Below are 56,542 nucleotides of genomic sequence, written 5' to 3'. Positions count from 1 at the left end.
TTATTTCGCCCTACGAGGCGGGTTGCGACGTGGAGCGCGTACGTCCGGGGCGTTCCCGCCTTGCGGAACGCTTCTTCAAGGAATCCGAGAACGCGTGGATACGTTCTTTCCCGGAAGGCGATGCGCAGGATATTGCTTTTTGCAGGCTCTGGACGCTGAAGGAATGCTACATGAAGGTGACCGGGCGCGGGATGGCGCTCTCGCCGGACAAGTTTACGCTTTCTGTGACGCCCGATGGCATTATGCTCGATCACGAAGGCCCGCGACCGGAATACAGGTTCTTTGAATTGCCTGCCTGCCAGCTGACGGAAGGAGACCGCTACTGCCATGCGTATTGCTTGAAGGGCATGCCCGAGGGACATCGGGTGGCTTGTCGTGAAGTTGACCTTGCGGGAAATACTCCGTTCAATGAGGTCGCGCGATGAAACCGTATAATGCAATTCTTGTCGGGAACGGCACCATGGGCAAGCGGCACCGCGCACGTTTTGAAGCGTGCGGTGTGAAGTTTATCGCTGCTGCGGACAATCAAGAAGAATTTGACGAGATTACTGATAAATTAACGTGCGGGACTGCAGATGGGCTGCCCGCAGACTTTGCGGTAATCGCGTCGCCGGCATCGACGCACTATGCCTACGCGAAGTTCTTCTTGGAGCGTAAAATCCCCGTGCTGGTCGAAAAACCGCTTGCCATCTCCGGCGAGGAGGCGCAGGAACTTGTAGACCTGGCTGCGAAAAACGATACGCTCCTTTTTGTCGCGCAGTCGGAATGCTTCAATCCGATTTTCCTGAACTTCCGCAAGCATTTCCTTGCGGAACTGAACGCGCGTCTTGGTGCGGGCGATAAACAATACGATGCCGGCGATAAACAATTAGGTGCCGGCGATATGTTTGTTGCAGGCGATAAACTGCCCGCGGGCAACGTGCGCCTGGAATTCCGGCGCGAGCACAAGTATTCTGAACGCTGCCGCGATGTAGACGTTTCCCTCGATTTGCTGGTTCACGATCTCGGGCTGTTCTTCACCCTGTTCCGGTACGAAGATGTCGATATCTCGTTCAAGACATCTGCCGAATCCCGCGATAGGGCAAGGATGTATTTGAAAGTTGCGCGCGGGCCCTACAAGGGCGTGACTGCAGATTTTTACGTGAACCGCGACAGCGACGTAGATGTACGCACGATTTCCGTGAGCTATGGCCGGCAGGGCGGTTCCCCCGGCTCCGATTACACCGTGAGCCTTGCGCGATATCTCGACAACGGCGAAATCGCCCACATCCCGGATTCGCTCGAGAACGAACACAGGTTCTTCCTCAAGCTTTTGGACGGAGCCTGCGGTGACTGGGGCAAGCGCATTGCCCGGATTGCGGCGGACTGCGTGAAAATCGCCTCCCGGCAATAAGTAATTTTTCCATTTGCTTCGCATAGCTTCGTTTTTATAATAAGGACGAATCTTGCGCTTGCAAAAAAAATGAATAAAAAATCCCGCGATTTCTCGCGGGACTTTCTACAGTCGTCATGTTCGCGCAGGCGAACATCTTAGGCTCAGCGCCCTTGCTGTTCAGGATGACTCCGGGACCTGCAATCTTTCGTCTTTCGTCTATAGGACCGCAGGTCCGTTCTTTCGTCTAACTTACAGCTTGATGCTGCAGGGCTTGGCGTGCCAGATTTCCTCGGCGTACTGCTTGATGGTACGGTCGGAACTGAACTTGCCCATGCGGGCCACGTTGAGGATAGCCTTCTCGGCCCAAGCCTTCTTGTTCTGGTATTCCTTCGCCACCTTGGCCTGCATGTCCACGTAGCTGCGGAAGTCGGCGCAGAGCATGTACGGGTCGTGGGTGAGGAGTTTGTCTGCAATGTGCTTGAAGAGGTCCGGACGGTCGGGGCTGAAGAAGCCGGAACCGATGAGGTCAATCACGCGGCGCAGGTCGTCGTCCTTCTCGTAGAAGTCGCGCGGACGGTAGCCCTTGGCGAGCAGGTCGGTGACTTCTTCGACGGTGAGGCCGAAGATGAAGATGTTTTCGTCGCCGACTTCTTCCTTCATTTCCACGTTGGCGCCGTCGAGCGTACCGATGGTGAGCGCGCCGTTGAGGGCGAACTTCATGTTGCCGGTACCCGAGGCTTCGGTGCCCGCGGTAGAAATCTGTTCGGAGAGGTCAGCCGCCGGGATAATCTTCTCGGCGAAGGAGACGCGGTAGTTCTCGAGGAACACCATCTTGAGCTTGCCCTTGCAGACCGGGTCGGCGTCGATGATGGCGGCCACGGCGTTCGCGAGGCGGATGATCTGCTTGGCCATCCAGTAACCCGGAGCGGCCTTACCACCGATCATGATGGTACGCGGCAGGATTTCCTTGCCGTCCTTCACCTGGATGTACAGGTGAATGGCGTGGAGGATGTTCAGCAGCTGGCGCTTGTATTCGTGGATGCGCTTCACCTGCACGTCGAAGAACGTGTCGGTATCGACGTCGACGCCCTGCGTAGCCTTGAGGTACTTGGCGAGGCGTTCCTTGTTCTGCTTCTTGACGGCCATGAATTCCTTCTGGAATGTAGAGTCCTTCGCGAACTTCTCGAGTTTCTTCAGGTCATCGAGGTCCTTGACCCAGCTTTCGCCAATCTTCTTGGTGATGAGTTCGGACATGGCGGGGTTGGCCTTGCGGACCCAGCGACGCGGCGTCACGCCGTTCGTCTTGTTGTTGAACTTTTCGGGCCACAGTTCGTAGAAGTCCTTGAAGAGGGTCGTCTTCAAAAGGTCGGAGTGGAGAGCGGCCACGCCGTTCACGGCGAACGAACCCACGATGGAGAGGTAGGCCATGCGGACCATCTTGCAGCCGCCTTCCTCGATGAGGCTCATGCGGGCGAGGCGTGCATTGTCGCCGGGCCACTTCATGCTCACCATGCGCAGGAAGCGTGCGTTGATTTCGTAAATAATCTGGAGGTGACGCGGGAGGAGCTTCTCGAAGAGGCTGACCGGCCACTTCTCGAGGGCTTCCGGCATCAGGGTGTGGTTCGTGTAGGCGAACGTCTTGGTGACGATGTCCCAGGCTTCGTCCCATTCCATGTTCTCGATGTCGAGGAGAATGCGCATCATTTCGGCGATGGAGATTGCCGGGTGCGTATCGTTCAGCTGGATGGCGACCTTCTCGGGGAACTTCTTCCAATCGCCGTCATGGAGCTTCTTGAAGCGCTTGATGATATCCTGCAGGGAGGCGGAGCACAGGAAGTACTGCTGCTTGAGGCGCAGTTCCTTACCGTTCATGGAGGAGTCGTTCGGGTACAGCACCTTGGAGATGGTCTCGGAAAGTTCCATGTCCTGCACGGCGGCGATGTAGTCGCCGTTGTTGAAGTAGCTGAGGCCGAAGTCGTCGGTGGACTTCGCGCTCCAGAGGCGCAGGTTGTTCACGGTGTTGTTCTTGTAGCCCGGAATCGGGGTGTCGTACGGGAGGGCGAGCACGTAGTCCTTCGTTTCCCAGCGGTTGCGGAGCTTGCCCTTATCGTCCATCCAGCTCACCACGTAGCCGTAGAACGGGACCTTGATGGCGTTGGCCGGGCGGGCGATTTCCCAGGGGTTCGGGAGGCGCAGCCAGTTGTCCGGCTGTTCTTCCTGCTCGCCGTTCACAATCTTCTGGCTGAACATGCCGTATTCGTAGCGGATGCCCATGCCGGTGGCCGGGAGTTCGAGAGTTGCCATGGAGTCGAGGAAGCAGGCGGCGAGGCGGCCGAGGCCACCGTTACCCAAGCCCGCGTCGACTTCCTGTTCGCGGAGTTCTTCGAGGGTCATGCCGATTTCGTCGAGCGCTTCGGTGACGGCGCTTTCGACGTCGAGGTTCAGCACGGAGTTGCCGAGCGTGCGGCCAATCAAGAATTCGAGGGAGAGGTAGTAGACGCGCTTCACGTCCTGCTTGTAGTAGGTCTCCTGGGTCTTGATCCAGCGGTCCACGAGACGGTCGCGGACGGCGTATGCGACAGCGAGGAACTTCTCGTGGTCGGTCACGGTCACCTTGTTACGGGCGAGCGTGTGGTGGATGTGGTCGGTGAACGCCTTGCGGAACGATTCCGCGTCGGTGCCGAGCACTTCGACTTCTTCTGCTTTCTTGGTTGCTTTTGCCATGACTAAGCCTATGGGTTTATGGTTTAAACTGGTTCGGGAAACCCGATTTTACGGCGGTAAATTTAGAAAAAACTGTCCTGTATGTAAAAGGATTTTAATAAAAGCGGGGGCAAAACATGCTTGCGAGCGGCTATTCTTGTTTACCCACAATTTCATCCAAACATTTTCTTGCAAACTCGGTGGGTACTCGCATTGCAGATATCAACAGCCCCATTTTCTTGCAGACGCGGCGCACGTAGCGGATGTTTGATGGTTCAACGTTCCATATTATATATCCGTCGACGGATGAATCCAAGTTCCCCATTCGTTCATCCTCTTTGATTTTATTTATCAAGGAATCTTGAACATAGGCGGAGTTCAGAATATTGACAGGATAGATATCCCTTATACAACCTTGAAGAATTTTTTTATGATAGGCTTGCCACGAGTCGCCATTAGACACAACATTGCTGATACATTTACTTTGGCAATTCTTGGCTTTACAAACATAGCCATAATCAGCTGCGAAAAAATCTTTCAAATACAAAATGAAATTTGAGATATCTGGATTTTCAAAAAGAACATATACCTCATTGTAACCTTTGGGGTGTCCATCACTTATATGCAATAGATTGAGCCAATCTAATATGCCTTCTGAAGTTTCAAAATACAATGAAGCCGATATCATGGAACTGAATTTGACTTCCGAAATGGATTTTGCGGGAACATTTATATCATTATATCTTTCAGTCAAGAAATGATACTTGCGAGGCTTGAATGCGTTTGCTGGATAAGCACAAATTGCATCGAGTAATTCTCGTGAGATCTTAAAAGACCTATCATAGTTTATCAATACTAGATACTGATAAGATTTCCCAAAAAGCCAATCAAGCATATCGTTCTCTTTTTGACCGCGGATTCCTCAACACTGTTTCGCTATGGGCATTTGGTTTGGACTACTGAGTGCAACCTAGCGGGGATGTCCTAGGGGTCTTCGGATTCTGGGGCCGATTCTTTCTGCGTACGGATGTTTTCCATCAGGAAGTGGATGGCCTTGAGTCGGCCGTTGCATTTTTCTATACAGTTATCGTAAAACCCCTTGGTTTTCTCGTCCCACTCGGGCACGATTTCGGAGGCGTACAAAAAATGTTCGACGCAGATGGAAAGCTGGTCCGCTTCGCGCCGCAGGTCGTCTAGGTTCGATCTCGTGAAGAATGCCATAATGATAAAGATAAAAAAGAAAAGTCGTCCTAAGAGGTGGCTTGCACATGGTTTGGGGGGCTTTTTTGACACTCTTACATACTAAAACGGCAAAAGAGATGAAAAAGTATGTAAGAATGTGGACGTGTGGGGGAATTCGCGTGATGCTTTACATACTAGATGTCGGAAAATGCTTTGTTAGTATGTAAAATAAACTGTTAAAAGTGCTTTTTTGATTGTTAGTTTATTTGTGATTTTGCGAAAATTACATACTAAAGCCCCTCAACAGGCAAAATAGTATGTAAGGGACGTATTTTTGAACTCAAATTGATTAAATAACATATATTTAAAACATGTCTAAAAGGTTCTTTTTCATCTTGATTGCGCTGATGGCGGTTGCCCTTATCGGGTGTAACGAGGCGGAGAATGTGTTGAAAGACCCGCGCGATGGTCGCGTCTACAAGACAACTACAATTGGCGCGCAGACCTGGATGGCCGAGAACCTGGATTACGAAATAGCAGACAGCTATTGTTACAACAACGATACTAGCAACTGCAAAAAATATGGTCGCCTCTACACGAGGGATGCTGCGCTGAAAGTGTGCCCTGCGGGTTGGCACTTGCCCAGTAAGGAAGAATTCGATATTTTAATAAAGACTGTCGGTGGTGAAAAAATTGCGGGCGAGAAATTGAAGTCGAAAAGCGGTTGGAACGATGGTGGCAATGGTTCGGATGCTTTCGGTTTTTCGGCACTGCCTGCCGGTACTTGGTTCGATGGGGGAACCACGGGGGATGATGAAGGTTTCTCTGAAGAGACTGTTGGTACTGGCTTTTGGGGTTCTACGGAAAATGCGAACAAGGAACTTTACGAGATGAATTTGGTCGATGCTGATAATGCCCCTTATTTTAATTATAGGGGACGGGGCTTTGGAAATTCCGTCCGCTGCATAAAGGACTAGCGTGGTTATGGCTGCATGGCTGCGATTGAATGTGCTAATGACCATTGACCAATGACTAATGACTAAATTTACAGTATGAAAGTTGCGCTTTTCGGTTCGACCGGCCTTGTCGGGAAAAATGTCTTGAAACTCCTGGTGTGCCTTGACCAGGTGGAGCATGTGTACTGCCCGGTGCGTCGCGTGCCCGAGCCCGCCGAAACCGGTATTTTAGAGGGTGCCGCGAAAGTTGACTTCGATGTGGTTGACTTTGAACAGGTGGAAACGTTACGCGAGAAGTTTGCGGGCCTCGACGCGGCGATATGCTGCCTCGGCACGACTATCAAGCAGGCGGGTAGCAAGCCCGCGCAGGAGAAAATCGATGTGAGGCTCCCGCTATCGCTTGCGGCCGTCGCAAAGAAGGCGGGCGTGAGGCATTTTCTGTGCGTGAGTGCGCAGGGCGCGAATTCGCATTCGCCGTTCTTCTACAACCGCCTGAAGGGCATGCTCGAGGAAGGCCTCACGATGATGAACTTCGAGGCGCTAACGCTCGTGCGTCCGTCGCTACTGCTCGGCAAGCACAAGGACAAGCGATTCGGCGAAGAACTCATGCAGAAGATTTTTGGCAAGCATCTCGCGATACTGCCGGCGAGAATCCGTCCGGTGTTCGCGGAATCCGTCGCGGCTCATCTTGTGGCCTCGATGCTCAAGCCTCCATTCGACCATGTTTGCGCAAGCGACGGCGTGAAGGGCAAGCGGATTATTTACAACCGTGTGCTTTCGAGCACGAATGCAGAAGGGTTGTTCTAGCGGACCGCTTACTTGAATTTCCAGAACTTGTACAGGTATTTGGCGGTCTGGACGGGCGTCTTGAGGAAGGCGCTCTTCTTGTACCCGCTCAGGGCGAACCCCTGCAGTACCTTGTAGAGGCCAATCTGGTCTTCGCGATTGATGGCGAGCAGGAACCTGCGGAACTTGTACTCGAAATCGTGCGTCTTGCCGAAGTACTCGTAGCAGCGCTTTTCGTACTGCTTGAGGAAGTTGCGGCTGAGTGCCGCAGCCTCGCCGGAGGTTGCCCTGAGGCCCATGTCCACGTAGTCGGCGCAGAATCGGCCGGCCCTCATCGCGGCCGCGATGCCACCACCCGTGAGCGGGTTGGTGTGGTGGGCGGCGTCGCCCACGAGGGCCAGGCGGTCGAGCGTGTAGTCCTTGAGCGTGCTGGAAACAGGCACGAGCCCGCCTACGGTATGGTTGATCTTTGCCCCCGGGAAGAGTTTTTCGAGCCATTCCATCGTGATTTCGAGAATGTTGCCTGCATGCTTGCCCGCGGCGAGAAACCCTGCGCCGAAGTTCGTGACGTTCGACTTCTGCTTCGGGAAACTCCAGATGTAGCCGTCGTTGATAAAGTCGTGTCCCTGCCAGAAGGTGAGGTAGTCGGGCTTGGTCAAGATTCCCTGCACCTGGATGTCGACACCCGTGCACGTTTCGCGCGGGTCCTGGACGCTCTTGAGGCCCACCATGCGCCCGATGCGGCTTTCCACGCCGTCGGCCGCGATGACCATCTTCGCAAAAATTTCCTGCGTGCCCGTTTCGGTCACGCTACCGTCGCCGTTGCCTTTCCCGAGCACGACTCGCACCATGCGGGCATCGCCCTCGACATCGCCCACGAATTCGGCACGTGCGCAGGTCTCTACCTGGGCGCCGTCGTCGGCTGCAAGTTTTGCGAGCCACGGGTCAAAAACTTCGCGGTTGAGCATGATGCCCGTGTTCGGTTTCGGGACTTCAATGTTCACGCCGTTCGGGCCGTAAATGTAAAGCCCGTTGATGATGCTCTCGATGCAGCTCTCGTCGATGGGGCCGTATGTCTGGAGGTCGGCCAGCGTGGTGCTCGCCTCCCCGCACCGTACCGGGAAGCCGATGCGTTCGCGCTTCTCGAGGAGCAAAACCTTGTGCCCCGCCCGTGCTAAGTTCCTTGCGGCAACGGAGCCGCCGGGCCCGGCACCTATCACCACGACATCGTAACGGGAATCAAGCATCGTTCACCTCCGTAATCGTGAGCGCACCGACGGGGCATGCCTTTGCGCAGATGCCGCAGCGCACGCATTTTTCGGAATCAATCTGCAGGTCGAGCCCGAACATGTCGAGCGCCATCTTGGGGCACACGCCAACGCAGCCCGCGCAGGCGAGGCAGATCTTACGGTCGTGAACGAGTTTTTTCATTGTAAAACAATATAATAAAAAAGATCCCCGCCTTCGCGGGGATGACAAGTAAAAGGTGGTGGGGATGACAAATTACGTGAGTCGTGTCTACTATTTTTGCAATTCGTAGAACGCCATGAGCCATGCCTGGAGGCGTGTCCAATCCTTTTCGCCGTCCTTGCGGATGTAACTTCCCGGGAGGAATGTGACAAAGTCCTCGAGCGTATAGTCGCCGGTGCGGATTCCGCGGATTCCGCCGTAGAATTCTGCGGCGGGTTTCAGGTCGGTGTCGTGGACCGTCTGCCCGTCGATGGCGATGGTCAGGTGCTTCTCGTAGATGACAAGAGAGAAGTGGTGTTTCTTTCCGTCGAAGAATTTTGTCTTTCCGTATACTTCGCTATTGGCCGAGTCGGCGCTAACCTTGAGCATGGTGCACACGGATTGCGGGTCGCTTTCGCATTGGGCAATCTTGAAACCGAGAGTGTCGTTGCCCGCAGAGAAGAGGACGGGCTTCGAGTCGGTGTCGATATCCTTGGTGTCGAGCCAGAAGCTGACTGCGAAACTGTTTTCTTGCCAGTTGTATTCGTGCGTAATGGTGCAGTTGTCGCCAAGGGCGGTCTCCGTCGCCGCCGTATTTTGCTGCCGCTTGTACATGATGCAATATCCGAAGGATTCACTGTGCGTGTTGAACAGCGTGTCTTCGAACGTAGTCCCGGGTTCTATGGTGGCATGGAGGTGCTGGATGTTGGGGTAGATTTCGTCAGTGATGTAGCCGCCCTGTAGCCAGCGGGCTGTTAGCGTATCCTTGCCAATCCTTCTGACGGACATCCAGTAGCGGGCTTCCTGCGTTTCGCCTTCGGCCTTCAGCGAGAAGATGCGGTTGCCGAGCTCGTCGACGAGCGGATCGGGGGTGTTGCCGTAGTCGTCGTTTTCCGGGTAATCGTAGACCTTTGTCGAAAGCTTGTAGGGGATGAACAGGGAATCCAGTGTGGGTTCAAGCCCGAGGGAATCGAGCAGGTGGAGTGCGCGTTCGGGGAGCGCGAGCCTGATGGAATCGACTGCATAGCCACCGCCTCCCACGCCCCAGAAGAATGTGCTGCCGGGCTTGAGTTCCAGGGTGCCCCCCGATTCTTGCGCCTTTCCTTCGTGCCAAATCCATTTGGCGCCGATTATTCCCGGGGGGACTCCTTCGATGGTGAGGTAACCGTTTTCGATGTCCTCTTGCGTGATGGCCGCGCAGACGAAACTTCCTTCGAAGCAGATGGAATCGGCGTCAACATTGTGATGATCACGCAATTCTGCCGTGGCGATGTTGAGTGTCGCCGGTTCGCCGATTTCGATCTCGTGATGGACGATGCTCGAATCACGCGAGGAGAAATAATGGTAGTCGTAAATGAAGCCGACCAGCGTATCTTTCTTGATGGCGGCCTTTGCGAAAAGCCTTGCAGTGCATCCGTGACGCCGGGTGCAATCGGCGATGCTGTCGAACGCGAACGTTCCGTCGTCATCCGAAAGGGTAGAGTCGAGGACTATGGTGTGGTGGGTGAGGGAGTCGTCGCCTGTGAAGTACACGCGTGCCTGCGGGATGGGCTTGCCGTCCGTTCCGTTCACGATGCCGGTCACCTTTACGTATTCCGCCTGGGCCGTCTGTCCCGATTCCGTCTCGGTAATCACACCTGTGGTGTCCGTGCCGTTGCTGCATGCGCTGAGGAGCGCGAAAACCGCCCCCGCGAACAGGATGACATTCGAATAAATATTTCGTCCAAACATAAAACCCCTACTCCAAATTCGAAAACAGGTGGATGTTCATCTGGTAGACGCCGTCGGCATGCTCCTTGTCCTCGCCGATGATGCGCCTTGCCTTCGCCTTGAATTCCTGCAGTTCGGCCTCGAGCTTCTTGTACGCCTCGCTCGAGATGCTGAACGTGAGAGTGCTCATGACGGTCGGCTTCTTGGGCGGCGTGATGAGCGCCTGTTTCGAGAGCTCGAAACACTGCAACTGGTACTGCTTGATGAGTTCCGCGTTGTTGTACGGCCCGCTGCTGATGCTTTCCTTGGTGGGTTTCCAGAAGCCTTCTTCGTTCTTGCGGGCAAGCCCGAGGCGTTCCAGCAGGGCGAGCGAATCCTTCAGCTTGCCGAGAGGGACCTTCGGGAAAATCCTCTTCTGCACGGGCGCCATGTCGTCGCCCACGTCCATCGCGTCCAGTATGGCGAAGAGCGCGCTGTGGTACCAGCGGCTATAATATTCGTAGGCGTCTTCATTTAATATGTGCTGCGGGTTCGGGTGCAGTTTCAGCAGTTCCTGCATCGCTGCGTTGCGGGCGGCGTCGTTTTTCGCCTGGTCGAGTTCCACCATCGTCTCGAAGTACTTCGCCTCTTTCTTGTCGAGTTCGAGGATTTCGATGAACTTTGCCACCATGCGGGGGCTGACCTTCTTGCCCCTGAGGACATCGGCAAAGTAGCTGCGGCTCTTCTCGAGCCCGAGAAGGTTGCAGATTTCGGTACGCGTAAAGCCGGGTTCCGCCTTGGCGCGGGCGGTCTGGTATTCTTCCAGGAACTTGCGGAAGTGCGTAAACTGGTATATGTCTAGGTACTGGTTCATAGCTTTTGGGCCCGGTGTGGGCGCTTCCTATAATATAGATAAAAAACTTCAAAAATGAGAACTTTTTTGAGAACAAAAAGGGGAAAGAGGCGTAGAAAGGCTTCCGGAATGCGCATCTCCTTGATACTCTTTGAGATAAAAGAAAAATAAAAGATTCCCGTAAAGAACAAAGATGCTCCATTCGGGCGGAAAATTCCGCCCATAAAGGCGATTTTTCTATCTTTTGGCGCGAATTTTATGAGGTAATCCTTATGGGTAATGAGGCAGAAAAGCCGAGTATCATTACGTCCTCGCTTGACTTCCTGGTCAACTGGGGCCGAACCAATTCCCTGTGGCCGTTCCCCTACGGTACGGCTTGTTGTGCAATCGAGTTCATGAGTACGGAAGTGGGCCGCTACGACCTTTCGCGTATCGGGTCTGAGTATGTGCGTTTTACGCCGCGTCAGTCCGATGTGCTTTTGGTCTCGGGTACGATCACCTACAAGCAGGCTCCGATTCTGAAGCGTATCTACGAGCAGATGGCCGAACCGCGCTGGGTTATCGCTATGGGCGCATGCGCCTGCTCGGGCGGTTTTTACGACTGCTACTGCACGGTTCCGGGCATTGACCACATTATCCCTGTGGACGTGTATATCGGTGGCTGCCCCAGCCGTCCGGAAGCGTTCTTCGATGCCATGTTCGACCTGCAGAAGAAGATCAAGGACGAATCTTACATGAAGCAGCGCGCCGAACAGGTGAAGGACCAGCTCGAGATGATCAAGGCGAAGACTGCCGAAGCCAAGGCCAATGCGAAGGCCTTTGCCCAGGAGAAGGTTACCGACATCAAGGACTTCGTCGTTGAAAAAGAACAGAACATTGTTAAGAAAGCCCAGTTCTGGAAGGAGTAGAAGATAATGACTGCTGAAGAAATCTTCTCTTGCCTGGAAGAAAAGTTCGGCGCGAAACGCGAAACTCTCGACAAGTGGAGCGTGACTGCCGTGCTGAGCGCCACCTACCTGCGCAATGCGGTTGAATTCCTGAGGGATGGTGACGCCGCGAAGTTCGAGATGCTCGTGGATATCGCGGGCATCGACTACCTGACCTACCCGAACCACGAGGGCCCGCGCTTTGCGGTGGCCTATGCGCTCAAGAGCATTTCGAACCCGGGACTCCGCATCCGTCTGAAGGTGCTGGTCGGGGAGGATAACCTCAAGGTCCCGACCATTAGTGACCTGTATGCGAACGCCAACTGGTACGAACGTGAAGTCTACGACCAGTTCGGAATCGTGTTCGATGGCCACCCGGACCTCCGCCGCCTGTTGAACCACGTTGAATTTGTCGGTCACCCGCTCCGCAAGGACTACCCGGCCCAGAAGCGCCAGTGGCTCTCCACCAACGACTACCTGCTCCCGGAACTTGAAAAGCGCCTGCAGGACCTTGGCTACAGGGTCATCCAGCGCAGCAAGGAAGTGGAGACAAACGATAACGAATTCTTGGAAGGGAGTATCAAGGAATGATTGTACTGGATAAGAATGGCGATAAGCTGAACCTGATGCCCCTGAACGTGGGCCCGAGCCACCCGGCCACTCACGGCTGCTTGCGCTTTTTGGCCGCGATGGACGGCGAGACGATTGTCGCGAGCGTAGAAGAAATCGGATACCTGCACCGCGGGTTCGAGAAGATGGTGGAACGCGGCACCTGGCAGCAGGTGGTCCCGTATACCGACCGCCTCAACTACTGCTCGGCCATCATGAACAACATCGCGTACTGCCGTGCGGTAGAGAACATGTTCGGCGTAGAAATCACGGAACGTTGCAAGGTGCTCCGCGTAATTGTAAATGAGCTCAGCCGTATCAACGACCACTTCGTGTGCGTCGCGGCGGCCTTCCAGGATTTGGGTGGAACGACTCCGTTCATGTACGCCTTTAACCCCCGCGAAGAAATCATGTGCATCTGGGAAAAGCTCACGGGTGCGCGCCTCACGAACAGCTACGCCCGCATTGGCGGCCTCTACCGCGACAGCTACGATGGATTTGAAAACGATGTGCTTGCGGCCCTTGGTTCTGTCGAGAAGGCCCTGAAGGACCTGCACGCATGCCTTGACCGTAACCGCATCTTCCTCGACCGTACGGTGGGAATCGGCAAGATTTCTGCAGAACGCGCCATCAGCTACGGCTGGACGGGCCCGTGCCTGCGCGCCTCGGGTGTCGCATCTGACCTGCGCAAGGATGAACCCTACTACGATTACGAAACCTACGACTGGGAAGTCGTGGTTGGCACGCAGGGCGACTGCAACGACCGCCTCCAGGTGCGTCTCGCTGAAATCGAGGAATCCGTGAAGATCGTGCGCCAGGCCCTGAAGCGCCTTACGCCAGGGCCGGTCGACATCGTCGACCCACGCATTCGCGTGCCGGCGCACAAGCTCGCCTACCAGGATATGGAAGGCCTCATCGGGCGCTTCAAGAGCGTGTACGAAGGCATCCGCGTCCCCGAGGGAGAATACTACTGCGGAAGCGAGTGCGCGAACGGCGAACTCGGCTTCACGATTGTTTCTGACGGCAGCGGCCATCCGTACCGCATCAAGGTGCGCCCACCCTGCCTCACGCAGTTTGCCGCATTCCACGAACTTGTGGAAGGTGGCCAGCTTGCCGACTCCATGGCCGTACTTTCGGGCCTCAACATTATCGCTGGAGAACTTGACCGATGAGAGAACATATTCAAGGTGCAGTCCAGTTCGTTTCGAACAACCGTTTAAAGTTCGACCGTCCCGCGCAGCCCATCGAGGCCCTGCCGGATCCCGGCCAGACGTTCGGTTATGTAAACAAGGAAGTTCCGCAACCCTCCCCGAAGGAAGTGCTCGCAAAGCTTGAGACTCCTGAAATCAAGGAACGTTGCGCTGACCTGCTTAGCCGCTATCCGGTGGGCCAGGGAGCCCTCCTCGAAGTGCTGTGGCTCGTGCAGGGCGTGTTCGGCTGGGTGCCGCGCGAAGGCATCCGTTGGGCGGCCAAGGTTTGCGGTTGCGCGCCGGCCCATGCGCTCGGTGTCGCGACCTTCTACACCATGTATAACCACGCGCCGAAGGGCAAGTTCCTGCTGCAGTTCTGCCGCAACATCAGCTGCACCATCAAGGGTGCGCCGGCTCTGATCGCGCACGTGGAAAAGTCCCTGAACATCAAGACGGGCGAGACAACTCCGGACGGCCTCTTCACGCTTTTGCAGGTGGAATGCCTCGGTAGCTGCGGCAACGGCCCGATGATGCTCGTGAACGACGACTTCGCGACCGACGTGGAAAACGACCAGCTGGTGATGAAGCCGGGGACGACGCTTACCGAAGAAAGCATTGCCCGCATCCTCAAGTGGTGCTATGCCCACGAAGACAACGTCCCGAAGCACGATGTTCTCGGTGGAATCGTGAAGGGCCACGGCGGCCACCCCGGCGCTCCGGGTGCTACGGCCAAGCCGCAGGTCGCCGACTACGCTCCGCCCTCTCCGGTTTTGAACGTGAAGGCCGAAGCCGACGAAAACGGCGCCACTCTCACCTGGAAGGGCGCTCCCGAATTCACGAAGATTGTGGTCGAAAAGAAGAACGGCTCCAAGTGGGACGTCGTTGGCGAACCCGGCGTGAAGGACAAGGCTTTTGTGGATGCTGCCGGCAAGGTCGGCGACGTGTACCGCATGATTGCAACTTCCGGTGAACGCACGGCGAAACCTTCTAACGAGGCCGTCACCACCCAGAAGCCGGCTCCGGTCGAGGAGGCTAAGTAATTATGGCTGAATGTGTAAAAGTTTGTACGCAGAATTTTGGCAAGGGTGCCCAGGACATCGAAGTCTACAAGAAACTGGGCGGCTATGCGAACATTTCGGAACGCCTGTTCAACATGAGCCAGTTCGAGCTCATCGACTACGTGCAGCGCTCTAACCTGCGTGGCCGTGGCGGTGCAGGCTTCCCGACCGGTATGAAGTGGAGCTTCGTTCCCCGCAATTCCGGCAAGCCCGTGTATATCGTGGTGAACGCCGACGAAGGCGAAGGCGGAACGTTCAAGGACCACTTCTTGATGCTCGAAGATCCGCACCGCTTGATCGAAGGCCTGATTATTGCAGCTTGGGCTCTCGGTAGCCGTGCTGCCTACATCTACTGCCGCGGCGAGTTCCTACCTTGCATCGAGAGCATCAACAAGGCGCTGAACCAGGCATACGCTGCCGGCTACCTCGGCGAAAACATTATGGGCACCAAGTTCTGCTTCGATATCTTCGTGCATCGCGGCGCCGGCGCCTACATCTGCGGTGAAGAAACTGCTCTTATCAACTCGCTCGAAGGCCAGAAGGGCCAGCCCCGCCTGAAGCCGCCTTTCCCGGCGGTGAGCGGTGCATGGAAGAGCCCGACTTGCGTGAACAACGTGGAGACCATCATGGCGCTCCCGTGGATTCTGCAGCATGACCCGAGCGAATATGCCAAGATGGGTACGCCCCGTGCCGGCGGTACGAAGGTGTTCTGCATCAGTGGCGACGTGAAGAATCCGGGCGTGTACGAGGCTCCTCTCGGAACCCCGATGATGACGATGATCAACGAATATGCCGGTGGTGTCGTGGGCGGAAAGCTCAAGGCCGTGTTGCCGGGCGGTTCCTCTTGCGCTCCGCTGACTGCCGAAGAAGCGGCGGTCGCGACGATGGATTACGAATGCCTCGCCTCGATGAAGACGATGTTCGGTTCGGGCGCCATGATCGTGATCAACGATACCCACAACATGGTGGACCTCTTGAACTGCCTCGGCAACTTCTATAGTCACGAATCTTGCGGCCAGTGCACTCCGTGCCGCGAAGGTACGGGTCTTCTGCACCGCATGCTGAATCTGATTGTCGAAGGCAAGGGCCACGACGGCGACGTGGAACTGATGCAGAGCCTCTGCGGCGGTTTTGGCGGCGTGACGATTTGCCCGCTGTCCATTTCGCTTGGCGGCCCCGTTTCGAGCTACACGGCGAAGTTCCGTGCGGACTTCGATGAATATATCGCAAAGAACCCCGACCACGCCAAGCCGCGTGTTCAGGAAACCTATCGTCCTGGAATTTTCTGGTAATAATATGAGTAACTACTACAACATGCCGAAACTCCCGACCGAGAACAGCCCGAAGGTGGAAATCTTCGTGGACGACAAGCCGGTGATGGTTCCTGGCGATACGAACCTCCTCGAGGCCCTCAAGGCCGTCGGGATTGAAACACCCCACGTATGTTACCATCCTTACCTCCCGGTATCAGGTAACTGCCGCCAGTGCCTGGTGGAACAGGAAGGTCCCCGCGGCCGCATGCTCGTGATTGCCTGCTACACGCCGGTTGCCCCGGGCATGAAAATCTACACGCCTGCCTCCAGCGCCCGCGTGAAGAACGCCCGCAAGGCCACTCAGGAATTCATGCTGGTGAACCACCCGCTCGATTGCCCCATCTGCGACAAGGCCGGTGAATGCACCTTGCAGGAAAACTACATGGAAGCGGGCCAGAACGAATCCCGCATGCGTCCCGAATACGGCAAGAACTACCACGGCAATCCGGCGCACCAGTTCATTGACGCCAAGGGCCAGCTCCGTGGCGGCAAGCATGTGGACTTGGGCCCCCGTGTGTTGCTCGACGAAGAACGCTGCGTGCAGTGCGACCGTTGCGTGCGCTTTATGCGTAGCATCGCAGGTTCGGAACAGCTGCAGCTCGCCGGCCGTGCCGACCACACCTACATCACCACGTTCCCGGGCGAAAAGCTCGACCACGAATACGACCTGTGCGTGACGGACGTGTGCCCGGTGGGCGCCATGACTGCGAAGTACTTCCGCTTTCAGAAGCGTGTCTGGCTGCTTTCCCACACGCCGACCATCTCGATGGACGATTCCCTCGGCGCGAACATCTGGCTTGACCATGCCGATGGCCGCATCTACCGCGTGATGCCGCGCTGCAACCCCGAAGTGAACCGCAGCTGGCTTTCGAACACGAGCCGCCTTGCGTTCCAGCAGTTCGACAAGAACCGCTTGCCGGCGATGGGCTTCCGCGTGATTCAGGAAGTCATTTCTGAAACCAAGTCTGTCGGGGGCAAGGTCGCCCTCGTCGCGGGTGGCGCCTGCACCATCGAGGATTTGGCTGCGCTCCGCATGCTCAAGGATTCCTTGGGCGACTCCGCCGAACTTTTCGGCGGGACTTTCAAGAAGGTCGGTGCCCCCGACGGCATCGCCATGAGCGGTGACCCGATGGCGAACCGCATGGGCTTCAAGCTGATGGGCGTGCCCGATGACAACCTTGCCGATCTCGTGAAACGCGCCGGTGAATTCAAGGTGCTCGTGACCGTGAACGCGGACCTCTTCGGTGAAGATGCCGCCGCGGCTTCTGCCTTGGAAAAGATTCCGAGCCGCATCGCGCTCTCGGCATTCAACGATGCGACCGCCGCGAAGGCGACTCTCGCATTCGGCATCCGCCACTGGAGCGAAATTCAGGGATCGATGGTGAACAGCCTGAACATCCTCCAGAAGCTGAATGCATGTCCGGTCTGCCCCGACGAAAAACTCCGCCCGGCCTACGAGGTGCTCTCGGAGCTTGCCGGAGCAAAGTTCGGCTGCGCATCCGAGGCCTTCAGACAGGCGGGCGCATACGCCCCGGCCCTCTCCGGCCTTACCTACGATTCTATCAAGAGCACAGGCAATCTCCTCGAAGGAGGTAACGCATAATGGATATTATCGAATCCAAAACCTGGGTGGAATGGCTCATCACGATTGCGAAGTTCGCCTTCTGCTTCGTGCCGGTCCTCTACATCCTGTTGCTGATTCCTATGGAACGCCGTGGCGCCGGCTTCATGCAGGACCGCCAGGGACCTAACCGTTCCTACATCAAGATTCCCTACTTCGGAAAGATCCGTCTGTTCGGCTACGTGCAGAACATGTGCGACGGTACCAAGCTGTTCTTCAAGGAAATGTTCGCCCCCGCGGGCGTGAACAAGGTGCTCTACTACGTGGCTCCGGCAATCCCGTTCGCCATCGTGTTCCTCTCACCCTGTGTGATTCCCTGGTTCGGCCCGATGGTGTTCGAATGGGGCGGCAAGATGGTCCGCATCCCGGGATCCATCATCGATTCCGACGTGGGCGTGCTCCTGCTGTTCGGTTTCAGCTCGCTTTCCGCGTTCGGCGCCGTATTGGCCGGTTGGGCGTCCAAGTCCAAGTACAGCTTCCTCGGTGCGCTGCGTACGAGTTCCATGACCATCAGTTACGAAGTGTGCCTCGGCCTCTCGATGATGGGCATCCTGCTCCTCGCGGGTTCCTTCAACCTGACCGATATCGTGACCTGGCAGGAACACCACGTGTGGGGCATTGTCGCCCAGCCGGTGGCGTTCTTCTGCTTCCTCATCGCGAGCATCGCTGAAACCGGCCGTGCCCCGTTCGACGTGGCCGAAGGCGAGCCCGAACTGGTCGCCGGCTACCATACGGAATATGGTGCCATGCAGTTCGGCCTCTTCTACATGGGCGAATACTCGCACATCTGCATCAACAGCTTCCTTATCGCGACGCTCTTCCTGGGCGGCTACGCGGTTCCGTTCGTGACGACCGAGACGATGCAGGCCCACATGGGCGGCTCGCTTGCGGTGCTCTGCGGCATCCTCGCGTTCCTCGCTCTCGCGTTCCTCCACATGGTTCACCGCTACTCGAAGAAGCTTGCCGCTACGGCCCAGACTCATCGCTTCGAGGTGCTCCGCGAATACAAGCTCTACAATATCATTGCGTGGGCTGCCGTTGCGGTGTTCGTCATCCTCGGCGTCTGCGCCTGGTTCTTCTACAATCCGTCGAACATGGTCGTGAACGGTGTTGCCGTGGGCAGCCTCGCGACGGCTCTCGGTACGGCGCTCATCCACCTGCTCGTGCTCGTGGTGAAGAGCGTCATGTTTTGCTGGGTGTGGATCTGGGTGCGCTGGACTCTTCCGCGCTTCCGCTACGATCACGTGATGAACCTCGGCTGGAAGATTATCTTGAACATCGCCCTCATCAACCTCGTGGTGACTGCGGTCATCGCTAAACTCGTAGGGGGTAACTAATGCGTGTTATTAGACAGAAACCCATGACGTTGGGCGAACGCCTCTATATTTTCGAGGCCCTTCGCGGTCTGTGGACGACTCTCAAGCATGCCGCCCGCGGCCTGTTCCGCTATGAGACTCTTCCGACGATTTCGTATCCGGAAGGAAAGCCCGAAGTCCGCAACACTTACCGTGCCAAGCATCGCCTGATGCTTCGCCCCGATGGCACCCCGCGCTGTGTCGCTTGCGGCATGTGCGCAGCGGCCTGCCCCGCGCACTGCATCTTTATCGAGGCTACGGCCAGTGACGACCCGCGTATCGAGAAGCGCGTGATGCGTTTCGATATCGACCACCTGACCTGCGTGTTCTGTGGTCTCTGCGTCGAAGCTTGCCCGGTGGATGCGCTCCGCATGGATACGAAGGAAATGGTCTTTGAACACCGCAACCGCGATGACTTTGTCGCCCACCTCTACGATCTCACCAACTGGGATCCGAAGGATTATCCGGACGACGAACAGAGTCAGGTGGCTCCCGGTGGAACCAAGAATGCCGAGGCCCTCAGGGTCTGGGGAATGGAGGTTAAGTAATGCTTGCCCTTATTTATTTCATCATTCTCGCGGTGATTGCTCTCGGTGCTGCTACCTGCGTACTGCTGAGCCGTCATCCTCTTTACGGGGCGCTTTCGCTCGTCGTTTCCATGGTGTCGCTCGCCGGCATCTACGGCCTTCTCGGTAGCCCCTTCCTCGGGGTCGTGCAGGTTATGGTTTACGCCGGCGCCATCATGATGCTCGTGACGTTTGTCATCATGGTGCTGAACGGTGCCCGCGATTCCCGGACGCCGATGTTCGACAAGGTGTCGCTCTTCATCATCCCCGCGGTTCTCGTGCTTGCGGCGCTCGTGGGTGTGGCTCTTGTCCGTGCCCCGCTCGGCTTCGATGCTGCGACAATCCGCGGCTCCGTGGCGGTGACGTCGGAAACTCTCTTTAACGTGGCCCAGGGCGGCCCGGGTTACTTTATCCTGTTCGAGGTGCTTGGCCTGCTCCTGCTCTCTGCTATGGTGGCGGCCGTGCTCATGGCCAAGAAGCGCCTCGGTTCTGTGGATTCTGAAAACGTGGAGGAAAAACACTGATGGAACTCCAACCCATTTTCATTCAGATTCTTGCCTTGGCAATCTTTGCCGTCGGCATCATTGTTGCCATCTCGCGTCGCAACCTGTTCTTCGTGCTGATGGGCATTGAACTTGCCTTGAACGCCGTGAATCTCTCGTTCGTGGGGTTCGCGAAGACGCTTCCTGCCGAAGCGAGCCTTACGGGCCAGATTGTGCCTCTGTTCTCCATCGCCATTGCGGCTGCCGAAGCGTGCGTGGGTTTTGCGATGGTCATCCTGATCTTCCGCAACCGCGAAAGCGTCGATGCGGATTCCTATTCCAACATGAGGGGCTAAGCGATGACAAATTTACCTTTGTGGCTCATTCCCCTGTTCCCCCTGCTGGGAACGATTCTCCTCGGTACGATTGCTGTCGTTTCTTCCGGTAGCAAGAAGGGCGCAGCCGAAAACATCGTGGGTGGACTTGCCGTCATTTTCCCGGCCATGTCCTTTGCCTGCGTGACGGTCCTGGCCTGTGGAATGCCGGAATCCGGAATCCGTGAAACCCTCTGCAACTGGATCGATTTCCCGCTTCTGCATGTGGATATCGGATTCCTGTTCGATGGGCTTTCCCGCATCATGCTCCTGTTCGTCACAGGAATCGGAACGCTTATCGCGCTCTACTCTATCGGCTACATGCATGGCGACCGCGGCTTCGCCCGTTTCTTCGCCTACATCAACCTGTTCCTGTTCAGCATGATCGTGCTTGTGCTTTCGGACAACCTCCTCCTCACGTTCTTCGGTTGGGAAGGTGTGGGTCTCTGCTCTTACCTGCTCATCGGCTTCTGGAACAAGGACCTCAAGAACTGCAAGGCGGCGAACAAGGCGTTCATCGTGAACCGCGTGGGCGACATTGGATTCCTTCTCGGAATGCTTTGCCTCCTCTCTATTGGCGGTGCCGCGGTCCTCAACTACGACATTTTCAACCAGTTCATGCAGATGATTCTGAACGGCGGCCATCTTGACTTGGTGTTCACGCTTCTCACCTTGACGGGTGTGTTGTTCTTCGTGGGATGCACCGGCAAGTCCGCGCAGATTCCGCTCCTGACCTGGCTTCCTGACGCCATGGCGGGTCCGACTCCCGTGTCCGCGCTCATCCACGCGGCGACGATGGTCACGAGCGGTGTGTACCTGGTGGCGCGCATGGGCAAGATGTTCTGCATGCTGCCCGAGGTTTTGCTCCTCATTGCGTTTGTCGGTATGTTCACTGCGCTCTGGGCTGCCATTACGGGCCTCTTCCAAAACGACATCAAGAAGGTGCTTGCCTACTCGACAATCAGCCAGCTCGGCTACATGTTCATGGCGGCGGGCGTCTGCGCGTTCGATGCCTCCATCTTCCACGTGTTTACGCACGCCTTCTTCAAGGCGGCGCTCTTCCTTGGCGCGGGTGCGGTTATCCACTCGCTGGCCGGGGAACAGGATATGCGCAAGATGGGCGGCCTCCTGAAAAAGACCCCGGTCACGGCTTGCGTCATGATTTTTGCGTTCTTCGCGATTGTCGGGTTCCCGGGTTTCGCTGGCTTCTGGTCCAAGGACCTGATTCTCGAAAAACTCGTTTCTAACGGCCCTGTCATTGCGATGCCTTTTGCTCTCGGCGGCTCGGTGAACGTGCCTGTTGGAATGATTCTCTATGTGGTTGGCCTTGCGACGGCCGTTATCACGGCGGTCTACATGGGACGTCTCATTATCATGACCTTCTTTGGTGAATACCGCGGAAGCAAGGAGAGCGAGGCCCATATCCATGAGGCTCCGGCCGTGATGCTCATCCCGATGGTTGTGCTCACGTTCGGTTCCATCTTCGCGGGCTACCTCTGGGCGGACATGATCGGCATTACGTTCTTCAAGGATTCCCTCGCTGCGGCCCTGGGTGGTGCCGAGGCGGTTGGCGAAAGCATCCTGTCGGTGCATCACGTGAACCCGGTGCTGTTCGCGGTACTCGGCACGCTGGCTGCCCTACTGGGTATGTTTATCGCCTGGCGCGTCTATGCGAATAAGAAAATTCCGACCCCCAAGGATTCGGGTGCTCCGGAAGGTTCTGCGGCGGCATGGACGTTCGTGTGGGACTACATCCATGTTGGATTTGTTTTCCCGGTGCGTGTGATTGCCTGGATTTGCGATGTCGTTGTCGACAAGTTCCTGCAGGCGTTCCAGTGGACGCTTGGTGCAATCGGGGAAATCCTCGGTGATGGCGCGAGTACTTTCCAGGTCCGCAGGGTGCGTCTCCAGCTTGCGCTCAGCATTACGGGGGTCGCGCTGATTGTGCTCGTCGCCCTGTTTGCCGAAGGCATCGTCGGTATTCCGGACTTTGTCTTTAAACTCATCGATAGTGTAAAATCTCTTCTCGGGAGGGTAATCTAATGCTTTTACATCTCCTCGTCTTTGCGCCGTTCGTTGCGGCCATCCTGATGGTTCTCAACTCCAAGGAGGACTTCAAGGCCTCGACGCACATGGCGATTCTTTTCGGGATTGTTTTTGCCGGCATGTCGGTTGCGCTGGTCGCTAATGGCAACATGGCGACGACCCCTGTCGAGTGGTTCCATATTCCGGGTTGCAAGGGCCCTGCCTACTACTATCTCTATAGCCATGGCCTGGGCGCCTGGATGGTGTTCCTGTCTTGCGGGCTTTCGCTGGTCGCCCTTATCTCGGCGCGCGGACACCTGGACAAGAACTACCGCAACTTCGCTATCGGCATTTTCGCGCTCATGGGTGCGATGAACGGAACGTTCCTCGCTGCCGACGCGGTGCTGTTCTTCTTCTTCTTCGAGGCCATGGTGATTCCCGCGGCGCTTCTCATTGCGGGTTTCGGTGGCGAAAAGCGGAAGCAGGCTGCGATGACGTTCGCGATTTACACGCTGGTGGGTTCTGCCCCGATGATGGTCGCTCTCTGGTACCTATTGACCATTGCCGACAATTCGCTGGTGCTTTCTATCGTGCTCGCGGTCCAGACGATGCCCCAGAGCGCACAGCTGCTTGTATTCTTGAGCTTCCTGCTCGCATTCCTCGTGAAGACTCCGATTTTCCCGTTCCACGGCTGGCAAGCGATAACGTATTCCGAAGCTCCGGCTCCGCTTTCGGCTATCCTTACTGGCGCGATGAGCAAGGCGGGCGTTTTCGGTTTTATCGCCTGGATGCTCCCGATCTTTACGCTTGATGTGCCACAGATTATGACGGTCCTGTGGCTTGGCCTTATAACCGCGATTTACGGGGCGCTCATGGCGCTCCGCGCGACTGACGGCAAGAAACTGCTCGCCTACAGTTCCATGAGCCATTTGGGCATCGCGGTTGCTGGCGTATTCAGCTTCTCCGAGTCGATGCTTTCGGCTGTCCTCGTGCTCCTGGTGGCGCATGGCATTTCTGCCGGTGTTCAGTACTTCTTGCTCGGGGTTGCCGAACGCATGACGGGGACTCGCAATATCGAGGAAATGGGCGGACTTTCGCATACGAATCCTGTGTTCGGATTCCTCTTTGGCGCTGCGGGCGTCCTGGCCCTCGCGGTTCCCGGTACGGCCGGGTTCATCGGGGAATTTGGCGTCCTCCTTTCTGTTTGGGACATGAACCCGTTCTGTGCTGGCGTCGTGGGCTTCTGCATGATCCTCTCGGCGGCCTACATGCTGCGCTTTATCCAGAAGGTCATTTTTGGAACGCCTGCCCGCGAATACAAGGAAGGCCCGCGTGCGAGCGCGCTTGAAGGTTTTGCCTATGGCGTGATGCTCCTGCTCCTCTTGGTGTTTGGTTTCCATCCCGCTTTCGTGACAAACGCTCTGCGTGATCTCAACGACTCCACGGAACAGACGGCGGCCATTGACGAAGAAGCCGCTGTCGATGAGGCTTTGCCCGATGCGCTTCCTGTCGAGGATGAAGAAGCTGTGGAGGCGGAACCCCTCGAATCGCACATCGCGACTTCTGCCGACGTGGCGCAGCTCGATTCTTCGCTGACAGCAGCCGGATTCTCTGAAGAGGAGAAGAAGGAACTGATCCGTCAGGTAATCGAAACCGAGGCCAATATGGCGAAGGCGACCGCAGCCGCTCTCGAAAAAGAACAATCTGCTCAACCGACCGTAAAGGACGAGGAGGCTTCCAATGACTAGTCTTGTGATGTTTATGCCGGTAATCGTAGTGGCGCTTGGCGCGCTGGTCTCGCTTGCCGCAGAACCGTTCCTGAACGACGAAAGCAAGCACAAGGTCCTTCCGTGGGTTGCTGCGGTGTTTGTCGCGCTTGGCATGGCGGCGTTTGCCTTGGTGAAGGTGGATTGCGTCTACGATCTGTTCGCGGTGGACCCGGTCCGTCGCTTGCTCGGTGTCTCTGTCCTCCTTTGCGCCTTGCTCGGCATTGGCGGACTCCAGTGGATGCTCGGCCGCGAGAAGATGAAGGGTGGCGAAGCCTACGGGCTCATGCTTCTCGCTTCTTGCGGTGCCCTGCTCATGACGCAGGCGATTGACTTCCTTTCCCTCTTCATTGCCATGGAACTCACGAGTTTCCCGGTCTATGCCCTTGTCGGCATTCGCCGTAAAGACCAGAATGCAGGTGAAGGCGTGTTCAAGTATTTTGTTTCGGGCTCCATATTCAGCGCCTTCTTCCTTTACGGGGTGGCCTTGATTTATGGCGCTACGGGTAGTACGCACATGTTCTCTGCAGTGCTTGAAGGCCGTGGTTCGATTTATGCGGTAGGTATCCTGCTTGTCGTGTTCGGTCTCCTGTTCAAGGCAGGCGCTGCCCCGGTACATTTCTGGGTGGCCGATGTCTATACGGGTGCATCCGTTGCCGTGACTGGCTTCATGGCTGCTGTCGTGAAGGTGGGTGCGTTAGCGGCTCTCGGCTCTGTATGGGTGGGAATCCTCGCGACCCGTGCCGGAGCTCCTGCTGCATGGAACCTTGCAGAACCGGTGAAGTTTGCATCCCAGTCTCCCGCACTTTATTACGTTGTCCTGGTTGTCGCTATCCTCTCGATGGTGATTGGCGCCTTCAGTGGCCTTGCCCAGAAATCCATCCGTCGAATTCTTGCGTTCTCTGCCGTGATGAACGCGGGCTTCATTGTGATTGGCCTCCTGCTTCCGAACTACCTCAAGGAAGGCTCCGTGCAGCTTGGCTCCATGTTCTTCTTCCTGGTGACTTACGCCATCGCAAGTGCGGGCGCCCTGACGGGAATTGCCTACCTTGCCGGTAAAGAAGACAAGAACGAAAACCTGGAAGACATTCAGGGTGTCGGCCGTCGCCGTCCGTTCGTTGCGCTCGGTGTTGCGGTCTGTCTTGCTAGCCTTGCCGGACTTCCGCCTGTCGCGGGCTTCCTCGCGAAGTTTGCTCTGTTCGCAGGAGCCTTCTCTGCGGGAATGACGGCTACGGCCATCTTTGGCTTTGGCCTTTCGCTCGTGGCGGCGGTTTACTACCTTCGAATCGCCTATGTACTGTTTGCTCCCCGCAAGGAACCTTGCCAGTGCAAGTGCTGTTGCCAGACGGATCCCCATTATGGTTATATGCTCAAGTTTACCGTATCGCTTGCTGCTCTTGCCCTGCTTGCGATGAGCGTGCTTCCGGCATCTGCCCTCATCGGCTAGTCTTTAGAGGATAAATCTAAAAGGGAATGCCCTGCCGGATTCGGCGGGGCTCCTTTTTTTATCTATCTTGTTGCACAAGAAAGGGGTTTGCGAAGATGATTTGTCCGGAATGTGGAGAACGATTTAATTTTTACGAGCCGCAGTGCCCGTGGTGCGGGGCTGCGAAGCCTGTTTCCGAAAAGAAATTGCCTGAGGCTGTCGAAGAATCCGAGAAGGTTGAGGAAAAGGAAGTATTCTTTACGTACAAGGCACGCAAACGCCATGGCGGGAAAGTACTGATGGTGGGCAAATATTGTATAGCACTCTTTCTCTTTATGGTCTTTGTTTGCATGCTCGGTCAACTCTTTAGGGAACCGATTACGAAGTATCTTCTTTTAGGCACTTTTATACCTCTTGCTGTATCTGTTGGTTTTTTCTTTGATGCCGGTTACTCCATTAAGGTCGTGCGCGAAATAAAATGTCGCAAGGACGATTTTGTGTTGTACAGGCTCAATGACGAGGCTGTCCTTCCGTTTGGCAAGACGGATATACTAAAAAAGAGGTACAGAACGGGGCTTTTCCGTCATATGTATGTTTTTGTTATTGACAAGGAAATCTTCTTCGTCGACGAACACGATTTCCCCGAAGTTGCCGAAACGATGAACAATCTTTATTTCGGGAAAGACTGAAATTTTTAAATTTGCAAAAAAAGGATTTATCATGGATAAGATTTATCGTTCGGGTATCGGTTTTGACGTTCACAAGTTGGTGGAAGGCCGCAAGTGCATTATTGGCGGGGTGGATATCCCGTACGAGAAGGGCCTCTTGGGCCATAGCGATGCAGACGTCTTGCTGCATGCCATTAGCGACGCCCTGCTGGGTGCCGCAGGCCTCGGCGATATCGGCACGTACTTCCCGGATACCGACCCGGCCTTCAAGGGCGCTGACAGTCTGGAACTGTTGCGCAAGGTGGGCGAGGAGGTCAAGAAGGCGGGTTACGAGATTGTCAATATCGACAGCATCGTGATGTGCGAACGCCCGAAGGTGAACCCGCACAAGGACGCCATGAAGGCAAACATCGCCCGCGTACTCGGGATAGACGTGAAGCAGGTCGGCATCAAGGGTACCACGACCGAAAAGCTCGGGTTTACGGGCAGGGGCGAAGGCATCGCCAGCCAGGCGGTCGCAATGGTAAGAAGTCTGTAAGGAAAAAGGCTCGGGGCACGAGGCTCTCGTTGTCCCTAATTCAACGAGTTTGGTTTACCATTTTTTTGGTGGTTAAATTTTACTTAATTTTTTCTATATTTTACGCCAGCTTTACAATCAACAATTCACCGCCATGAGCCCGAACTAGCTGAAAGGCAGCGACGATGATCCGGTAGTGGCGCTTCATAGGAAGGTCCTATAATTATGACTTGGATGGCGTTAAAAATGTTAGGGTGCCTAGCCCTGCTCATGTTCGGTATGAAGTCCATGAGCGAGGCTTTGCAAAAAATGGCCGGTCCGCAGCTCAGACATGTGCTCGGAACCATGACCACGAACCGTTTCACGGGGATGCTCACCGGCATGTTCGTTACAGCCTCAGTACAAAGTTCGACCGCCACCACGTTGATGACGGTCTCTTTTGTTAATGCGGGGCTCCTTACGCTCATGCAGGCCATCTCGATTATCCTCGGCGCCCACATCGGTACGACGGTAACGGCATGGATCATGAGCCTCGGGTTCTCGTTCAACATCGCGAACTTCGTCTACCCGGCGTTCTTCATCGGTATCATTCTCGTGTACCTGAACAAGAAGCGCGTGCTAGGCGAGTTCCTGTTCGGTGTCGGTTTCCTTTTCCTTGGCCTTACCACCCTTAAAGAAACCGGTTTTACCGTGGTGCAGGACCCGGGGGCAAGCGCGTCTATCAGCCAGTTCTTCGCGCATTTCAGCGAACCGAATTTTTTCAACTCGCTGTTCTTCCTCGTGATGGGAACAATCCTCACGTTGTGTGTGCAGTCTTCTGCCGCCATCATGGCCATCACGATGATCCTCTGCTCCACCGGCGTGCTCCATATTGACCAGGGCATCATGCTCGTGCTTGGCGAAAACATCGGTACGACGATTACCGCGAACATCGTGGCGCTTTCCGCCAATACGCAGGCTCGCCGCGCGGCCCTTGCTCACTTTACGATTAACGTGATAGGCGTTATCTGGGTAATCATCGTGCTCAAGTGGTTCCTCGCTGCCGTCTGTAACGTGGTTGGCTTCGACCTCTCCATCCACATGGGCGAACCGGGTTACGAAAAGAACCTTGCGAAGATTTCCGTGGTGCTCGCCACGTTCCACTCGGCGTTCAACGTCTCGAACACATTCATCCAGATTTGGTTCATCAAGTACATCGAAAAATTTGTTTGCAGGGTCATTAAGCCCAAGAAATCCGATGAAGAGGAAGATTCCCGCCTGCACTTCATTAGCTCAGGCCTGATGGGCACTCCGGAACTCTCGCTCCTTGAGGCCCGCAAGGAAATCAGCCTCTTTGCGACCCGCACTCGCAAGATGTTCAATTTTGTGCCTGACCTTTTGACAATGAAGGAAGAGAACGATTTCGTGAAACTGTTCGCCCGCATCGAAAAGTATGAAGGTATCAGCGACAACATGGAAATTGAAATCGCGAAGTACCTGAATCAGGTGTCGGAAGGCCGTCTGAGCCCCGAAAGCAAGACGACCATCCAAGCGATGCTCAGGGAGATTTCTGAAATCGAGAGCATTGGCGATGCCTGCTACAACATGGCCCGCGCCATCAACCGCAAGTTCCGCAGCAAGGAAGACTTTACCGAAGAGCAGTACGACCACATAAAGCATATCATGAACCTGTGCGACAAGGCGCTCGAACACATGATTGCCGTGCTCGACGACAACCAGCAGGTTGACCTGAACCGTACGTTGAACCTTGAAAATGAAATCAACGACTACCGCAAGCTCCTCAAGGGAAAAAATGTCGCCGATATCGAGAACCAGAAATACAGCTACCAAATGGGCGTGCACTACATGGACGTGGTGAACGATTGCGAAAAGCTGGGCGACTACGTGGTGAACGTGGTCGAGGCTCATGCGAACAAAAAATTCTCTACATAATCCCGCTTGCTTTGTGCGAATTACGGTACGAACCTTGTAAATACGGTGTCAAGAAATCTTTTGTACCGCAAGTTTTTCGTGCCAGTTTTTACAAGTAAAATTTGTGTAAAGTGTAGATAAAACCTTTGCGAAGCCGTTGCTTCAGGTATTGGATAAACGCTGTGGTCTTTTTATCTTGTTGTTGGGTAAATTGTGAATATGATTTACATAGTTGAAGACAATTCCGAAATCCGCGAAATGGAAGCCTACGCTCTCAAGAGTAGCGGTTTTGAGGTCAATGCCTTCGATTGCGGGAAAAGCCTGGACGAGGCTATCAAGACCCACATACCAGACTTGTTTGTCTTGGATATCATGCTGCCGGGCGAAGACGGTCTCAGCATACTGAAGCGCCTCCGCACGCAGGAATCTACTAGCAATGTCCCCGTCATCATGCTTACCGCGAAGAGCTCCGAACTGGACAAGGTCAAGGGACTCGATTTGGGGGCCGACGACTATATCGCAAAGCCGTTCGGTGTCCTGGAATTTGTTTCGCGCGTCAAGGCGCTGCTCCGTCGTTCGGGCATGGTGAATGTCGAAGCGGCTGAACCGAAAATTATTTCGCTCGGGGATGTGTCGCTCGACGAGGCCAAGCACGTCGTCACGGCGGGTAGCGAGAATGTGGAACTCACCTACAAGGAATACGAACTCCTGAAACTTCTCGTGTCACATCCGGGGCTTGTCTATTCCAGGCAGCAACTCCTGGAAAAAATCTGGGGCATCGATTTCAAGATGGATACGCGGACGGTTGATATGCACGTCAAGACGCTCCGACAAAAACTGGGCGAGCGAGGCGCGATTATCCAGACTGTCCGAAACGTAGGGTACAAGGCGCAATGAAGGACCGCATCCGCTACAGCCTGATATACATGGGAGTGATTGCGGCGCTCTTGGCGGTTTTTTTTACCGTGCGTGTATTTGAAGGCGAAATGGCGGAGCAACTCAAGGGACTCCTGCGCGAAAACTTGCGCCTCATTGAAACCTCGTACGCGAATGAATCGCTTGGGGGCGAACCCCAGAAACTTGCGAAATTTGCAAGCAAGGATCTCCGCATCACGCTTGTCGATTCGAAGGGCGGGATTCTCTACGACAGCGATGCCGAAGCGGCCAAGATGGAAAACCACAACGACCGCGAAGAGATTATCGATGCGCTCGCGAAAGGCGTGGGCGAGGACCTGCGTTACTCTTCCACATTGCAGGCGAAGGCGTTCTACTTTGCGAAGCGCCTGAATGACGGAAACGTGCTCAGGCTCGGCATGCGCCAGGCGAACTTGCAGAAGGTGTATTCCAAGACAATCCCGTATCTTGTCGTACTGCTTGCGGCCATTGTGGCGGCAGCCATCCTGATAGCCATCGGGCTCAGCCGTACCTTCGTGAGTCCGCTCAAGAAACTTGTGGATCAGCTCGGTACTCCCGAATGGATGAAAATCGAGAACGTCTACAAGGAAATTGCGCCCCTCGTGAATACCATCCGCAAGCAGGACTTGGAACTGCAGCTGACGATTGAACAGCTTTCGAACGAAAAGCAAAAAATGACTCACCTGAAGGATGAATTCACCGCGAATGCCTCGCACGAACTCAAGACACCGCTGACCTCCATTTCGGGCTATGCGGAACTCATCGAGAGCGGCTTGGCGAAACCCGAGGATGTCAAGATGTTCGCGGGTAAAATCCATAAGGAGGCAAGCCGCCTGCAGTCCATCGCGAACGACATCATCACGTTGTCGAAACTCGACAACCATGGTGGCGAACCGTTCGAGCTGGGTGAAAAGGTGAACCTCTGGAACGTTGCGCATTCCTGTGTAGAGAGCCTCGGCCTGAACGCGAGCAAGAAGTCTATCTCGCTTTCGCTGGAAGGCGAAACATCCGCAGAAATCATCGCGAACTCCAAACTGCTTTACGAAATGATTTTCAACCTGGTGGACAACGCCATACGTTACACGGAGTCGGGCGGCAAGGTCGTCGTGCTCGTGGAACAGGACTCCATTGCCGTGAAGGATACCGGTATCGGAATCCCGGAGGAATGCCAGTCCCGCATCTTTGAGAGGTTCTATCGTGTAGACAAGAGCCGCTCCAAGGAAACCGGCGGAACGGGTCTCGGGCTTGCTATCGTAAAGCACATCGCCGAAGTCCTCCATGCGACAATCCACTTGAATTCGATCGTTGGTCTCGGTACCGAAATCAAGGTCGGTTTTACAACCCTTTCAAAAACGAATAAGGTTTTATGACATTTATGATTCTCAAAATGATCGGTTGCCTTGCGCTGCTCATGTTCGGCATGAAGACGATGAGCGAAGGCTTGCAGAAACTCACCGGCGGGCACCTCCGCGCTGTCCTTGGCACCATGACCAAGCACCGTATCGGAGGCCTCCTCACAGGTACGTTCGTCACGGCCTCGGTGCAGTCTTCTACTGCTACGACCGTTCTTACCGTAAGCTTCGTTAATGCTGGCCTGCTCACATTGAGTCAGGCCATTCCTGTTATTATGGGCGCGAACATCGGTACCACGGCCACGGCGTGGATCATGTCCATATTCGGGTTCCAGTTCAACATGAGCTCGGTAGTGTGGCCCTTCTTCGCCCTCGGTATCATCCTTTCTTACACCAAGAAGAACTCGACCAAGAGCCTGGGCGAATTCGTGTTCGGTTTCGCGTTCATGTTCCTGGGCCTTACCACGCTTCGCGAAAATGCGGTGGCGATGGACCTGGCCCATAACCAGACTGTCATCAACTTCTTTGCGATGACCGGCGGTTGGGGCATCTTCAGCACGCTTCTCTTCCTGTTGCTGGGGAGCATCCTTACGATGTGCGTGCAGTCGTCTGCGGCCATCATGGCGATTACGCTCTTGCTCTGCAGTAGCGGCGTGCTCCCGATTTACCAGGGCATTGCGCTCGTGATGGGCGAAAACATCGGTACCACGGTGACGTCGAACCTTGCGGCCCTTTCGGCAAGTACGCAGGCAAGGCGCGCGGCCTTGGCGCACATGCTCTTCAACGTGTTCGGCGTGGTGTGGGTATTGATAGTGTTCCGCCCGTTCGTGAACATGGTGTGCAGCATCGTAGGGTTCGACCCGACGTTCGTACCGCATACCGAAGAAGAAGTTGCACAGGCGAGCGTCCGTGTGACCTACGCGCTATCTGCCTTCCATACGGCATTCAACCTCTGCAACGTGCTTATCCTCATCTGGTTCATCAAGCCGATGGAAAAAATCATCTGCAAGATTATCCGCGAGAAGGAAGACGGCGAGGATTTCAAGGTCAAGTTTATCAGCGCGGGCCTCATGAGCACTGCAGAACTTTCGCTTTTTGAAGCTCGCAAGGAAATTAACTTGTTTGCTGCCCGCACGCAGAAGATGTTCCGCATGGTGCCCGAACTGCTCGAGATGAAGGACGAAAATGACTTCGTCAAGCTGTTTGCCCGCATCGAGAAGTACGAAGGCATCAGCGACAACATGGAAATTGAAATTGCCAAGTACCTGAACCAGGTTTCCGAAGGCCGCTTGAGCCCCGAAAGTAAGACGAATATCCAGTCGATGCTCCGCGAAATTTCTGAAATCGAAAGTATCGGCGACGCTTGCTACAATATGGCCCGCGCCATCAACCGCAAGTTTAGAAGTTCCGACGACTTTACCGAAGAGCAGTACAACCGCATCAAGCACATGATGCAACTTTGCGACAAGGCGTTAACGAACATGATCGATGTCATTAGCGATGCTGTGACTGCTGACGCAAACCGTACGCTGAATATGGAGAACGAAATCAACGATTATCGCAAGCTCCTCAAGGAGAAAAACATTGCCGATATCGAATCGCAAAAGTACAGCTACCAGATGGGCGTCCACTACATGGACGTGGTGAACGACTGCGAAAAGCTGGGCGACTACGTGGTGAACGTGGTCGAGGCGCATACCAACAAGAAGTTCTCCTCTTAAAGACGGGAAACTGTAATTTTTCTATCTTGGGCATCAGTCAGTTCGAAACCCATCCTGACTCTAAACAAAACTAGGAGCCCCTATGAAAGACGCATTGCTCGTCCTGTCCGGCGGAATGGACAGCACCACGCTGCTTTATGAGCGTGCCGCCAGTATTGCACTTGCCGTTTCGTTTGATTACGGCAGCAACCACAACGACAACGAGATTCCTTTCGCCCGCTTCCACTGCGAAAAGCTGGGAATTCCGCATGTGACGATTCCGCTCAAGTTCATGCACGACTATTTTGAGTCGTCGCTGCTGTCGGGTGCCGATGCAGTCCCTGAAGGCGACTATTCTGCCGAGAACATGAAGTCGACGGTCGTGCCTTTCCGCAATGGCATCATGCTTTCTGTTGCGGCGGGCCTTGCTGAAAGCCGCGGCCTTGAGAAGGTGATGATGGCGAACCATTTCGGTGACCATGCCATTTATCCGGATTGCCGCGAGGAATTCGTGAAGAACATGTCGGCGGCGATTGCGGCGGGCACCTACGCCGGTATCACCATTGACGCACCCTATACGAATATCTCCAAGGCTGATATTGCTCGCAGGGGAAAAACTCTTGGCATAGATTATAGCGCGACCTGGTCCTGCTACAAGGGTGGTAGAATCCACTGCGGAAAGTGCGCAACCTGTCTGGAACGCAAGGCGGCTCTCGCCGAAGCGGGAATCGACGATACGACAGAATACGAGGCCTGATATGTACAGAGTCATCAAACGAATCGAAATTTCCGGAGCTCATAAGCTGTCGCTTCCGTACGAAAGCAAGTGCCGCGGGCTCCACGGCCACAACTGGATTATCACGGTCTTCTGCCAGTCCGAAACTCTTGACGAGAATGGGATGGTGGTCGATTTCTCGCGCATCAAGGAAATTGTCCACGGCAAGCTGGATCACCAGTTCCTGAATGACGTCGTGGATTTTAATCCGACCGCAGAGAACATGGCGCGTTGGGTCTGCGAGCAGGTTCCGCACTGCTACAAGGTTCAGATTCAGGAAAGCGAAGGCAACATTGTCGAGTACGAACGCTAGGGACAGGGCCTGCCATGAAGGTGTGCGAGATCTTTAAGAGCATAGAAGGCGAGGGCCTGCGCATGGGACAGGCCGCGGTCTTTGTGCGGCTTCACGGCTGCAACCTGCGGTGCGCCTATTGCGACTCGATGTATGCGGTCGAAGGCCATGACTACACACAAATGGATGTAGACGAAGTCTTGTCGGCTGTAGACAAATACCGTAGCGAAAGCGGGGCCGGTTGCGTGACGCTCACCGGCGGCGAACCGCTGATTCATGAAGGCGTTGACGAACTGCTTTCGAAGCTATGCGGTGCGGGCTTCGAGGTCAATGTCGAAACCAATGGCACAGTTCCCTGCAAACGGTGCTTCCCGTCGCTTTTTTATACCATGGACTGGAAATGCGGCAGTAGCGGGATGTCGGGCAGGATGCGCATGGAAAATATCGCGACGCTTGGAAAAAATGACGTACTGAAGTTCGTTGTTGGGAGCGTCGAAGATCTGCGCGAAGCAGAACGCGTGGTATCGCAGCTTTCGTTGCTGCGGAAAAGTCCTGCATGCGACATGCCTCATATTTTTGTCTCGCCAGTTTTCGGGACGCTGCCGAACGAAACAATCGTGGATTGGATGCTGGATAGCGAAACCATGACGCGGAATGGCGCCCGATTCCAGGTGCAACTTCACAAAATCGTGTGGGCCCCCGAACGTCGCGGCGTGTAGGCCCTGCTGTTATATTTGACATTATGAAAAAGACGAAAATCCTCTTTGTATGTCACGGGAACATCTGCCGTAGCCCCATGGCCGAGTTTGTCATGAAGGACAAGCTTGCGAAGGCGGGACTCGAGAATTTCGAGGTGGCAAGTGCCGCGACAAGTACCGAGGAAATCGGGAATCCCGTATATCCGCCCGCAAAACGTATGCTTGCAAGCCACGGAATCGATTGTAGCGGAAAACATGCGCGCCAGATGACGCAACGCGATTACGAATATTACGACTATATCGTGCTCATGGATAGAAATAACCTGAGAAATCTGCGCTGGATTCTGGGCGAAGGGCATGACATGTCGAAGGTGTCGCTGCTGATGGACTGGACTGGTGATCCGCGCGATGTGGCGGATCCGTGGTATACGGGTAATTTTCAGGCAACCTGGGATGACGTGAACGAAGGTTGCGAAGCCATCATAGAGAAGTTGGCAAACCGCCCGTCTCTTTAAAATTGCTATTTTTTGTCATGTAAAGTTCCTGCGCGAAGTTGTGCGGGATAATTGAAATTTAAATGAGGAATCTATGAGCGAAAATTCTGCTACCCGTCCTGTCCGCGTGCGTTTTGCCCCGAGCCCCACGGGCTACCTGCATGTGGGCGGCGCCCGCACCGCTATTTACAACTACTTCTTTGCAAAGCACATGGGCGGCACGTTCTACCTGCGTATCGAGGATACCGACCGCAAGCGTTACAACGAGACTGCGCTGCACGACTTGATGCGCGACCTCAAGTGGCTGGGACTTCAGTGGGACGAAGGTCCGGGTTGCGAAGGCGACTGCGGCCCGTACTTCCAGAGCGAACGCCTGGACATTTACCACCGCGAAATCAAGAAACTTTTGGATGCGGGTTGCGCCTACTACTGCTTCTGCACCGAAGAACGCCTGCAGGAAGTCCGCGCCGAACAGGAAAAGAGCCACGTGCCGGTCACGGGTTACGACCGCCACTGCCGCAATATCAGCCGTGAAGAAGCCGAAGCCCGCATTGCCGCTGGCGAAAAGGCTGTTATTCGCTTCAAGGTCCCGGAAACAGGCGTTACCGAATTCGACGACATGATTCGCGGTCACATCAGCTACCAGAACGAACTCCTGGACGACCTCGTGCTCATCAAGCGCGACGGTTACCCGACTTATCATTTTGCAAGCGTTGTCGATGACCACCTGATGGGAACGACCCACGTGCTCCGCGGCGACGAATGGATCAGCTCCACGCCGAAGCACGAACTCTTGTACAAGGCATTTGGCTGGCAGCCGCCTGTATGGTGCCACCTGCCGGTGATTCTCGACAAGAACGGCGGCAAACTCTCTAAGCGCAAGGGAGCCGCTTCCGTAGGCGACTTCCGCGACCTCGGTTACCTGCCGGAGACTCTCGTGAACTACCTCGCGCTCCTCGGCTGGAACCCGGGCGACGATCGCGAAGTCATGACCATCAAGGAAATGGTCGAAAGCTTTACGCTGGAACGCATCAACCCCAAGTCCGCCAGCTTCGACGAAAAGAAGTTGCAGTGGATGAACGGTCAGCACATCCACCTGTGCGACGACGCATTCCTCAAGGGTATCATGAAGGAAGGCCTGGCCGCCAAGGGTATCGACCTCTCGAAGGAACCGGAAGAACGCCTCGACGAAATCGTGAAGCAGCTGAAGCCCCGTGCCCACTTTGTGCAGGACCTGGCCGACATGGCTGTGTACTTCTTCGTGGCTCCGACGACCTACGACGAGAAGGGTGCGAAGAAGCACTTCGGCGAAGGCTCCAAAGAAGTGGCGACGCTCGTGCGTGACATGCTCGCTTCCATCGAAGATTTCAAGACTCCGGTGATCGAGAAGGGATTCTACGACCTTGCCGAACGCTCTGGCCACAAGGTCGGTGAACTCGTCGGTGCCCCGCGTCTCGCTGTGTCTGGCGTTACCGCAGGCCCCGGCCTTTGGGAAATGTTCGAAATCATCGGCAAGGACGAAGTCCTCCGCCGCATCGATGTCGCTCTCCCGTTGATGGGGTAATCTTCGCTGACCCATGCGAAATCTCTTTCCTCATAGGATCCATACGCAGAAGTTGTTCTGCTGCCGTTGTCGTCAGGTGCTCGATCACGGGGTCTATGCACGTGAACCTTATTCCACTTATGGAGGAATGAAACCGCATCTTCCGCTTCTCTGCATGTGTGAAAGGTGCTCGGCTGCGTTTGTCGGCTTTTCGAACGAGTTTGCCTTTTCGAGGCCGATTGATGCGGGCGATTACACCGCTGTGTATGGCTATAGTCGGATTTCTCCGGGAAATTGGCTCTATTTCAAGGAATCGGTCAAGCCGGGGAAGGTCAAAAGCTATTTCAGGACAAATGAACAAGAAATCATTGTCGTGAGCTATGATGGTGGCCAGGACATGAAATTTGTGTTCGACCATCCCGCTCCGGTTCGTGAAAAATCGGCCGAAGGCTATCGCCTACTTCCGGCGCAGAGCGCCCAGACTTTGCTTGGCGATAATATTTACCACACTTTGCGAGATAAGTTTGGTATTGCAGTCGGGCTCGTGAAAGATGGCGACAAGGATAAGTTGGCGACACTGCTCGAAGATGGTTCCGTCTTGTTTATAACGCTTCCGGAACAAGCCCAGAACATTCCTAACGACAAGTTGTCTGATATTGTTCTCAACAAGTTGCGCCAGCTTTTCCCGGATGACGTAAGCAGGGTCTCGGTGACGGTTGGACAGGGCGTTGTCTACTTGGATGGCCTTGTCAGGAGCGTCATGATTAAGCGCTCGCTTCGGGCTTGTATCAACAACATGCCTCGCGTTCGTGGCTGCGTTGACTTTACGAAGGTTATTGCGGAGCCTGGCATGACGGATAAGCGGATAGAAAACGAAATTTACATGTTGCTGGAATCCTTTGGACGAAATGTCTTTGATTACAAGGTAGAAGTAGCAAATGGAAAGGGTAGTGTGTCCTTGTGCTGCTTCGAAGGCCTGTGCCCTAAGGATTTGGAAAATAGGATTGCCGAAGTTCCCGGTTTGCAGGATTTGAACTTCTCGATGGTGTCGTTGCCGGAAAGGGAAATGCGGAATCGAGAAACCTGCCTGGAAATGGAACACAGCTATTCGTTGAATTCTTTGCTCCAGGGGGCCAAGATAAAGGTCTCGTTTGTCGATGACAAGTATTTGCTGGAAGGAAGGGTCCATTCGGCTTTTCAGAAACAGATTGCCCTTGTGAACGCGGTAAAGATGACCCTTTCGACGGCTGTGGAAAATCGCTTGCGCGTGGCTGGAAACTTATAAAAAAGGAGTGCCTATGGCTTCAGGATACGAAAAAATCAACCTTATTAAGAATAAACTAAAGAATCCGATGACCGTGACGCAGTTGGCCTTGGCGCTCGGGTGTGGCATCCGCACCGTTTTCCGTCATCTCGATGTCGTCCAGAAGGAAAACTGCGGTCTTCGCAAGTACAAGAGCGAGGGCGAGACCTTCTATGTTATCCAGCCCGACGAGAAGGTGAACTTTAACCAGAATATCGTCAAGCAACTCGATAAAATCAAGAAGACGATGGCTGCGAATTCCGCTCCCGAAATAAAGACGATAAAGCTTTTGGATAAGGTAATAAGCCTGCTGGAAACGACGGACCCGAACGAATTTAAGCCCGAAGCCATTTCGACAGACCCGGATTACGTGCTGGATTATGGCCCCTTCTGCGATGATAAATTGCAGGATGCGCTTGTCAATCGGGTTCTCAAGTCAATCCACAGCGGAACGGCCATCAGGATTCACTACCGCCATTCGACGGACCATTCCTCGGTCGCCGAAGAAACGAAGGAAGTCTTTCCGGTCAAGGTCATCATGCGCATGGACACGCTCTATCTTGTCGCGGGCGAAGTGGACGACAAGGGAAATCAGGTTTTCAAGAACTACCTTTTTGAACAGATTGACAGCGTGACGGAAACGAACCATGCGTCCCCGAAGTTTGCCTTTGATGAGAAAATGCATTACAAGTATGCTTTTGGCAAGTACACGGGGCGCGACAAGGTGGAAGATGTCTCGCTCGAGATTAGGACGAAGTGGTTGCAGACGCAGTTCGAACGCTCGCATTTTAATCCGCCGATTTCAAAGCGTTTCGACAGGAACAAGAACATGATTGTCGATCTGAAACTTCGCATTACCCCGGATTTCGAAAGTTGGCTGATGGGTGTCACCAACGATGTGCGTATTCTGAAACCCGCCTTGCTGAAGGAAAAGATTAAGCAGAAACTCAAGAACGCACTGTCTGATATGGACGCCTGAGATGCAAGAACATAACCTCTCCGATTACACCTTCGAATTCCCGAAGGAACTAATTGCTACCCGCACGGCGGGGAAAGGCAAGACGCGTATTCTGCATTGTCCCAAGGATGGCGGGCCGCGACGCATCATGAAGGCTCCCGAAATTGTGGAACTGTTCCGCCCTGGAGACTGCCTTGTGGTGAACAATACCAAGGTGATTCCTGCGCGCCTTTACGGTCACACGTTGCACGGCGGCGAAGTCGAAACGCTACTCGTACAGTCGCTCATTCCGGCAGAGAACGGTGATGCCCGCTATGAGGCGCAGGTCCGCCCGGGCAAGGCCTTTAAGATCGGACGCGAACTCGAAATTGCAGGTGTCAAGGCGACGGTCGAGGATATTCACGAAGATGGAGCCCGCGTGCTCCGCTTTGCGACGACCCCCGTGGAACTTGAAGCGGTGATGAATCGCGAGGGCCACGTGCCGCTCCCTCCCTACATCAACCGTCCCGACGACGAGGACGACAAGAAGGCATACCAGACGATTTTTGCAAAGTACTCGGGTGCAGTTGCTGCCCCGACGGCGAGCCTGCATTTTAGTGAACAGATGCTCGAGGACCTCAAGGCGAAAGGCGTGTACGTTGCCGAGGTTACTTTGCACGTAGGGCCAGGCACATTCCAGAATATCTCGGTCGAGGACTTTACCCAGCACAAGATGCACGGCGAGCATTACGAACTCACGAAGGAAAACGCCGAAATCATCAACAAGGCGAAGCGCGAGGGCGGGCGCATCGTTACCGTGGGTACTACGAGCACGCGCGTCGTGGAGACGATTGCCGATGCGAATGGAATCGTGAAGGCGCAAAAGGGAATCACGCACGCGTTCTTCTATCCTGGCTACCGCTACAAGATTGTAGACGGCCTCCTCACGAATTTCCACTGGCCCAAAAGTTCACTCATCCTGCTGGTGTCCGCATTCTACGGGCGCGAAAACACCCTCGAAGCCTACAGGATGGCCGTCGAGAACAAGATGAAACTGTTCAGCTACGGTGACGGAATGCTAATTTTATAACCGAAGGCGAAGTATTACTTTGTCGTGGCCGCATGAGCGGTCGAATGAAAAAGGAAAAGACATGAAGATTGCAGTTATCGGCGGTGCCGGCTACATTGGATCCCACACGACGCGTGAACTCCTTGACCGCGGACATGAGGTTTGCGTCTTTGACAACCTTTCGAGCGGTTTGGAACAGAACCTGTTCCCCGAAGCGGGCTTCGTAAAAGGCGATATCCTGCATCCCGATGAAATCGGCAAGTTCCTGAACGAATTCAAGCCCGAAGGCCTCGTGCACCTGGCCGCCTTCAAGGCCGCCGGCGAGTCGATGATCAATCCCGAGAAGTACAGCGTGAACAACATTACGGGTTCCATCAACATCCTGAATGCTGCTTCCGCTGCCGGCGTGAAGTATTTCGTGTTCTCGAGTTCCGCAGCCACCTACGGCGCCCCGAAGTACCAGCCCGTCGATGAGGAACACCCGACCGACCCCGAAAACTACTACGGCTACACGAAACTCGCCATTGAGGGGTTCCTCAAGTGGTACGATAAGCTGCGCGGAATCAAGTTCGCGGCTCTCCGCTATTTTAATGCCGCAGGCTACGATGTGAAAGGCCGCATCAACGGTCTCGAGAAGAATCCGGCGAACCTCATCCCGGTGGTGATGGAAGCGCTGCTCGGCAAGCGTAAGGAACTGCTCGTGTTCGGTAATGACTACGACACTCCCGATGGCACGGGCGTGCGCGACTACATCCACGTGAACGACCTCGCGATTGGTCACGGGATGGCGTTCGACTACCTGCAGAAGAACAACAGGAGCCTTATCGTGAACCTCGGCGTGCAGCAGGGGAGTTCCGTGCTCGACGTTATCCACATGGCTGAGAAGGTGAGCGGTCGCAAGTGCCCGTACCGCATTGTGGAGCGCCGCCCGGGTGACCCCGCGACGCTTGTGGCGAACCCCAGCAAGGCCCACGAAGTTCTCGGCTGGAAGGCGCAGTTCAGCGACCTCGAGACTCTCCTTGCGACGACCTGGAAGGCCTACCTCGCCAACGAGAAGTAGCTTTTAGGCTCCGGCTTTTTCCAGCAGCCTCTTCGCCTGCTTTGCGATGAGGTCGGAATCGTTCAGTTCAATTACCTTCTGCAGCCTTTTCACGCCTTCTTCGGGTTCTATCCCAAAGTTGACCCTGAGCTCTCCGATATTGAACAGGGCGCGCCTTGCGAGCGTTGCGTTCTTTTCGGATTTCAGACCTTTTTCGAGCAACAGCAGAGCCGTCTCGGTAAGGCCCTTCGCCTTTGCCGTGTCGCCCCATTCTAGCCACTGCGTGCTTGCGACATCGATGAACAGGTTCGGGTTCGTCATCCTTTCGGCAAATTTAGTGACGGTTTCCTTGTCGGCGGGCTGTTCCTGCAATATGGCTGTCATCGCCTGGCAAAGCAGCTGGCGTGCGGCGTCGTAGTGCCCCTTCTTCGCTTCCTGGAATCCTTCGTCCATCTGGTTCCGTGTCTTTTGCCTGCGCTCGGCGGCGAGGTTGCGGTTTGCGGTCCGGCGGAAGCGCTCTTCAAGGGCGTCTGCCTTCTTTTCGGCTTCGCTTTTCCTGCGCCTCGGAATCTTGAATCCGGCGAGGGCTCCGAGCCCGAAGGCGGGGATGGAGGCGGTTACCACGGCGGCGAAGATACCGCCGTTCACGAGTGCGTTAACGGCTGCGTCCAGGAGGGCGCCCATGATGGCGGTCCCGAGAACCCATCCCGGTATGGCGTCCTTCCTTTCATCGAACGCCGAGGCGCCCAGCATGAATGCGAGGGCGATGCTTGCGCCCATGTAACGGTCCATCGTGTAGTGGTCAAAGAAACTTGTAGAGGTCAGGATGTCGGTAACGAATCCTCCGGCAAAGATGAATGCAAAGAAAAAGCCGAGTGTGATGGCGGCTCCCCAGCGCTCTGCCAGCAGGAAATAGGCGAATAGGAAAAAGACTGCGAAAATGATGTAGTTCCAGGCGCTCGGGAACAAAAGCCAGCTGGTGAACAGCCGCTCGTATTCGCCGTCCTTGGGTACATAGGCGAGGCTGTATCGCACGAACTTGTCCGTATAGTTCTTGATGAACTTGTGACATTCGATTTCGAAATGGGCTTCCTTGGGGTAGAATCCGTGCTCGTCGGCGAATTTTTCCTTGCCGCCGCCGATTTCCCACCATTCGCGGAATTCCTTCCTCATGGCCGCCTTGCGGTCCTCGATGTCGAAGGTCTTTCCGGCCGAAAGGATTCTGTCGCGGTACTGCACGAATTCCTGGAGCTTCGTCTTTTCGTCGTCGGTGAGGCCCACCGTGCGGAACTGGGCGGCGCCTTCTTCGGCCCACCACTTTTCGAACGACTTTTCGATGTTGCTCTCGAGTTCCTTCTGGCTGATGACAGGGGAGAGGGCGGTCGCCGCATTGAAGATGCCAATGCCGAGGACAATGGCAATGACGATGTAATGGTGCACCCGGAGGCGCTTTGTGATTCCCTTGATGGTGTCTTGCAGGCTGCTCATAGTCATTACCTTTTGCCGTATTCGCCGAGCTGGTTCCAGAGGAAGTCCGTGTTTACGTCGCGGTAGCCCTGCGCGTTGACCTCTGCGCGCAGCTTGTGGGCGATGTCGAAGAGGTTCGGGGTGTTCTGCATGCGTTCGAAACTGTCGAAAATCGTGAGGTTGTCGATCCACTTGCCAAGTTCGGGGAAGCGGCTGTCCTCGAAACGGTTCTCGCGTCCCGTCTTGAGGTATTCGAGATAGCGGTCCGTAATCTTGTAGCCGTCTTCCGTGAATATATCCATCGCGCGTGGGAACAGCTTGTAGCCCGTGAGGTATTCGTGGACGATGATGCCGAAACTGAAGTAGTCGACCGATGACGAAAGGTTTTCGCCCATGATGGCCTGCTCGGGCGCGCTGTAGCACGGCGTGAGCTGGCCGCCGTATTCGTTCACCGTCTCGCGGAGTTTCGCCTGTGCGTAGCCGAAGTCGCAGATGAGGATCTTGTGGTTGTTCTTGTGCTGCGGATTCTGGCACAGGAGCAGGTTCTTGGGCTTCAGGTCCTTGTGCACCACCTGGTAGTAGTGCAGCTGGCTGATCGTGTTCGCGAGGTAGGCAATCTGTGCTACTCGCTGCAAAATCTCGTCGTCGGAAAGCTTGGTCTTGAACATCCTGTCGAGCGAACAGCCCTTGATGAATTCCATCTTCAGGTAGGGGTGCCTTCCGGCGAGTCCGCCGCCAAAGCTCTGCACCACGCCCTCGATATTCGTGGCGCGGATGAGGTTGTTGATGCGGATTTCGTCCTGGAACGCGCTCAGGAGCATGTTCAGGCGGTGGAGCCTGTTCTTGCCCGGTGCCGCCCAGAACTTGCATATCTTCACGACGATCTCGCGTTCTCCGTAGTGCTTCTCGTCGTTCGCGTGTTCGATCCAGAAGTTCGCGCGGTAGAGGTTGTTCGTGCCCTCGAGAGTCAGCGGCTCGACGAGCTCGATTTTCTCCATGGCGCCGCTGTGCAGGAATTCCGGGTTCTGGTCGAACCACCGCTGGTATTCCTGCATGCTATAGTGAGGGCGCAGCGCGAGGTTGCGCGACACCCTGTCCAGTACTTCCGCCAAGATATTTCTGAGCATGCCTTAAATTTAGCTAATCGGGGGTACAAAACAAGGTGTCGCGTGGCGGCACCTTGCAAAATAAGTTTTTGGGCAGTTTTTATTCCATGGTCTTCTCGAGCGCCTTCGTGACGACGTTGTAGGCGTCGTCGACAGTGTCGCAGAAATGGAACAACTTGAGGTCTTCCTTGTCAATCATCCCGGTCTCGGCGAGGTAGTTCCAGTTGATGACCTTGTTCCAGTACTTGGAGCCGAAAATCACCACGGGCATGCGGTCGCCATATTTTTTGGTCTGGATGAGCGTGAGGATCTCGAACATCTCGTCGAGGGTGCCGAAACCGCCCGGGAACACGACCATGGCCTTGGCCAGTTTCATGAACCAGTATTTACGGATGAAGAAGTAGCGGAACTGCAGGTTCAGTTTGTCGTCGATATAGGGGTTCGGGTGCTGCTCGAACGGAAGCCTGATGTTGAGGCCGACGGAAGAGGTCCCCACGTCGTTTGCGCCACGGTTGCCCGCTTCCATGATACCCGGACCGCCGCCGGTCATGATGGCGAAGCCCTTGTGCTGCTTGTTGGCCCAGCGGCCTATTTTTGCACCCAGTTCGTGGGCGGCATCGTAGTATTCCGCCACGGTTTCGAGCCTCTTGAGGCGCGCGAGTTCCTTTTTGTCCTTGCAACCCTTCATGCGCTTCTTGATTTCGCTCATGGGGAGCGTACGGGCCGAACCGAAGAACACGATAGTGTTCTGGACGCCTTCCTGCTGGAAAATCTGGTTGGGCGCCATGAATTCGGCGATAATCCTGATGGGACGGCCACTGTCGCTGTCGATAAAGTCCATGTTGTGGTAAATCATCTTGCCCGGAATCGTCGAAATCGCATTCTTCTTTTTTGTAGCCATAGGAAACTCCTTATTTGTCCTTTCCTTGACAAAATACCTTAAGAAGGGACAAAAAGCAAATAAAAAACGCTTTTTTTTGCTTTCATTCGAAAAAATCGTTATATTTGAGGTATGCTAGTAAAAATTTGGACTGACAGCTTTATCATTACCGGCGAAATCGACACCCTGCGTGACGAGCGCCTTACGGACTACATCCGCGAGAACAAGGACTTCATCGCCGTGACCCAGGTGCGCGTGAGCGATCGTAGCGAGAAGGATCTCTTCCGCACGCACTTCCTCAACGTGAGCACGAGCCACATCGAGATTATCCTGCCCGCGGAATAGCGATAGGACAGAACCCATATAAAAGAAGCCGCCCCGAAGGAGCGGCTTGAATTGTATAGTTCCAGGTCCGTATTACATGAAGTACCAGGAGAGGATTGCGCTGGCCTTGAAACCGACGTCGAGGCGTGTGTCTTCGTAGTTAGCAGCGCCATCGACGCCTTCCCTATCAATGTAGTCGAACCCGAGGCCGACCTTTCCGGTCAGGTAGAGTCCGCCTACCACGTTTGCGTGGATTCCGGCCATTGCGTTGAGGGTGAACTGGTTGTTGTCCTCTCCCCAGTGGCTGATGAGGAACTCCCCGCCGATGGAAAGCGGCAGGACGACCTGCATGAAGTAGTAGTCGAAGCCCACGCCGATTTGAATTTGGGTGTAATCGTCTGCACGATCAACTTCGGTTGCCGGGGTGAACTGGGTGGCTTCAGTTTCACGGGTGGTTTCGCCGTGATGGTACAGTCCGAGGATGGCGGACAGTTCCATGTTGGGGGCGAACTTGAACGACACGTAGAACTTTTGGATTCCCTCGTGATCAAGGGCGTCGACGAGGTCTAGTCCCAAGGCCAGGGTTCCTGCTCCGGACTGCACAGGGGCTGCCGCCGCACTGCTTTCGCTTGCTGCCGGGGCGCTGCTGTTTGCAGGCGCGCTGGATGCCGCCGGGGTGTCCTCTTCTTCGTATTCGTCTTCATCGTCCTGGGCGTAGCTGTAGCTGCAGAGTGCCATGGCGGTGAGGGCCGCTAGGAAAATCTTTTTCATATTCCATACTCCTTGTGAAAATTACTATAGAAAACAATATAGTTTCAAAATACGGGTACGTCCAGGATTTTCAAGGAAAAGACGCGATTTACCATTCCATGCTGACTTTCGCAATCAGGAACCGCCTGGAAACCTCGTCAAGCTTGGCGGGGTCGATTTCGAACCCGAGAAGTCCCGCGTAGATTACGAACGGGCTCGCCGTACAGCCCTGGTCGTTGCACTTTACCTTCACGAAGAGAGCTCCGTTTACAGCGTCGATGCCGAGCACGTGCTCGTTCAAATCGATTTCCTGCCCGCGGTGGTTCTTCACGACGGGGAGCGCCTTCGCGTTGAACCGCTCCATCAGGTCGGCGGGGATGCTTTCGGGCGTGTGGCGGTAAACCATCGCCTTCGGGAAGTGCTTGCTGAGCTTTTCCTTCAGCGGCTCGATGTTCACGATTTCCATGCCCCGCGGGAACGGTGCGCTCAATTGCGCCATGAGTGCGGGAAGGTTCTCGGGCGATATGTCGAGCTTCTGTAGCAGGTCCACGCTGATGATTTCACAGTAGGTCTCGAGGCCCAACGGGAGCGCACCCATGTTCGAGATGCGCGGTTTGGGGCTGAAGCCTTCGCTGAACTTCACGGGGATGCCCGCACACAGGAATGTGCGCTCGAAGAAACTGAGCATGTTCTGGTGGGGCAGGAAGCGGCTGAGGCCGGTCTTCTTGAAGGTAATCTTGTAGCTGAAACTTTCCGTCTTTTTCGGGCGACGTTCCGCGACGAGCTTCTTGATTTCTTCGGGAGTGCGGCTCGGAGCCTTGTGGCGTACGGGATCGTCGGCGAGCCTGATTTCGTCGCCGAATCCGGGGATGCCGCACTTCTGGCAGTCGCCCCACTTGCAGTTGGGCACGGGCGCGCTGTTCGGATCGAACGCCTTCTCCCACTCGCGCCTCAGGTACTGCTTGGTGGTGCCCGCATGGATGAAATCCCACGGGAACACTTCGCTCTTTTCGCGCTCGCGGTAAACCCAAGATGTGTCGTAGCCCATCTTTTGCCAGACGGCTTCCCACTTGGCAAAGTCGAACCGGTAGCTGTCGCTCTCGAAGATAATTCCCTGCTTGTAGGCCTCGTAGATTACGGGCCCGAGGCTGCGGTCGCCGCGGCTGTAGATGGCCTCGAGGAAGCTCGTTTCCCAGCTGGCCCAGTTGATTTTCACGTTCGGGTGCTTGAAGAACTTTTCGCGCACGAAGCGGATATGCTTGAGCGCGGTTTCCTTGTCCATGTAGGGCGCCCACTGGAGAGCGGTAAAGGATTTCGGGATGAGAATGCCGATGCTGACCGCAATCTGGATGCCGCGGTTGTACTTGCGCCCGATCTTGACGAGATTGAAGATGAGGTCGCAGAATGCCTGCATGTCGTCGAGGTTCTCGGTCGGGAACCCAATCATTGTGTACAACTTAATCTTGTTGAACCCGCTGCTGAACGCGTGCTCGGCGGCATCGTACATGTCCTGGTCGCTGATGGTCTTGTTGATTATCTTGCGGATGCGCTCGGAGCCCGTCTCGGGGGCGAACGTGGCGCTGCGGCCACCCTTGAGGGCTGCAATCTTGCCGGCGAGCGTCTGCCCGAAACTGTTCACGCGGATGCTCGGGAGGCTCACGTCCACCGTATCGAAGAACGGGTCGTCGATGATGCTGTCGGTGAGTGCCTCCACCGGCTTGTAGTCGGCGGTAGAAAGGCTCAAAAGCCCGAGTTCGCGTTCGCCGGTGGCGCGGATGCCCGCCTTCGCGATGTCCAATACATCGTCCGGGTTGAGTTCGCGGCATGGGCGGTACCAGATGCCCGCCTGGCAAAAACGGCAGCCCTGCGCACAGCCGCGCATGACTTCCACGCTGAAGCGGTTGTGTACCAGCTGCATGTTGGCGATTAAGTTCTTGACCGGGTAGTCCTTCGGGTCCATTACCGGGATGAACAGGCGGCGAACCCCGTTCGTGGTGGCGTAGGCGCCGGCGGCAGGTTCCGCCGGCACAATCGCGCCGAATTCGTTCGTGACTACCGGACGCAAGCTCGGCACGTAAACGCCGTCAATCTTGGATAAATTCTCGAGTATTTCGGCGCGACTGAGGCCCGCCTTGCGGCCCTCGCCTACGCACCGCAGAAAGTCAATCATGACTTTCTCCCCGTCGCCAATCATGAACGCGTCGAAGAAGTCGGCGACGGGTTCGGGGTTCGCCATCGAGGGCCCGCCGGCAACCACGATGGGGTCATTCTCCTTGCGGTCCTTCTGCCACGCGGGAATGCGGGCGAGTTCCAGCACGTAGGGCACGTTGGTAAAATTCAGCTCCGTCTGGAGCGTCATGCCCACCACCTCGAATTCGCGTACCGGCGTGTAGGTCGCGTAGCTGTACAGCGGAATATCGTACTTCGCCATCTCGCGGGCCATGTCATCCCACGGCGCAAACGAGACTTCGCAAAGCAGGTCGCTCTCGCGGTTTATCACATGGTACAGGATGCGGATGCCGTTGTTGCTCATCCCGATTTCGTAGGTATCCGGGAACACGAACGCCATGCGGCAGAGCATCTGGCTGTGGTCCTTTACCACGCTGTTCGCCTCGCCGCCCATGTATCTTGCTGGGGATTCTACGGCGGGGAGGGCAAGTGCAATCTTTTCGAGGATGGTCATGTCCCCAAATTTAGAAAATTGCATTTTATTTCGTTTATTTTTCATTTTTATCGAGACGGATGTCCAATACTTTTGATAAATTTAAGGCATGAGCGTTCTTTCTTATATCTTTTGGCTGATCGTCTTTGTCGGAGGCGTCGTTGCCGCCTATATGGTTCCCGACAACACGCTTGCCCTGCATCTGAAATTCGTCCTGATAGGGGCTTGGGGCTCCGTTCTCGGGCTCGTCTACCACAGCCTCTGCAACCGCAAGTTGCGCGAAGCCGAGGAAAATTTCACGGAAGCCCTCAACGACCAGCAACGCAACAATTCTCCCAAGACAGAATATATTCCCGTAGTCCCGTCCATTGGAGATGAACCTCAGCCCTTCGAGGCTCCCGCGGCCAGGAAACCATTTGATAGCATCCTTCCGCCCGAAAACAAGCCCGCCTCTATCCAGAATCTGGCCGTTCCTGCAAAGATTTCGTTCCCTCTCGAAGCCTGGGAACTTTTCTGCAAGCCGATTCTCAAGAACCGTCCTTTCCCGGAGGTCGTGGAGGCCCTGGAAAAGACTCTGCCCGAACTTTTTCCGACTGCGGCCGGGATCCTTTACATGTATGGAGGCACGCAGACGGAACTGCACAAGATTCTTTCGTTTGGTGACTATGTCATCAGTGACGATACCATCATGCCCGCCGAATGTGCCAGTTTCAATCTGGGCGAGATTGTCATTACCGATTTTGCCTCTAACGAGATGAATGGTGGTTGCACCCACCTGCATCATCATCCCCAGGGAATTTCCTTCTGCGCCCCAATCGAAGGGCTCGAGGAACATTTCGGCATCCTTTCTATCCAGCTCGACAAGATTCCCGATGGCGAAACGCTTGACTTCTGGAAGACGAAGGTCGGCATCGTCGCTGCGACATTCGGGCTTTATGTGGCAAACCAGAACTTGAATATCCGGTTCCAGCAGCACAGCATCCGCGATAACCTCACGGGGCTGTTCAACAGGCGCTACATGGAAGAATCCCTGCGCCGTGAAGTCTCTGCGGCCAACCGCCACGGCACTCCCATCGGTATCGTGATGATCTATCCGGACCAGGTGACGAATATCCAGAAGGAAAAGGGCCACCATGCTGTCGAGCAGATGCTCTGGGAATTGGGTCAGCGCCTCCCGAATTTCATCAGGACCGAAGATATCCCGTGCAGGTACGACGGGGAGGTCCTCTGCGTCATTTTGCCTGGTGCCGACAAGAAAATTACCCTCGAACGTGCAGAACGCATCCGTCGCGAGATTTCTCAGCTCCAGGTCGCCTATGGCGATGGAATCCTGGCGACGACTCTGAGCCTCGGGGTGTCCGTGATGCCCGATCATGCCATTGACGAAGGGACGCTCATCTACAATGGCCAGAGGGCGCTTCAGCTCGCTATGGAAAATGGCGGAAATAGGGTCGTTTCTGCGGACGCCGTTCGCCAATATTGATTCCTGCAAGCGAAATGAGAAATGAAAAACACCCCGTCCTTGCGGTCGGGGTGTTTTTTTGGGGTTAGGAGGAGAACAAAGAGTTCTTGAACATAAAGATAACAAAAAGGGAGGGGGGAGGAACATTTTTTTTGAAAAATCGAATTTTAGTGTAGAGAAGTTCTCATCACCTGGGTGATTGTGGAACAAAACTGCCCGTTTTTGGCTAAATTCAAGCTGTGCAGGCCGCTAGGCCCCGGACTCCCGGGCCCGTCGCTCTTCTTTTTTCTACATTGTGGACGTATGAAGAAATTTCTTGCTCCTGTTATTCTTCTTGTTGCTGTCGTGGGGCTTCTTGCCTACCTGATGCTTGATTTTTCCGGCGTGAAGTCCTCCTTTGATGCGGATGCCTACTTGCAGGCTCGTAGCCGGATCGATTCCCTTGAAGTCGCTCTTTTTGAGGCTCACGGTAACCCGGATTTGCAGCTCTCCCTGCGCGGAGAACTTGAAAAATCGTGGGAGACTCTTGCAGAACTCCGTACGGAAGCGCCTTCTGCCGCTGACCCGACTACGGAAACTATAGGCGGTTTCTCTAAAGAAACGGTCATCTGGATCGCCGGGGGCGTTGCCGCGGTCATTCTCTGCGTAGTCCTCCTGTTCGCACTCTCGTACCGCCGGAAAGTATTGACTCAGAGGATGGAGGCCTTGAAGGCGGATCAGCGCTTCAAGGAGCCCAAAACCGGTTTTGAAAACGATGCTACGATAGCTCCCCGTCCGCGTCCCCAGAAGCGCTCCATTATCGAGGAGGTGTCCGAGTTTGCCGCGTCGCAACAGGCCGATGCCCCTGCTTCTGCCCCGAAGGTCGCGTTTGAAGATGAAAACGGCGTCCCCGAAAATAAAATCCTGTCGACGGACCTGGATGCTCCGCAGCGCCCACCTCTTCGCCCGACGGCCAAGGAACGTATTACGTCTGCCATGCAGTCGCTTTCCGATGTGCTGCGTTCGCCACGCGGAGTCGCTCGTGAACGCACCATGAAGATTCGCGCCCAGAGCCACAACATGACGGGCGACCCTAATTTGCAGGCGAGCAGTCCGCTCAAGACAAACCGCTTCGATCGGGAATTCACGGAGAAGGCGAAAATTATGCAGATGCACCGCCGTGGCTATCCTGCGTCGACGATTGCCTCGCAGCTCAAGGTTCCCCAGGACCAGGTGGAATCCATTATCAGGGAAGCGCTCGAATCGGGGAGCTGATGCGCTACCGTTTCCGTTGCGAATATCTGGGTAGCGCCTTCTACGGTTGGCAAGAGCAGAACGAGGCGGGCAAGACTAAGTTCGTGACGGTTCAGTCGTCTCTCGAAGAAGCTTTCTCCATAGCGCTTCGCTCTCAGGTTCGCATTGTGGGTTCCGGACGGACCGATACCGGGGTCCATGCCCGGGGCCAGTGTGTTCATTTCGATTTCGATGGAGAACTGGATCCTCGCAAGACGGAGCGTTCCATAAACGGCCTTACCAAGCGGCTAATCCGCATCCGGGACCTGCAGCCTTGCGCTCCGGATTTCAACGCGCGGTTCGATGCGCTTGAACGCTACTACCAATACACTATCTACACGCGTCCTGTCGCCCTGATGCGCGATTTTGGCTGGGAATGCGGTTCGCTCTCGCTTGACCTGGATGCGATGGAAGAAGAAGCTCGCGCCTTTCTGGGCGAACACGACTTTATCGACTTCTGCATTCCTCGGAATGACGGCAAGTCAACACTCTGCACGTTGACCGAGTTCCGTCTTGAACGCCTGAACGACTGGAGCTGCATGTTCCATATCAAGGGAAACCGTTTCCTGCACAGGCAGGTTCGTGCTATGGTGGGGACTTTGTTCGATGTCGGCCGCGGTCGCTATCCGCTCGGAACGGTCGACCGCATTTTCGCGAAGGATTTTAGGGGCGAACGCACCTGGGCCCCTCCGCAGGGGTTGGTGCTCCAGGATGTCCGGTATGCCGATTACTAGGTGCTTGCGCGGCGGATAATTTCGACCATTTCGCCGACCGCGTCCTTCAGACCGACGAGTACGGCCTTGCCGATGATGCTGTGGCCGATGTTCAGTTCTTCGATTCCTTCGATGGCTGCGACGGGCTCTACGTTCCTGTAATTGAGTCCATGGCCCGCAATGACGCGAAGGCCGTATTTCCTCGCGAGGACTGTCATGTCCTGGAGGGCCGAGAGCTCGTGGTTTACTTCCTGGATGCTGCCGAGATCGCAGGTCGTTGCGTATTTGTTCGTATTGAATTCCACGAAGTCGGCTCCGACTTTCTTGGCCGCCTTTACCTGTTCGGTTTCCGGATCAATGAAAATGCAAGCGGCGATATCGTTGTTCTTGAGCGTCATGACGAATTTGGAAATCTCGTCGATCTTGGCTGCAACGTTCATTCCGCTTTCGGTTGTGATTTCCTGGTGGTTCTCGGGAACGAGAGTGACCATGTCGGGCTGGACATTGATGGCGAACTGCACCATTTCCTGGGTGGGGGCGATCTGCAGGTTGAGCTTGGTGGCGACGGTTCCCCGAAGGAGCTTGAGGTCGCGATCCTGCACGTGGCGCTTGTCTTCACGGAGATGGGCTACAATACCGTTGCAACCTGCCAGTTCGGCAATGACTGCTGCGGCTACCGGGTCCGGTTCGCGGACCTTGCGCGCTTCACGGATGGTGGCGATATGGTCGATGTTGACTCCCAGTTTTACGGTCATGGCAGCTCCTTGTTTTTTTTCATAAAGGTAGATAAATAGATGAGGGTGGTGCCTTGGGCAGTCGCCTTTTCCTTCATGGACTGCACCTTTGCGATGGATTCCGTGCTCAGGGGCAGAATCATGGCCCCGATTCCGTTCCTGAAGGCCCCTCTCAGCTTTTGGTGGATGTAGTCGTCCAGCGTGCTGTTGGAGGGGTTGTAGGGTGCAAGTATTTGGCAGTCCTGGCTCGATTCCTTGCAGAGCTCGTTCAGTTTCGACTTGTTGTTCATGGAGAGGTCTAGGAACCAGAGCCCGTGTTTGCTCGCTGCGTTCAATACCGTCTGGAGCAGGGGCTTGTGTTCCATGGCCTGTTCTGCAAAACGGGTCGCGATGCCGCTTGCGGAGGGCACCAGCGCCTTTGCGCTTGCGATGATTTCTTCGATTTGTTCTTCGGTATGGTGGCTGCGGATGGGACGCATCTTGTTGTGTCTGGAGTCTAGGCTGTGCGATTCCATCAGAAGCCATAGAACCAGTTCCTTGTCCCTGATGCGGTCAAGGTCGGGGAAAAATTCAGAGGACATGCCGAATGGCGTAATCAGCAGGTCGTATGGGAAATCCAGTTCGTTCAGGGCTACGATGAGTTCGGGCGAAAGCCTTGTCACCTGGAAGGCAATCGAGAGGTACGATGCGTTGTCGCGGAAAATGCTCGATGAAACCTGGAGCTTGAGGTGCAGCGTATCCCCATCGGGAGAAAGGGCGTCGAGCTTGGCTGACTGCGATACGGTCGGGTCGTTGAAAAGTTCTTCCATGTAGAGGACTTTTCCTCCGTTCTCGTCCAGGAACCTCTGGGCTTGGAGCAGGTAGTAGACGATTGTCCTTCCCTTGCCGAGCGTCCAAATGTCGCGCTTCTGGACTTTGGAATACTTGGCCTGGATCACTTCCAGATTCGCTTGCATGCGTTCCACGAACGGCAACGTATCCGGAATGGCAAGGGTGTCGCTTTGGATGACGGCGGGCTCAGCCTCTTTTTGCGAGAGATTAGGATCCAGTCCCAATTTCGGCAAGATGTAGGCTCCCGTTGCTATCAGTACAAGGACAATAAAGATTGCCAATATGTGTTTGAATTTGTTCATCCCGCATAAATATAATTATATTGTCGAACATGCCAGTCCTCTTTGCCCTCGTTGGAGCCACAGGAATAGGGAAGTCGAGTCTCTCGCTTGAACTTGCCGAACATTACAATGCCGAAATTATCGGCGTCGATTCGCGGCAGATTTACAGGGGGTTCGTGATTGGGACTGCGCAGCCCCCGCTCTCCGACCAGCGGAGCGTGGTGCACCATCAGGTGAATTTTCTTGATCCTACGAGCGTCTATTCGGCGGGCTCGTTCTGCTCCGATGTCCGTCGCCTGCTCGCTAGCCATCCGGACCGTTCGTTCATTCTTGTTGGCGGAACGGGACTCTACCTCCAGTCGCTCATGCTCGGCCTTCCGAAAATTCCGAAAGTGGATGCCCACGTGCGAGAAGAACTCGAGAAATCGTCGCGAAAAGAGGGGCTGAATAGTTTGTTCGAACTTGCGCGGAATGTGGATCCCGAAGCCATGGCGGGAGTCGATCCCAACAATGCGCAGCGCATTATCCGTATCCTTGAAGTCTGGAAATCGACCGGCCGCAAGCTTTCGGAATGGCAGAAAGAACGTGAAGGCGGCATCGGCAGGGTTCCCGTATTCTGGCTTCAACGCGAACGCGAAAACCTGTACAGACGGATCAACGTCCGCGTAGACCAGATGGTTGCCGATGGCTGGATGGACGAAATCCAGGCCCTTGCGAAAGTTGTCCCGCTAGACGCTCCTGCGTGGCAGAGCCTCGGCTACCGTGAACTTTTGCAGGCTAAGTCGACATCCGAAATTGCAAGTGTCATCGAGGATGTCAAAAGAAAGACCCGCAACTACGCGAAACGCCAGCTGACGTGGTTCCGCTGGCAGGTGGAATCCGTTCCTGTAGATCTTGATAGGGGCGAAAAGCCTGCATCCGTTGTCATGAAAGCGTTGAATGGTGCGTGACGTGTTCTATAGATTGTTCCTTGCAGTTCTTGCGGCGATTCTTCCGTCTTTTGCCTACGATTGGGATTCTCCAAGTGATGTGGTGTTTTCGCCAAAATCTTTGGAACAGCGAACCTCCATACTGCAGACGCAAGAAAAATGTATCCGAAGTGGCGAATGCCTCGGAGATTCCGCTTCGAAAACCTTGCGGGACGCGTTTACTGGCCTCGAATCTACCATCGTTGCCGAAGATCCCCATGCAACGCTCTTTTCCTACGACGAACTCTTCTTGCTGTATGTGTATAGTGCGCAGGTCTCCCTTGACAAATCCGCGTCGTGGAAGGAACTTGTACGCCTGTTGGAACATTCCAGGTCCATAAAGGATAGTCTTGCGCATCGAAACTATCCGTTTGCAAAAGATTCAACGCTTGTCGATTTTCTAATCGATTCTATCGATTACCATCAAGCTGAATTTGAGTTCTCCCTTCTCGATGTCCCTCGCGAACTGAAAGAATCTTTCCGCATCGTGCTGGAGGCAATTTTGGTATCCAATTCTCTGGCGAAGGCATGTGAAATAGGGCAGAATTCTCACGGGACATCCATGTATGGGGCTTCTGTCGAGTTTATGGAAACGGCACGGGACAGGTTCCTTAGACGCTACCCGCAAAGTGAATACGGGGCCCTTGTCCGAGAATACGTTCCCGAAGGATTTGCCGCGCGTGAAAAAAGAAATGTTGCATCCGAACAAAAATGGTTGGCTTTTTCGATGGGACTTGGTGTCGGTTCGGTGTTCATGGGCGGGAACCTGGGTGAAACAGTGAGTGTCCCTTTCGAAATTCCGTTCTATGGCGAATTTCAGGTGGGGCGCGCGCTGGTGGGTTTTGGATTTGGCATGGGGCTAGGACAGAAAAAAACGTTGTGGAAGGGAACATTCGATGAAATGGAGGGACATGGTTTTGGAATTGTCATGGGAGGCCTGAATTCGTACATCGGCGGGGTGCTGCTTGCGCATAATAGCCTTTCGCTTGATTTGCTTGCGGGAATTGTCGTGTCGGACTACACGCCGACATCGGATAGCGACTATCTCATCCAGGGAATAGGATTGCAAGTTGGAGGCCAACTCGACTTCAAGATTCCTCTGACGGATTTTGTCGAAATGGTTGTCCGCGCCCGCTACTTTTTCAGTTGGGAAAATGCCGAACTCTATATTCCCGATGCGGTTCGCGAAAGAAGGCCGGAAGTCGACAACTTCCCGTCCTATGGGCCGGAAACAGGCTATGGTCATCGGGTGGAAATCTTGCTAGGCTTTAGGGCGGGATTCCCGAAATCCATGATGAAGGAATCTGTGAAATGACAAGTCTGTTTGTAAAAATAAATCGGACCCTTTGGAAATTTGCAATTCTCTTTTTCCTCGCGGGTTGCGTGGAGGCTCCGCCTCCGTTGTCGGATCCGCTCGCGATAAAAAATCCGAGGTGCGAATCTTGTGTCTATAGTGAACGTGAATTGCAGGGTGGGTGGGCTTCCGTTCGCGGCGTGAAAATTTTCTACTCGGAACCTTTCTTGGACAATTACGAAATGTTCGAGGCTGCATGGCCCAAATATAGGGGAAATTTCGGAGAGTGGTTCGGACATTACTTCAGGAAAAATTTTGAGGCGTCCATCGCGCAAGTCTCGTCAGCGAACGCAGACGGAAAGGAAATCAGCATCGAGATGAAGGACGATTCCTTCTGGAAATCTTCTGCACGAACCTTGTCGCGAAAGCGTCCGTCCCTCGCGGATAGTGTTGTCCTGGATGGTATGCTCCTTCCGCGCGAAAGGGAAAATACGGATGACGGAAGCGTCGAAATCTACATTACGCCGATAAATGTTTTTACGCACAAAATAAAGGAATCGCTTGCGGTTACCTATAAGTGTGGCGTGACGGTGCTGGATTCGAAAGACGGGTCTGTTATTTTGTATGCAATCCTTGAAAGCAGGGGCTCCTTGCGCGGGGCTCTTTCGCAAAAAGACGCCGGGAGGACAACTGCTCTCGGTCGTCTCGTAGAGAAAATGACGTCCCTTATGCGGTAACGGACGGGTTTGCCGGTCCTTTTTTGGCTTTTTCCAGAAGATAATCCGCCTATGCTTTAACATGCTTGTGAATAGAATGTTTACAAAGTGTGCCGCAGGTGGGTTTGGGCTGTTTTTATCCCGTTTTTTCAAAAAAAGTGAAAA

The 56,542-nt window shown here is 55.0% G+C and carries 52 protein-coding genes and 1 pseudogene (1 of these 53 cut by a window edge); 39 read left to right on the top strand and 14 right to left on the bottom strand.

What is annotated here, in order from left to right; translation table 11 throughout:
* Both B2952_RS11040 and B2952_RS11035 read left to right on the top strand, forming a co-directional pair.
* Window positions 1-425 carry the 3' portion of a 4'-phosphopantetheinyl transferase family protein gene (locus B2952_RS11040; protein WP_290734297.1) on the top strand. Its footprint begins 295 nt before the window's first position, so the window shows 425 of its 720 coding nt (coding positions 296-720); its start codon lies off the left edge, out of view; its stop codon occupies window positions 423-425.
* Complete coding sequence (locus B2952_RS11035) at window positions 422-1,393, top strand: Gfo/Idh/MocA family protein (protein WP_290732440.1); 972 nt, start codon at window positions 422-424, stop codon at window positions 1,391-1,393. Before B2952_RS11040 ends, B2952_RS11035 begins: the two co-directional genes overlap by 4 nt.
* 231 nt (window positions 1,394-1,624) lie before the next feature.
* Here B2952_RS11035 and B2952_RS11030 read toward each other — a convergent pair whose 3' ends face one another.
* The 3 genes from B2952_RS11030 to B2952_RS11020 all read right to left on the bottom strand — a co-directional run bounded on the left by B2952_RS11030 (window position 1,625) and on the right by B2952_RS11020 (window position 5,299).
* The gene (locus B2952_RS11030; protein WP_290734299.1) at window positions 1,625-4,099 is read right to left on the bottom strand and encodes a glycogen/starch/alpha-glucan phosphorylase; all 2,475 of its coding nucleotides are present in this window, start codon (window positions 4,097-4,099) and stop codon (window positions 1,625-1,627) included.
* Between the two features lie 130 nt (window positions 4,100-4,229).
* Window positions 4,230-4,973: a hypothetical protein gene (locus B2952_RS11025; protein ID WP_290732435.1), complete on the bottom strand. Its 744-nt coding sequence runs from the start codon at window positions 4,971-4,973 to the stop codon at window positions 4,230-4,232.
* A gap of 89 nt (window positions 4,974-5,062) precedes the next feature.
* On the bottom strand, window positions 5,063-5,299 hold the full coding sequence (locus tag B2952_RS11020; RefSeq protein WP_290732432.1) for a hypothetical protein: 237 nt from the start codon (window positions 5,297-5,299) through the stop codon (window positions 5,063-5,065).
* Window positions 5,300-5,631: 332 nt separating this feature from the next.
* On the opposite strand from B2952_RS11020, the gene B2952_RS11015 reads away from it, so the two are divergent.
* Window positions 5,632-6,237, top strand: a complete 606-nt coding sequence (locus B2952_RS11015) for a fibrobacter succinogenes major paralogous domain-containing protein (RefSeq protein WP_290732429.1) — start codon at window positions 5,632-5,634, stop codon at window positions 6,235-6,237.
* Window positions 6,238-6,312: 75 nt separating this feature from the next.
* Window positions 6,313-7,023: an NAD(P)H-binding protein gene (locus B2952_RS11010; protein ID WP_290732426.1), complete on the top strand. Its 711-nt coding sequence runs from the start codon at window positions 6,313-6,315 to the stop codon at window positions 7,021-7,023.
* 8 nt (window positions 7,024-7,031) lie between these two features.
* Here B2952_RS11010 and B2952_RS11005 read toward each other — a convergent pair whose 3' ends face one another.
* The 4 genes from B2952_RS11005 to B2952_RS10990 all read right to left on the bottom strand — a co-directional run bounded on the left by B2952_RS11005 (window position 7,032) and on the right by B2952_RS10990 (window position 11,014).
* The gene (locus B2952_RS11005) at window positions 7,032-8,249 is read right to left on the bottom strand and encodes a geranylgeranyl reductase family protein (RefSeq protein ID WP_290732423.1); all 1,218 of its coding nucleotides are present in this window, start codon (window positions 8,247-8,249) and stop codon (window positions 7,032-7,034) included.
* Window positions 8,242-8,433, bottom strand: coding sequence for a 4Fe-4S binding protein (locus B2952_RS11000; RefSeq protein ID WP_173366666.1), 192 nt, complete (start codon window positions 8,431-8,433; stop codon window positions 8,242-8,244). The genes B2952_RS11005 and B2952_RS11000 overlap by 8 nt, the downstream gene beginning before the upstream one ends.
* A gap of 90 nt (window positions 8,434-8,523) precedes the next feature.
* Window positions 8,524-10,182, bottom strand: coding sequence for a carboxypeptidase-like regulatory domain-containing protein (locus B2952_RS10995; RefSeq protein WP_290732420.1), 1,659 nt, complete (start codon window positions 10,180-10,182; stop codon window positions 8,524-8,526).
* Between the two features lie 7 nt (window positions 10,183-10,189).
* Window positions 10,190-11,014, bottom strand: a complete 825-nt coding sequence (locus tag B2952_RS10990; RefSeq protein WP_290732417.1) for a TIGR02147 family protein — start codon at window positions 11,012-11,014, stop codon at window positions 10,190-10,192.
* A gap of 251 nt (window positions 11,015-11,265) precedes the next feature.
* Between B2952_RS10990 and B2952_RS10985 the strand changes: the two are divergent.
* The 28 genes and pseudogenes from B2952_RS10985 to galE all read left to right on the top strand — a co-directional run.
* Window positions 11,266-11,766, top strand: a pseudogene (locus tag B2952_RS10985) (NADH-quinone oxidoreductase subunit B); the annotation flags it as partial.
* 141 nt (window positions 11,767-11,907) lie between these two features.
* The gene (locus tag B2952_RS10980; RefSeq protein ID WP_290734301.1) at window positions 11,908-12,510 is read left to right on the top strand and encodes an NADH-quinone oxidoreductase subunit C; all 603 of its coding nucleotides are present in this window, start codon (window positions 11,908-11,910) and stop codon (window positions 12,508-12,510) included.
* On the top strand, window positions 12,507-13,700 hold the full coding sequence (locus B2952_RS10975; protein ID WP_290726383.1) for an NADH-quinone oxidoreductase subunit D: 1,194 nt from the start codon (window positions 12,507-12,509) through the stop codon (window positions 13,698-13,700). The genes B2952_RS10980 and B2952_RS10975 overlap by 4 nt, the downstream gene beginning before the upstream one ends.
* On the top strand, window positions 13,697-14,758 hold the full coding sequence (locus B2952_RS10970) for a complex I 24 kDa subunit family protein (protein ID WP_173382707.1): 1,062 nt from the start codon (window positions 13,697-13,699) through the stop codon (window positions 14,756-14,758). Before B2952_RS10975 ends, B2952_RS10970 begins: the two co-directional genes overlap by 4 nt.
* A gap of 2 nt (window positions 14,759-14,760) precedes the next feature.
* The gene (gene nuoF, locus B2952_RS10965) at window positions 14,761-16,068 is read left to right on the top strand and encodes an NADH-quinone oxidoreductase subunit NuoF (protein WP_290734303.1); all 1,308 of its coding nucleotides are present in this window, start codon (window positions 14,761-14,763) and stop codon (window positions 16,066-16,068) included.
* A 4-nt stretch (window positions 16,069-16,072) separates the two neighbouring features.
* Window positions 16,073-17,692, top strand: a complete 1,620-nt coding sequence (locus B2952_RS10960) for a 2Fe-2S iron-sulfur cluster-binding protein (protein WP_290726388.1) — start codon at window positions 16,073-16,075, stop codon at window positions 17,690-17,692.
* Window positions 17,692-19,047, top strand: coding sequence for a complex I subunit 1/NuoH family protein (locus tag B2952_RS10955; protein ID WP_290734305.1), 1,356 nt, complete (start codon window positions 17,692-17,694; stop codon window positions 19,045-19,047). The genes B2952_RS10960 and B2952_RS10955 overlap by 1 nt, the downstream gene beginning before the upstream one ends.
* Entirely contained in the window at window positions 19,047-19,613 is a 567-nt protein-coding gene (locus B2952_RS10950; RefSeq protein ID WP_173382703.1) for a NuoI/complex I 23 kDa subunit family protein, read from the top strand. The genes B2952_RS10955 and B2952_RS10950 overlap by 1 nt, the downstream gene beginning before the upstream one ends.
* Complete coding sequence (locus tag B2952_RS10945; RefSeq protein ID WP_173382702.1) at window positions 19,613-20,155, top strand: NADH-quinone oxidoreductase subunit J; 543 nt, start codon at window positions 19,613-19,615, stop codon at window positions 20,153-20,155. Before B2952_RS10950 ends, B2952_RS10945 begins: the two co-directional genes overlap by 1 nt.
* On the top strand, window positions 20,155-20,469 hold the full coding sequence (gene nuoK / locus B2952_RS10940) for an NADH-quinone oxidoreductase subunit NuoK (RefSeq protein ID WP_173366211.1): 315 nt from the start codon (window positions 20,155-20,157) through the stop codon (window positions 20,467-20,469). Before B2952_RS10945 ends, nuoK begins: the two co-directional genes overlap by 1 nt.
* 3 nt (window positions 20,470-20,472) lie before the next feature.
* Window positions 20,473-22,530 (top strand): NADH-quinone oxidoreductase subunit L, encoded by a 2,058-nt coding sequence (nuoL, locus tag B2952_RS10935; RefSeq protein ID WP_290732402.1) that lies wholly within the window; start codon window positions 20,473-20,475, stop codon window positions 22,528-22,530.
* Complete coding sequence (locus B2952_RS10930; protein ID WP_290734307.1) at window positions 22,530-24,260, top strand: complex I subunit 4 family protein; 1,731 nt, start codon at window positions 22,530-22,532, stop codon at window positions 24,258-24,260. The genes nuoL and B2952_RS10930 overlap by 1 nt, the downstream gene beginning before the upstream one ends.
* Window positions 24,253-25,725: an NADH-quinone oxidoreductase subunit N gene (locus B2952_RS10925; RefSeq protein ID WP_173382699.1), complete on the top strand. Its 1,473-nt coding sequence runs from the start codon at window positions 24,253-24,255 to the stop codon at window positions 25,723-25,725. Before B2952_RS10930 ends, B2952_RS10925 begins: the two co-directional genes overlap by 8 nt.
* A gap of 95 nt (window positions 25,726-25,820) precedes the next feature.
* Window positions 25,821-26,393, top strand: a complete 573-nt coding sequence (locus B2952_RS10920) for a hypothetical protein (RefSeq protein ID WP_290734310.1) — start codon at window positions 25,821-25,823, stop codon at window positions 26,391-26,393.
* A 31-nt stretch (window positions 26,394-26,424) separates the two neighbouring features.
* Window positions 26,425-26,910 (top strand): 2-C-methyl-D-erythritol 2,4-cyclodiphosphate synthase, encoded by a 486-nt coding sequence (gene ispF / locus B2952_RS10915; RefSeq protein ID WP_290732394.1) that lies wholly within the window; start codon window positions 26,425-26,427, stop codon window positions 26,908-26,910.
* Window positions 26,911-27,111: 201 nt separating this feature from the next.
* Window positions 27,112-28,821 carry a Na/Pi cotransporter family protein gene (locus B2952_RS10910; RefSeq protein WP_414655011.1) on the top strand — a complete coding sequence of 570 codons (1,710 nt, stop codon included), beginning with the start codon at window positions 27,112-27,114 and terminating at the stop codon, window positions 28,819-28,821.
* A gap of 198 nt (window positions 28,822-29,019) precedes the next feature.
* Entirely contained in the window at window positions 29,020-29,697 is a 678-nt protein-coding gene (locus B2952_RS10905; protein ID WP_073115163.1) for a response regulator, read from the top strand.
* On the top strand, window positions 29,694-31,085 hold the full coding sequence (locus B2952_RS10900; protein WP_073115164.1) for a sensor histidine kinase: 1,392 nt from the start codon (window positions 29,694-29,696) through the stop codon (window positions 31,083-31,085). Before B2952_RS10905 ends, B2952_RS10900 begins: the two co-directional genes overlap by 4 nt.
* Complete coding sequence (locus tag B2952_RS10895; protein WP_349679823.1) at window positions 31,082-32,788, top strand: Na/Pi cotransporter family protein; 1,707 nt, start codon at window positions 31,082-31,084, stop codon at window positions 32,786-32,788. Before B2952_RS10900 ends, B2952_RS10895 begins: the two co-directional genes overlap by 4 nt.
* Before the next feature lie 82 nt (window positions 32,789-32,870).
* Complete coding sequence (gene queC, locus B2952_RS10890; protein WP_290734318.1) at window positions 32,871-33,524, top strand: 7-cyano-7-deazaguanine synthase QueC; 654 nt, start codon at window positions 32,871-32,873, stop codon at window positions 33,522-33,524.
* A 1-nt stretch (window position 33,525) separates the two neighbouring features.
* Complete coding sequence (gene queD / locus B2952_RS10885; protein ID WP_173382742.1) at window positions 33,526-33,855, top strand: 6-carboxytetrahydropterin synthase QueD; 330 nt, start codon at window positions 33,526-33,528, stop codon at window positions 33,853-33,855.
* Window positions 33,856-33,869: 14 nt separating this feature from the next.
* Window positions 33,870-34,553, top strand: coding sequence for a radical SAM protein (locus tag B2952_RS10880; RefSeq protein ID WP_290734320.1), 684 nt, complete (start codon window positions 33,870-33,872; stop codon window positions 34,551-34,553).
* 23 nt (window positions 34,554-34,576) lie between these two features.
* Window positions 34,577-35,047: a low molecular weight protein-tyrosine-phosphatase gene (locus B2952_RS10875; protein ID WP_290734323.1), complete on the top strand. Its 471-nt coding sequence runs from the start codon at window positions 34,577-34,579 to the stop codon at window positions 35,045-35,047.
* 73 nt (window positions 35,048-35,120) lie between these two features.
* Window positions 35,121-36,590 (top strand): glutamate--tRNA ligase, encoded by a 1,470-nt coding sequence (gltX, locus tag B2952_RS10870; protein WP_290734325.1) that lies wholly within the window; start codon window positions 35,121-35,123, stop codon window positions 36,588-36,590.
* Window positions 36,591-36,717: 127 nt separating this feature from the next.
* A complete protein-coding gene (locus B2952_RS10865; protein ID WP_173382746.1) occupies window positions 36,718-37,854 on the top strand; it encodes a BON domain-containing protein in 1,137 nt (378 codons plus the stop codon).
* Between the two features lie 13 nt (window positions 37,855-37,867).
* Window positions 37,868-38,851 carry a helix-turn-helix transcriptional regulator gene (locus B2952_RS10860; RefSeq protein WP_290734327.1) on the top strand — a complete coding sequence of 328 codons (984 nt, stop codon included), beginning with the start codon at window positions 37,868-37,870 and terminating at the stop codon, window positions 38,849-38,851.
* A gap of 1 nt (window position 38,852) precedes the next feature.
* Entirely contained in the window at window positions 38,853-39,899 is a 1,047-nt protein-coding gene (gene queA / locus B2952_RS10855) for a tRNA preQ1(34) S-adenosylmethionine ribosyltransferase-isomerase QueA (protein ID WP_290732361.1), read from the top strand.
* Between the two features lie 61 nt (window positions 39,900-39,960).
* The gene (gene galE / locus B2952_RS10850; protein ID WP_173365721.1) at window positions 39,961-40,938 is read left to right on the top strand and encodes a UDP-glucose 4-epimerase GalE; all 978 of its coding nucleotides are present in this window, start codon (window positions 39,961-39,963) and stop codon (window positions 40,936-40,938) included.
* 3 nt (window positions 40,939-40,941) lie between these two features.
* On the opposite strand, the gene B2952_RS10845 is transcribed toward galE, so the two are convergent.
* The 3 genes from B2952_RS10845 to B2952_RS10835 form a co-directional block, all read right to left on the bottom strand.
* Window positions 40,942-42,405: a hypothetical protein gene (locus B2952_RS10845; protein WP_173382749.1), complete on the bottom strand. Its 1,464-nt coding sequence runs from the start codon at window positions 42,403-42,405 to the stop codon at window positions 40,942-40,944.
* 5 nt (window positions 42,406-42,410) lie between these two features.
* Window positions 42,411-43,511, bottom strand: coding sequence for a protein kinase domain-containing protein (locus B2952_RS10840; RefSeq protein WP_173382750.1), 1,101 nt, complete (start codon window positions 43,509-43,511; stop codon window positions 42,411-42,413).
* A 79-nt stretch (window positions 43,512-43,590) separates the two neighbouring features.
* Window positions 43,591-44,391, bottom strand: coding sequence for a TIGR00730 family Rossman fold protein (locus B2952_RS10835; protein ID WP_290726419.1), 801 nt, complete (start codon window positions 44,389-44,391; stop codon window positions 43,591-43,593).
* 111 nt (window positions 44,392-44,502) lie between these two features.
* Between B2952_RS10835 and B2952_RS10830 the strand changes: the two genes are divergently transcribed.
* Entirely contained in the window at window positions 44,503-44,715 is a 213-nt protein-coding gene (locus B2952_RS10830) for a hypothetical protein (protein WP_073319741.1), read from the top strand.
* Between the two features lie 72 nt (window positions 44,716-44,787).
* Here the strand turns inward: B2952_RS10830 and B2952_RS10825 are convergent, their stop codons facing one another.
* Entirely contained in the window at window positions 44,788-45,465 is a 678-nt protein-coding gene (locus B2952_RS10825) for a hypothetical protein (protein ID WP_290726422.1), read from the bottom strand.
* 88 nt (window positions 45,466-45,553) lie between these two features.
* Window positions 45,554-48,127, bottom strand: a complete 2,574-nt coding sequence (locus B2952_RS10820; protein ID WP_290734330.1) for a TIGR03960 family B12-binding radical SAM protein — start codon at window positions 48,125-48,127, stop codon at window positions 45,554-45,556.
* Window positions 48,128-48,215: 88 nt separating this feature from the next.
* Here B2952_RS10820 and B2952_RS10815 point away from each other — a divergent pair, with 88 nt between their 5' ends.
* The 3 genes from B2952_RS10815 to truA all read left to right on the top strand — a co-directional run bounded on the left by B2952_RS10815 (window position 48,216) and on the right by truA (window position 51,574).
* On the top strand, window positions 48,216-49,589 hold the full coding sequence (locus B2952_RS10815) for a GGDEF domain-containing protein (RefSeq protein ID WP_290734332.1): 1,374 nt from the start codon (window positions 48,216-48,218) through the stop codon (window positions 49,587-49,589).
* A gap of 282 nt (window positions 49,590-49,871) precedes the next feature.
* Window positions 49,872-50,822: a hypothetical protein gene (locus B2952_RS10810; RefSeq protein WP_173382754.1), complete on the top strand. Its 951-nt coding sequence runs from the start codon at window positions 49,872-49,874 to the stop codon at window positions 50,820-50,822.
* Complete coding sequence (gene truA, locus B2952_RS10805) at window positions 50,822-51,574, top strand: tRNA pseudouridine(38-40) synthase TruA (protein ID WP_173382755.1); 753 nt, start codon at window positions 50,822-50,824, stop codon at window positions 51,572-51,574. The genes B2952_RS10810 and truA overlap by 1 nt, the downstream gene beginning before the upstream one ends.
* Here truA and B2952_RS10800 read toward each other — a convergent pair.
* The gene (locus B2952_RS10800) at window positions 51,571-52,308 is read right to left on the bottom strand and encodes a pyridoxine 5'-phosphate synthase (RefSeq protein ID WP_173365712.1); all 738 of its coding nucleotides are present in this window, start codon (window positions 52,306-52,308) and stop codon (window positions 51,571-51,573) included. The two genes, truA and B2952_RS10800, sit on opposite strands and share 4 nt — an antisense overlap.
* A complete protein-coding gene (locus B2952_RS10795) occupies window positions 52,305-53,420 on the bottom strand; it encodes a divergent polysaccharide deacetylase family protein (protein ID WP_290732344.1) in 1,116 nt (371 codons plus the stop codon). The genes B2952_RS10800 and B2952_RS10795 overlap by 4 nt, the downstream gene beginning before the upstream one ends.
* Before the next feature lie 29 nt (window positions 53,421-53,449).
* Between B2952_RS10795 and miaA the strand changes: the two genes are divergently transcribed.
* The 3 genes from miaA to B2952_RS10780 all read left to right on the top strand — a co-directional run bounded on the left by miaA (window position 53,450) and on the right by B2952_RS10780 (window position 56,398).
* The gene (gene miaA, locus B2952_RS10790; protein WP_290734334.1) at window positions 53,450-54,349 is read left to right on the top strand and encodes a tRNA (adenosine(37)-N6)-dimethylallyltransferase MiaA; all 900 of its coding nucleotides are present in this window, start codon (window positions 53,450-53,452) and stop codon (window positions 54,347-54,349) included.
* A 1-nt stretch (window position 54,350) separates the two neighbouring features.
* A complete protein-coding gene (locus B2952_RS10785) occupies window positions 54,351-55,682 on the top strand; it encodes a hypothetical protein (RefSeq protein WP_290781618.1) in 1,332 nt (443 codons plus the stop codon).
* Between the two features lie 206 nt (window positions 55,683-55,888).
* Complete coding sequence (locus tag B2952_RS10780; protein WP_290734338.1) at window positions 55,889-56,398, top strand: hypothetical protein; 510 nt, start codon at window positions 55,889-55,891, stop codon at window positions 56,396-56,398.
* Window positions 56,399-56,542 lie beyond the last annotated feature (144 nt).

Origin of the sequence: Fibrobacter sp. UBA7003 (assembly GCA_002449765.1) — a bacterium.
In the GTDB taxonomy this organism is placed as follows: Bacteria; Fibrobacterota; Fibrobacteria; order Fibrobacterales; family Fibrobacteraceae; genus Fibrobacter.
This window is presented reverse-complemented; position numbering and strand designations above follow the sequence as displayed.

What these genes read in the sequence shown, in the direction of transcription:
- B2952_RS11035 (WP_290732440.1), top strand. Translation starts at nt 422, where the DNA reads ATGAAACCGTATAATGCAATTCTTGTCGGGAACGGCACCATGGGCAAG.
- B2952_RS11030 (WP_290734299.1), bottom strand. Translation starts at nt 4,099, where the DNA reads ATGGCAAAAGCAACCAAGAAAGCAGAAGAAGTCGAAGTGCTCGGCACC.
- B2952_RS11025 (WP_290732435.1), bottom strand. Translation starts at nt 4,973, where the DNA reads ATGCTTGATTGGCTTTTTGGGAAATCTTATCAGTATCTAGTATTGATA.
- B2952_RS11020 (WP_290732432.1), bottom strand. Translation starts at nt 5,299, where the DNA reads ATGGCATTCTTCACGAGATCGAACCTAGACGACCTGCGGCGCGAAGCG.
- B2952_RS11015 (WP_290732429.1), top strand. Translation starts at nt 5,632, where the DNA reads ATGTCTAAAAGGTTCTTTTTCATCTTGATTGCGCTGATGGCGGTTGCC.
- B2952_RS11010 (WP_290732426.1), top strand. Translation starts at nt 6,313, where the DNA reads ATGAAAGTTGCGCTTTTCGGTTCGACCGGCCTTGTCGGGAAAAATGTC.
- B2952_RS11005 (WP_290732423.1), bottom strand. Translation starts at nt 8,249, where the DNA reads ATGCTTGATTCCCGTTACGATGTCGTGGTGATAGGTGCCGGGCCCGGC.
- B2952_RS11000 (WP_173366666.1), bottom strand. Translation starts at nt 8,433, where the DNA reads ATGAAAAAACTCGTTCACGACCGTAAGATCTGCCTCGCCTGCGCGGGC.
- B2952_RS10995 (WP_290732420.1), bottom strand. Translation starts at nt 10,182, where the DNA reads ATGTTTGGACGAAATATTTATTCGAATGTCATCCTGTTCGCGGGGGCG.
- B2952_RS10990 (WP_290732417.1), bottom strand. Translation starts at nt 11,014, where the DNA reads ATGAACCAGTACCTAGACATATACCAGTTTACGCACTTCCGCAAGTTC.
- B2952_RS10980 (WP_290734301.1), top strand. Translation starts at nt 11,908, where the DNA reads ATGACTGCTGAAGAAATCTTCTCTTGCCTGGAAGAAAAGTTCGGCGCG.
- B2952_RS10975 (WP_290726383.1), top strand. Translation starts at nt 12,507, where the DNA reads ATGATTGTACTGGATAAGAATGGCGATAAGCTGAACCTGATGCCCCTG.
- B2952_RS10970 (WP_173382707.1), top strand. Translation starts at nt 13,697, where the DNA reads ATGAGAGAACATATTCAAGGTGCAGTCCAGTTCGTTTCGAACAACCGT.
- nuoF (WP_290734303.1), top strand. Translation starts at nt 14,761, where the DNA reads ATGGCTGAATGTGTAAAAGTTTGTACGCAGAATTTTGGCAAGGGTGCC.
- B2952_RS10960 (WP_290726388.1), top strand. Translation starts at nt 16,073, where the DNA reads ATGAGTAACTACTACAACATGCCGAAACTCCCGACCGAGAACAGCCCG.
- B2952_RS10955 (WP_290734305.1), top strand. Translation starts at nt 17,692, where the DNA reads ATGGATATTATCGAATCCAAAACCTGGGTGGAATGGCTCATCACGATT.
- B2952_RS10950 (WP_173382703.1), top strand. Translation starts at nt 19,047, where the DNA reads ATGCGTGTTATTAGACAGAAACCCATGACGTTGGGCGAACGCCTCTAT.
- B2952_RS10945 (WP_173382702.1), top strand. Translation starts at nt 19,613, where the DNA reads ATGCTTGCCCTTATTTATTTCATCATTCTCGCGGTGATTGCTCTCGGT.
- nuoK (WP_173366211.1), top strand. Translation starts at nt 20,155, where the DNA reads ATGGAACTCCAACCCATTTTCATTCAGATTCTTGCCTTGGCAATCTTT.
- nuoL (WP_290732402.1), top strand. Translation starts at nt 20,473, where the DNA reads ATGACAAATTTACCTTTGTGGCTCATTCCCCTGTTCCCCCTGCTGGGA.
- B2952_RS10930 (WP_290734307.1), top strand. Translation starts at nt 22,530, where the DNA reads ATGCTTTTACATCTCCTCGTCTTTGCGCCGTTCGTTGCGGCCATCCTG.
- B2952_RS10925 (WP_173382699.1), top strand. Translation starts at nt 24,253, where the DNA reads ATGACTAGTCTTGTGATGTTTATGCCGGTAATCGTAGTGGCGCTTGGC.
- B2952_RS10920 (WP_290734310.1), top strand. Translation starts at nt 25,821, where the DNA reads ATGATTTGTCCGGAATGTGGAGAACGATTTAATTTTTACGAGCCGCAG.
- ispF (WP_290732394.1), top strand. Translation starts at nt 26,425, where the DNA reads ATGGATAAGATTTATCGTTCGGGTATCGGTTTTGACGTTCACAAGTTG.
- B2952_RS10905 (WP_073115163.1), top strand. Translation starts at nt 29,020, where the DNA reads ATGATTTACATAGTTGAAGACAATTCCGAAATCCGCGAAATGGAAGCC.
- B2952_RS10900 (WP_073115164.1), top strand. Translation starts at nt 29,694, where the DNA reads ATGAAGGACCGCATCCGCTACAGCCTGATATACATGGGAGTGATTGCG.
- B2952_RS10895 (WP_349679823.1), top strand. Translation starts at nt 31,082, where the DNA reads ATGACATTTATGATTCTCAAAATGATCGGTTGCCTTGCGCTGCTCATG.
- queC (WP_290734318.1), top strand. Translation starts at nt 32,871, where the DNA reads ATGAAAGACGCATTGCTCGTCCTGTCCGGCGGAATGGACAGCACCACG.
- queD (WP_173382742.1), top strand. Translation starts at nt 33,526, where the DNA reads ATGTACAGAGTCATCAAACGAATCGAAATTTCCGGAGCTCATAAGCTG.
- B2952_RS10880 (WP_290734320.1), top strand. Translation starts at nt 33,870, where the DNA reads ATGAAGGTGTGCGAGATCTTTAAGAGCATAGAAGGCGAGGGCCTGCGC.
- B2952_RS10875 (WP_290734323.1), top strand. Translation starts at nt 34,577, where the DNA reads ATGAAAAAGACGAAAATCCTCTTTGTATGTCACGGGAACATCTGCCGT.
- gltX (WP_290734325.1), top strand. Translation starts at nt 35,121, where the DNA reads ATGAGCGAAAATTCTGCTACCCGTCCTGTCCGCGTGCGTTTTGCCCCG.
- B2952_RS10865 (WP_173382746.1), top strand. Translation starts at nt 36,718, where the DNA reads ATGAAACCGCATCTTCCGCTTCTCTGCATGTGTGAAAGGTGCTCGGCT.
- B2952_RS10860 (WP_290734327.1), top strand. Translation starts at nt 37,868, where the DNA reads ATGGCTTCAGGATACGAAAAAATCAACCTTATTAAGAATAAACTAAAG.
- queA (WP_290732361.1), top strand. Translation starts at nt 38,853, where the DNA reads ATGCAAGAACATAACCTCTCCGATTACACCTTCGAATTCCCGAAGGAA.
- galE (WP_173365721.1), top strand. Translation starts at nt 39,961, where the DNA reads ATGAAGATTGCAGTTATCGGCGGTGCCGGCTACATTGGATCCCACACG.
- B2952_RS10845 (WP_173382749.1), bottom strand. Translation starts at nt 42,405, where the DNA reads ATGAGCAGCCTGCAAGACACCATCAAGGGAATCACAAAGCGCCTCCGG.
- B2952_RS10840 (WP_173382750.1), bottom strand. Translation starts at nt 43,511, where the DNA reads ATGCTCAGAAATATCTTGGCGGAAGTACTGGACAGGGTGTCGCGCAAC.
- B2952_RS10835 (WP_290726419.1), bottom strand. Translation starts at nt 44,391, where the DNA reads ATGGCTACAAAAAAGAAGAATGCGATTTCGACGATTCCGGGCAAGATG.
- B2952_RS10830 (WP_073319741.1), top strand. Translation starts at nt 44,503, where the DNA reads ATGCTAGTAAAAATTTGGACTGACAGCTTTATCATTACCGGCGAAATC.
- B2952_RS10825 (WP_290726422.1), bottom strand. Translation starts at nt 45,465, where the DNA reads ATGAAAAAGATTTTCCTAGCGGCCCTCACCGCCATGGCACTCTGCAGC.
- B2952_RS10820 (WP_290734330.1), bottom strand. Translation starts at nt 48,127, where the DNA reads ATGACCATCCTCGAAAAGATTGCACTTGCCCTCCCCGCCGTAGAATCC.
- B2952_RS10815 (WP_290734332.1), top strand. Translation starts at nt 48,216, where the DNA reads ATGAGCGTTCTTTCTTATATCTTTTGGCTGATCGTCTTTGTCGGAGGC.
- B2952_RS10810 (WP_173382754.1), top strand. Translation starts at nt 49,872, where the DNA reads ATGAAGAAATTTCTTGCTCCTGTTATTCTTCTTGTTGCTGTCGTGGGG.
- truA (WP_173382755.1), top strand. Translation starts at nt 50,822, where the DNA reads ATGCGCTACCGTTTCCGTTGCGAATATCTGGGTAGCGCCTTCTACGGT.
- B2952_RS10800 (WP_173365712.1), bottom strand. Translation starts at nt 52,308, where the DNA reads ATGACCGTAAAACTGGGAGTCAACATCGACCATATCGCCACCATCCGT.
- B2952_RS10795 (WP_290732344.1), bottom strand. Translation starts at nt 53,420, where the DNA reads ATGAACAAATTCAAACACATATTGGCAATCTTTATTGTCCTTGTACTG.
- miaA (WP_290734334.1), top strand. Translation starts at nt 53,450, where the DNA reads ATGCCAGTCCTCTTTGCCCTCGTTGGAGCCACAGGAATAGGGAAGTCG.